The sequence below is a fragment of the Pseudomonas mendocina genome, from assembly GCA_037482215.1.
GTDB classification, from domain to species: Bacteria; Pseudomonadota; Gammaproteobacteria; order Pseudomonadales; family Pseudomonadaceae; genus Aquipseudomonas; species Aquipseudomonas mendocina_E.
This window is the reverse complement of sequence record CP148074.1, coordinates 1,843,842-1,901,512: the sequence shown is the minus strand read 5'-3', so window position 1 is coordinate 1,901,512 and position 57,671 is coordinate 1,843,842. Positions and strand designations below refer to the sequence as shown.

The following is a 57,671-nucleotide window of genomic DNA, read 5'->3' as shown; positions in this document are numbered from 1 at the left end:
AAGCTGTGCCCGCTCAAATATCGGGTTAGTGCTCATGAAAGGATCTCACCGAACAAACTGCCAAGGGAGTGAGCATAATACCCGTTAGAGCTCTGCAGCCACATAGGTCTGAGCAAAATGCAGTAACGCTCAGTAATTACAGGGAACTTCGTCGAATTGGCGCTGTTTAATAAATGTGCCTGGTTTAACCAGACATTCATCTATAAAAAGGACAACTGACTTATGCAAAAGCCTTTCACTTATGCACTGCTGCTCGCTTCCGCACTGTTCCTCGCTGCCTGCGAAAAAACACCGGAAGACAAGATGCAGTCTGCCAAAGAGTCTGCTTCTGAGGCTGTGGAATCGCTTGGTGATGCCGCGAAGAAAACCGGCGAAGCTATCGAACAAAAGACCAATGAAGCTCTCGGTCGTGAACCCACCACTGGTGAAAAACTTGAAGACGCAGCTGACAGCGTTTCAGATGCCGTACAAGACGCCGGGGATGAGATTAAAGATGCCGTAGACGGCAACTAATCTTCACTCCGAAATAAAAAGGCCCGCAGTAGCGGGCCTTTTTACATTCACGGGATATCTTTAGTCTGGTCGAACATCGGAGTCTGGGTATAAACCATGACTTCCAGAACAGAAGAATGGAACTCTCGGCGATACAGCACAAACACAACACCGGCCGTCATTAACATGAAGAACCATGGATTGATGAACCACGCCAATGTAGCCATACCGAAGTAATAAGCACGCAGGCCTTGGTTGAACTGATTAGCCGCAAGGGAAATCACCCGAGCCGTCCGCTCCGCAAAAGACTGCCGCTCCTGCTCGGTGACATGCCTCTCCCCCACCATCGGTGCCGAACCAACCAGTACTGCCGCAAAATTGTACTGGCGCATACACCAGCTGAAGGTGAAGAAGGCATAAACAAACACCAGCCCCAAACACAACAGCTTAACCTCTGAAAGACCGCGACTGGCAACCTGTACGAACGGCAAGTCCGCCAATAAAGAAACGGCACGCTCAGACGCACCTAATACCGTCAAAATACCCGCAAGAATGATGAGGGTACTTGAAGCAAAGAACGAGGCATTGCGCTCGAGATTACCGATCACGTTGGCATCGGCTATACGGTTGTCCCGAAGCAACATACGTCGCATCCAGTCTTCCCGATACAAGTGCAATACACTGGCCAAACAAGGGGTAGTAAGTCCTTTCCACCTTGCATACCGGGTATAACCGGCCCAACAGAAGACGAACCATAATGCAGCAAGCAGGTGGGGCAGATATTCATTGCTGATAGTCATGGCAGCTCCTAATAACCTATGAGCAATTATAAACAAGCCAACCCAGAAGCTGCGCAATAAAAAGGCCGCTCAATTGAGCGGCCTTTTGTCTACTCTGCTGTTTTCAGCAAATTGCTGTCAGCGGGTTGTCCGAGCAATCGGTCAACCACAACAGCTATCACCAAGGTGATCAATGCCGGTGTGAGCCAACCTAGGCTCATTTCAGCAAATGGTAACTTCCCGAATATCTCAGGGACCAGTGCTTTCCACGGGGTAGCACCGATCCCATCTGCCACCCCAAAGATCAGAGTGACCGCCATAACCGGCACAAAGATCCTCGACTGAGATAGCCACAGGCGATTCGCCAAACTCAATGCCACCAACACAATAGCCAGCGGATAGAGCCCCACCAGCACCGGGACAGATACGCTGATCAACTGGGTAAGCCCCTGGTTAGCCACTGCCATGCTGAACAGACCAAAACCAATTACAACCGTCCGGTACGAAACAGGGAACAGCTTGCTGAAAAACTCACCACACGCGCTCAGTAGGCCGACGGCAGTAGTCACACACGCAAGGACGATAACAACAGCCAACAACAAACTGCCTTTGTCACCAAAGGTGTGATTTACATAGCTGGCCAGAATCTGTCCGCCGTTCTGTGCATCGGCAGCAATACCGCTACTGGTAGCACCAAGATAGAACAGAGACAGGTAAACCAAGGACAGGCCGATAGCTGCAATGATGCCTGCAATGATGGAGTAGCGAGTTACCAGAGCGCCGTCATTAACCCCTCTATCGCGAATTGCCGTCGCAATCACGATACCGAACACCAGAGCCCCCAACGCATCCATAGTCAGATAGCCCTGTAGGAAACCTTGAACCATAGGAGCCGAACGGTACTCATCGGTAACTTGAGAAATTTCGCCTGCCGGAGCAAACACGCCCGCCATGCCCAACACCAGCAACCCCGTGAGCAATACCGGCGTGATCACCTTACCCACACGGTCGACCAAACGCCCAGGGTTAAGGGACAAGAACAGCACAATCCCGAAATAACCTACGGTATACAAGAATAGAGGTAATGGCTTATTGCCGGTAAATGGGGCAACACCAATTTCAAATGATGCAACGGCGGTACGAGGCGTCGCAAACAGTGGGCCGATAGCCAGATAAACCGCAACAGCCAGGATTGCACCGGCCACTTTACCCAGAGGCAAGGTCAGCGTATCCATACCCCCACCCACACGAGCCAATGCCACCACAGTCAGCAGCGGTAAGCCTACGCCCGTAAGCAAAAACCCAAGAGCCGCGGGCATAAGGTTCTCACCAGCAGCAAGCCCTGCGCTGGGAGGAAAGATGATATTGCCTGCACCTAAGAAAAGTGCAAACGTCATGAAGCCAAGGGCAAGGAGGTCCAAGCCTTTCAAACGAGTCATAGAGGGAAATACCACAAACAGATAATAGAAAGCTCCGAGGTTTCCCGAAGGATCGGGGGAAACGTTACTCAGCGGGATAAGCTGAGCCAGTATTAGGCACGACTCGCTTTTGGCGACGTCATGCAAAGTCGATAAGGGTAGCGAAAATACGGCATTTGCAGTGGTTGCAGTCGACAAACTGTCGAAATACTGAATCCTACTGTCGCATCAGCAACAGTTGCGTCAGCAGCATTGAAACAAAAAAGGCCACCCGAGGGTGGCCTTTTCCATTCAAAAACGATTAAGCGTTTTTGACTTCCCAACCGGTCAGTTCGGCCAGGGCCTTACCGATGTCCGCCAGGGAACGCACGGTTTTAACACCTGCGTCTTGCAGAGCAGCAAACTTCTCGTCAGCAGTGCCTTTACCGCCGGAGATGATTGCACCTGCGTGGCCCATGCGCTTACCAGCCGGTGCAGTAACACCCGCGATGTAAGACACAACAGGCTTGGTCACATTAGCCTTGATGAAAGCTGCGGCCTCTTCTTCAGCGCTACCGCCGATCTCACCGATCATCACGATCGCTTCGGTCTGCGGGTCTTCCTGGAACAGCTTCAGGATGTCGATGAAGTTGGAACCCGGAATCGGGTCACCACCGATACCCACGCAAGTGGACTGGCCGAAACCAGCGTCAGTGGTCTGCTTAACAGCTTCATAAGTCAGGGTGCCGGAACGGGAAACGATACCGACTTTACCTGGCAGGTGAATGTGACCGGGCATGATGCCGATCTTGCACTCGCCCGGAGTGATAACGCCAGGGCAGTTAGGGCCGATCAGGCGAACGCCCAGCTCGTCACACTTAACTTTGGCATCCAGCATGTCCAGGGTAGGAATGCCTTCGGTGATGCACACGATCAGCTTGATGCCGCCGAAAGCAGCTTCCAGGATCGAGTCTTTGCAGAAAGGAGCCGGTACGTAGATAACCGAAGCTTCAGCGCCGGTTGCTTCTACCGCTTCTTTCACAGTGTTGAACACTGGCAGGCCCAGGTGAGTGGTGCCGCCTTTGCCCGGCGTTACGCCACCAACCATCTTGGTGCCGTAGGCAATCGCTTGTTCGCTGTGGAAAGTACCTTGGGAGCCGGTGAAGCCCTGGCAGATAACCTTGGTATCTTTATTGATCAGGACGCTCATTATTTGCCCTCCGCAGCTTTAACAACTTGTTGAGCAGCGTCGGTCAGGCTGGTAGCAGCGATGATGTTCAAACCGCTTTCTGCCAATACTTTAGCGCCCAGCTCAGCGTTGTTGCCCTCAAGGCGAACAACAACCGGAATTTTAACGCCAACTTCTTTCACTGCACCGATGATGCCTTCGGCAATCATGTCGCAACGAACGATACCGCCGAAGATGTTGACCAGCACTGCAGCAACGTTGGAGTCGGACAGGATGATCTTGAAGGCTTCGGTTACGCGCTCTTTAGTTGCACCACCACCTACGTCGAGGAAGTTGGCTGGCTTACCGCCGTGCAGGTTGACGATGTCCATGGTACCCATGGCCAGGCCAGCGCCGTTAACCATGCAACCGATGTTACCTTCCAGTGCTACATAGTTCAGTTCGAACTGAGCAGCGTGCGCTTCGCGCGGATCGTCCTGAGACGGATCGTGGAAAGTCTTCAGCTTAGGCTGACGGTACATTGCGTTGGCATCAATGTTGACCTTGGCATCCAGGCAGTGCAGATCGCCATCAGTTTTGATAACCAGCGGGTTCACTTCCAGCAGTGCCAGATCGTGATCCTGGAACAGCTTGGCCAGACCTACGAAGATCTTGGCGAATTGGTTCACTTGCTTACCCTCCAGGCCCAGCTGGAAAGCCAACTCGCGACCTTGGAACGGCTGAGCGCCAACCAAAGGATCGATAGTGGCCTTGAGGATTTTCTCAGGGGTTTCGTGCGCTACTTTCTCGATGTCCACACCACCTTCAGTGGAGGCCATGAAAACGATGCGACGGCTGGAACGGTCAACAACCGCGCCCAGATACAGCTCTTTAGCGATATCGGTGCAGGACTCGACCAGGATCTTGCTCACTGGTTGACCATTTGCGTCTGTCTGGTAAGTCACCAGACGCTTGCCCAGCCAGTTGGCAGCGAAGGCTTTGGCGTCTTCTTTGCTCTTGACCAGTTTCACGCCGCCCGCTTTACCGCGGCCACCAGCGTGGACCTGAGCCTTGACGACCCACTCAGTGCCACCGATTTTTTCGCAAGCTGCTGCGGCTTCTTCCGGAGTGTCTACCGCGAAGCCTTTGGATACGGGCAGGCCGTATTCAGCGAACAGCTGCTTACCCTGATACTCATGGAGATTCATGCTTGTCTACCGTCTTCGTTTTAGGTATTGCGCATACGATGCTGCACTTATGGTGCCGCACCACCTTTGACTGCCTGTGACAGTCCGACTGTTTTCCGCGCGGCTAGAAGGCCGGACGCGGGCCATCAGCCGTGGTTCCTTATAGCCAGAACCGCTCTGCCCTTACTGCATCACAGCAATGGCACAAGCGGTTCAAGCCTCATTGCTTAACGCTTCTTGCGGTTGGCAATGTGAATAGCGTGGCCATTCACAGCCAGAGCGGCCTCATGCAGCGCTTCGGACAGGGTCGGATGGGAGAACACCATCATTCCCAAATCTTCGGAGCTGGTGCCGAATTCCATACCAATCGCACCCTGCTGCACGAGTTCTGCAGCGCTTGGGCCAATCACGTGCACACCCAGCACACGGTCAGTCTTAGCGTCGGCAATGACCTTAACCAGACCGCCAGTATCGTTGGCAGCCATAGCACGACCACTAGCAGCGAACGGGAAGGTACCGACATTGATAGCGACACCCTCAGCCTTCAGCTGCTGCTCGGTTTTACCTACCCATGCGATTTCCGGATGGGTGTAAATGACCGAAGGAATCAGATCGTAGTTCATCTGAGCTTTGTGACCCGCGATACGCTCTGCAACCATCACACCTTCTTCTGAGGCTTTGTGAGCGAGCATTGCGCCACGAACCACGTCACCAATAGCGTATACGCCTGGCACACTGGTTTCGCACTGGTCGTTAACGAAGACAAAGCCACGCTCATCCAGCGTGACACCGCTGTCTGCTGCGAGCAGATCAGTAGTCACCGGACGACGGCCAACAGCTACGATCAGCTTGTCGAATACCAGTTTCTGCTCACCTTCGGCATCAGTGAAGCTAACAGTGACCTGCTTCTTCTTCACTTCAGAACCAGTTACACGAGCGCCCAGACGAATCTGCAGACCTTGCTTGGTCAGCGCTTTCATCGCTTCTTTGGAAATCTGCTCGTCAGCTGCAGGCAGGAACTTATCCAGAGCCTCCAGAACAGTCACTTCGGCACCCAGACGTGCCCAGACAGAACCCAACTCAAGACCGATTACACCTGCGCCGATGACGCCCAGTTTTTTCGGAACTGATTGGAACTCCAGAGCGCCTGTAGAATCGACGATAACATCCTGATCAACAGGTGCTGGCGGGATATCAATTGGCTTGGAACCGGAAGCCAGAATAACGCTGGTAGCCTCGATAATTTGAGCCTTACCATCACGGTCAGTGACTTCAACCTGCTTATTGGCCAGCAGCTTACCGTGGCCTTCCAGCAGTGTGACACCGTTAGCCTTGAACAGACCAGCAACACCACCAGTCAGGTTTTTGATGATGTTGTTCTTACGGGCAACCATGGCAGGCACATCAATGCTCACGCCTTTGGCTTCAATGCCGTGAACCGCGAAGCCTTCTTTAGCTTCGTGGTATTTCCAGGAGCTGTCCAACAGCGCCTTGGATGGGATACAGCCCACGTTCAAGCAAGTACCACCCAGCGCTACCTTGCCTTCCTTATCCTGATACTTCTCGATACAGGCGGTCTTCAGACCAAGCTGAGCAGCTTTGATTGCAGCCACATAACCGCCAGGGCCTGCACCAATGACAACCACGTCGAATTTCTGGGTCATAACTCATTCCTTCTCGGATAAACCGGACGGTCCCTTGTGAGAACCGTCGTGAGACACTTGCTTAGATGTCCAGCAGCAAACGAGCCGGATCTTCCAGCAGATTCTTGATGCTAACCAAGAAGCTAACCGCTTCTTTACCATCGATCAGACGGTGGTCATAAGACAGTGCCAGATACATCATCGGACGAATAACGACCTGACCATTGATTGCCATCGGGCGCTGGATGATGTTGTGCATACCCAGAATAGCTGCCTGAGGTGGGTTGACAATCGGAGTCGACATCATCGAGCCGAAAGTACCACCGTTGGTGATGGTGAACGTGCCGCCAGTCATCTCTTCGATGGACAGCTTGCCTTCACGGGCTTTCTTACCAAAAGTAGCGATGCCATTTTCGATTTCAGCCAGGCTCATCAGCTCAGCGTTGCGCAGTACCGGAACAACCAAGCCACGGTCGCTGGAAACAGCAACACCGATGTCCTGATAACCGTGGTAAACAATGTCGTTACCATCAATCGAAGCGTTGACTGCCGGGAAGCGCTTCAGTGATTCAACAGCGGCCTTAACGAAGAAGGACATGAAGCCCAGGCGCACGCCATTGTGAGTCTTCTCGAACAGGTCTTTGTACTTCGAACGCAGCGCCATGACTTCAGTCATGTCAACTTCGTTGAAGGTGGTCAGCATAGCCATGGAAGACTGGGCTTCAACCAGACGCTCAGCGATTTTCGCACGCAGGCGAGTCATCGGCACACGCTTCTCGACACGATCACCGGCCGCGAATACTGGAGCAGCTGCAGCTGGAGCAGCGGCCTTAGCAGCCGGGGCGGCAGCCGGGGCATTTTTCTTGGCTTCAACAGCAGCCACGACATCTTCCTTAGTGACACGACCACCTTTGCCAGTGCCAGCAACACTGTTAGGGTCGATACCGTTCTCTTCCGCCAACTTACGAGCAGCCGGAGACAGGATCTGATCGTCAGCGCTTGCGGCCGGAGCTGCAGCAGCGGCCTGGGTAGCAGCAGGTGCGGCAGCCGCGGGAGCAGGAGCAGCAGCGCCGCCCTCAGCCAAAGTACCCAGTACTTCGTTGCTCAGAACGGTGTCACCTTCGTTCTTGATGATCTGCCCCAGAACACCGTCAGCCTCAGCCAGAACTTCGATTACAACCTTGTCTGTCTCAATGTCAACGATCAGCTCGTCGCGCTTGACTGCATCACCCGGCTGTTTGTGCCAAGTGGCAACGGTGCCATCGGCAACCGATTCCGGGAAAGTAGGGGCTTTGATCTCGATAGCCATGTGTATAAGTCCTTAAATTCGGTTTCAGCCAACAGGCGGTCAAATGACCGCCTGTTGTGCGATGGCGTTAAACAGTAAAGGCGTCTTGCAGGAGTTTTTCCTGCTGTTCCGCGTGCATTGAAGCGTAACCACATGCCGGTGCCGCAGAAGCGTCACGACCTGCATACTCAAGGAACAGCGATTTTTTGTGCGCGGTAGCCACACGACGCATGTGATGCTGACTGCAATACCATGCGCCTTGGTTCATTGGCTCTTCCTGACACCAAATGATGTTCTTGAGGTTTTTGTACGGAGCCAGTGCTTCAGCCAGATCCTCTTCCGGGAACGGATAAAGCTGCTCGATACGCACGATGGCGATATCTTCACGGCCTTCGTTGCGACGCTTCTCAAGCAGATCGTAGTAAACCTTGCCACTGCACAGAATCAGACGCTCGACCTTTTTCGGATCGAGTGCATCGATTTCTGGAATCACGGTCTGGAAGGAGCCTTCGGCCAATTCTTCCAGGGTAGAGATAGCCAACTTGTGACGCAGCAGAGATTTAGGCGACAGAACCACCAGCGGCTTACGCAGCGGACGGATAACCTGTCGACGCAACAAATGATAGATCTGAGCCGGAGTGGTCGGCACAGCAACCTGCATGTTCTGCTCAGCGCACAGCTGCAGATAGCGCTCAAGGCGTGCAGAACTGTGCTCAGGCCCCTGCCCTTCATAGCCGTGCGGCAGCAGCATAGTCAGACCGCACAGACGGCCCCACTTGTGCTCACCACTGGAAATGAACTGGTCAAATACCACCTGGGCACCGTTGGCGAAGTCACCGAACTGGGCTTCCCAGATAACAAGCGCATTAGGCTGAGTTGTTGCATAGCCATATTCGAATGCAAGAACGGCTTCCTCAGAGAGGAAGGAGTCATACAGCTCGAACTTTGGTTGACCTTCATAAAGGTTCTTCAGCGCAACGTAGGTGCTGGCATCCTTCTGGTTATGCAGAACCGCATGGCGGTGCGAGAAGGTGCCACGACCAATGTCCTGGCCCGTCATACGGATCGGATGACCTTCGAACAACAGGGTCGCGTACGCCATGGTTTCAGCATAACCCCAGTTGATCGGCAGCGCACCGGCACCCATTTTCTGACGGTCTTCAAGGATCTTAGACACTTGGCGCTGGACGACAAAACCTTCTGGGATTTCCAACAATTTGCTGGACAGTTCCTGCAAGGTCTTCAGGTCAAAGCGGGTGTCGTGACGAGCAGTCCAGGCATGCCCCAAGTACGGACGCCAATCAACAAACAACTCTTTGTTTGGCTCTTTAACCAGGCTCTTAACAACGTGCTGACCGTTATCCAGTGCAGTACGGTAATCATCCACCTTGGCTTGAACATCATCCGCCGACAGTCGTGCAGCACTGATCAGCGCATCAGCATAAAGCTCGCGTGTAGTACGCTGCTTAGTGATTTGCTGATACATCAGTGGCTGAGTACCACTCGGCTCATCCGCTTCGTTGTGGCCACGGCGGCGATAGCAAACCAGATCGATAACCACATCGCGCTTGAACTGCATGCGGTAATCGACAGCAAGCTGAGTCACGAACAACACAGCCTCAGGATCATCACCGTTAACGTGAAGAATCGGTGCCTGAATCATCTTGGCCACGTCGGTCGCGTACTCAGTAGAGCGCGAATCCAACGGGTTACTAATGGTGAAACCAACTTGGTTGTTGATCACGATATGGATCGTACCGCCAGTTTTGAAGCCGCGGGTCTGCGACATCTGGAAGGTTTCCATGACCACACCCTGACCTGCGAAAGCAGCATCACCGTGAAGGGAAACCGGCAGTACTTTGTCACCACTGGCATCGTTACGACGATCCTGACGGGCACGAACAGAACCCTCGACCACCGGAGAAACAATTTCCAAGTGAGACGGGTTGAACGCCATCGCCAAGTGAACTTCACCGCCAGGCGTCATCACGTTGGATGAGAAACCCTGGTGGTATTTCACGTCACCAGAGGACAGGCCGGCAGTCTTTTTACCTTCGAACTCATCGAACAGATCACGCGGGTTCTTGCCAAAGGTGTTGACCAGCACGTTTAGACGACCACGGTGGGCCATCCCGATAACGATTTCTTTAGTGCCGTAGGAACCCGAACGCTGAATAACCTCATCCAGCATAGGGATGAGGCTCTCGCCACCTTCCAAGCCAAAACGCTTAGTTCCCGGATACTTAGTACCCAGATACTTTTCCAGGCCCTCAGCTGCGGTCAAACGCTCAAGTACGTGGCTCTGAATTTCAGGAGAAAAGTCCGGACGACCACGGACAGACTCCAGGCGCTGCTGGAACCAGCTGCGCTGCTCAGAATCGACGATATGAGTGAACTCTGCACCGATGGTGCGGCAATATGTCTGCTGTAACGCGTCGCGAATCTCGCGCAGACTTGCCTCTTCCTTGCCGATGAACAGACCACCGGTACGGAAAGTAGTATCAAGATCAGCGTCAGTCAGCCCGTAATGATTGATGGACAGATCGGCTGGCACAGGGCGCTGCCAAAGACCAAGCGGATCGAGCTTGGCAGCCTGATGACCACGCATACGATACGCCTGAATCAGGCGCAGCACTTCAACCTGCTTCTTATCATGCTCGCTGCTCACACTACCGGCAGATACCGGTTGAGCACGGCGCTGATTTTTAGCAAGCAATACGAAATGATCGCGAATTGTGGAATGCGATACATCAGTAGCGGCGCTGCCATCTGTAGGCAACTTCTGGAAATAATTGCGCCACTCTTCTGGCACAGCGTTGGGATCGTGCAGGTAAAGCTCATAGAGCTCTTCCACATAGGCAGCGTTGCCACCGGATAGGTAGGCACTGTCCCACATGCGCTGCATCACGCTTTCTTGCATGCTTGGTCACCCTCGGTAAGGGGACTCCACCGGCGAAGAAACCGCATGATCCTGTCCAGTCTTGAAGCAGCGACTGGTAGGCCACTACGGATCCCGCAGATAGTCCGGGTACCAGCCCGGATGCCCCTGCTGGTCATCAAATTTTTCAGTTTAAGAAACACCACTTTGTGAGCAGTGATTCAAGCTTTTACTGCAACGCCAGCCAGGCCGACGTTGCAGGTGTAACGGTCCAACAGTAAATCAGGTACCGCTTTGCAGAAGCATGTTGCGGATATGACCGATTGCCTTAGTAGGGTTCAAACCTTTCGGACAAACGTTTACGCAATTCATGATACCGCGGCAGCGGAATACACTGAACGGATCATCCAGAGACGCCAGACGCTCTTCGGTCTTGGTATCACGGCTGTCCGCCAGGAAACGATAAGCTTGCAGCAGTGCAGCCGGACCCAGGAACTTGTCTGGATTCCACCAGAACGACGGGCAGCTGGTGGAGCAGCAAGCACACAGGATGCACTCGTACAGACCATCCAACTTCTCGCGCTCTGCCGGGCTTTGCAGACGTTCGATCGCCGGAGACGGCTTATCGTTCTGCAGGAACGGCTGAACTTTTTCATATTGCTTGTAGAAGATGCTCATATCCACGACCAAGTCACGGATAACTGGCAGACCCGGCAAAGGACGGATAACCAGCTTGCCACCTTTCAGACCAGCAGCAGACAACGGTGTGATACAGGCCAAGCCGTTCTTACCGTTGATATTCATACCATCGGAGCCGCAAACACCTTCACGGCAAGAGCGACGGTAGGAGAAGCCTTCGTCTTGCTCTTTAACCAGAGCCAGCACGTCAAGAACCATGATGTCCTTACCGGCTGTATCAACCTCGAAGTCCTGCATGAACGGAGCAGCGTCTTTCTCCGGGTTGTAACGATAAACACTGACTTTCAACATATCGGCCACCTTAATAAGTCCGAACCTTAGGCTCGAACGCTGGAACTGTCTTCGGCGCAAAGTTGACGGCACGCTTGGTTACGCGCTTCTCGCCCGGGAAGTACAGGGAGTGGCACAGCCAGTTTTCGTCGTCGCGCTCTTCAAAGTCTTCACGAGCGTGAGCACCACGGGACTCTTTACGAGCCTCAGCAGCGATCGCAGTCGCTTCAGCAACTTCGAGCAAGTTTTGCAGTTCCAGAGCTTCAATACGTGCAGTGTTGAAAGCCTGGCTCTTGTCGGAGATCTTGACCTTAGCAATACGCTCGCGCAGCTCAGCCAGTTGAGCAATACCCTTCTGCATGTATTCACCAGTACGGAATACACCGAAGTAGTTCTGCATGCACTGTTGCAGCTCACGCTTAAGCGGCGCCACTTCTTCACCGGTGGAACGCTCATTGACGCCAGCCAGACGGGACAGTGACTGATCAATGTCGGTCTCGCTTGCACTGCGAACTTCAACACCTTCTTTCAGTGCTTTTTCCAGATGCAGACCAGCAGCACGGCCGAACACCACCAAGTCGAGCAGCGAGTTACCGCCCAGACGGTTTGCACCGTGTACGGATACGCAAGCAACTTCACCCACAGCAAACAGACCGTCGATGATCTTGTCGTTGCCGTTGGCGTCCTGAGTGATTGCCTGACCATGAATATTGGTGGCTACACCACCCATCATGTAGTGGCAGGTCGGGATAACCGGGATCGGAGCAACAACCGGGTCAACGTGAGCAAAGGTCTTCGACAGCTCACAGATACCTGGCAGGCGGCTGTGCAGCACTTCCTCACCCAGGTGATCAAGCTTGAGCAGTACGTGGTCTTTGTTCGGGCCTACACCGTTACCGGCGATAACTTCTTTAACCATCGAACGCGCTACAACGTCACGACCAGCAAGGTCTTTAGCGTTCGGGGCATAACGTTCCATGAAGCGCTCACCGTGAGCGTTGATCAGGTAACCACCTTCACCACGGCAACCTTCAGTAACCAGTACACCTGCACCAGCGATGCCAGTCGGGTGGAACTGCCACATTTCAATATCTTGAACCGGCACACCAGCACGCAGTGCCATACCTACACCGTCACCGGTGTTGATCAGTGCGTTGGTAGTGGACGCATAGATACGACCTGCACCACCAGTCGCCAGAACAACGGCTTTGGAGCGGATGTAAACAGTCTCGCCAGTCTCAATGCAGATAGCGATGATGCCGACGATGGCGCCATCTTGGTTTTTCACCAAGTCGACGGCATACCACTCGTTCAGGAACGATGTGCCAGCCTTCAGGTTACCCTGATACAGGGTGTGCAGCAGCGCGTGACCGGTACGGTCAGCAGCAGCACAGGTACGTGCAGCCTGAGTCGGGTTATTAGGGCCTTTCGACTGACCACCGAAAGGACGCTGATAAATACGACCCTGCTCAGTACGGGAGAATGGAAGCCCCATGTGCTCCAATTCAAATACCGCTTCCGGACCTACAGAACACATGTATTCGATAGCATCTTGGTCACCGATATAGTCGGAGCCCTTAACGGTATCGTACATGTGCCAGCGCCAATCGTCGTTCGGGTCAGCCGAAGCGATTGCACAGGTGATACCACCCTGCGCCGATACTGTGTGCGAACGAGTCGGGAACACTTTAGTAACTACTGCAGTTTTATGACCACCCTGGGCCAACTGCAACGCAGCGCGCATACCAGCGCCGCCGCCACCAACAATGATGGCGTCATAAGAAAGAGTGCGAATGCTAGTCATGGATCAGTTACCCCAAAAAATCTGCACGCCCCAGACAAAGAACGCGAACATCAGAACGCCGCAAACTGCCTGGAACAGGAAACGCACAACAGTGGACCATTTGCCGAGCGCCATCTGGGTCAGGTAGTCAGTGGAGATTGTCCACATACCAACCCAAGCATGAACACTCAGAGCCAACAGGGTCAGCAGACTGAAGATACGCATGAGATTGTTGGAGAACAGAGCTTTCCATTCAGCATAACCCATACCCGGGTTGCAAATGATGAAGCCGAGCAGGAACAGCACATAAGCCGCGAGAACGACTGCAGAAACACGCTGAGCCATCCAATCATAAAGACCCGAACGTGAAAAGTTCGTGACATTGGTTACCATATCCACACCCCCAGCAGCACGATCAGAATCGCCGAAACGACGAGAACAATTTTTGCACCCAGCTTGCCGCCTTCCAGCGTCTCACCGATGCCAATGTCCATGATCAAGTGGCGCACGCCAGCCACGAGGTGATACAGCAGAGCGGACAACAGACCCCAAACCACAAATTTAGCCAGCGGGCTGGCCAAGCATTCCTGCACCTGGGCAAAGCCCTCCTCGGAAGCCAGCGACTTGTCGAGCGCATACAGCAGAATTGCGATACCGACAAAGAGGATGACACCGGAGATACGGTGAAGGATGGAGCTATAAGCAGTGATCGGGAGTTTGATAGTCCTAAGGTCTAGGTTTACAGGTCTTTGGCTATTCACGGCTTTTTTTATCACACTGAGAGCCCATAACTATCAGGGCAAAGTTGTCGGGAAGTGCACTGGTCAGGTACCCATCACCCAAGGAGTGACAACTGCCAGTCTCTAGGCGCAAGGCCTCTGGCAGCTGGCCGCAGAGTATAGACAGTTAGGAAACTAATGACAACGCAGAGGCCTCTACCTAATAGCTGATTGCGCAGCCTTAATAAATGTCGTATTCAGCACGTCCATGCCAGACAATCCGCGCGCAAACCCTTCTACCATCTAGGTTGTCGCAAATTGACATTCAAATTTATCCCACTATAGTGGTGCGGGCCCTGCGTGGGGGGCTGTCTGATGATTTCAAGCATAACTAGGAGGCCAAGCATGGCTGACAAAAAAGCGCAGTTGATCATCGAGGGCGCAGCCCCCGTCGAGCTGCCCATTCTTACCGGCACCGTCGGTCCCGATGTTATCGATGTGCGAAGCTTAACCTCCACGGGACGCTTCACTTTCGACCCTGGCTTTATGTCCACCGCTTCGTGTGAATCCAAGATCACATATATTGACGGGGACCAAGGCATTCTGCTCCATCGTGGCTATCCGATCGAGCAGCTCGCCGAAAAATCTGATTACCTGGAAACCTGCTACCTCCTGCTGAACGGCGAACTGCCGAGTGCTGAAGAGAAAGCCAAGTTTGTCAGCACCATCAAGAACCACACCATGGTTCACGAGCAGCTGAAGAGCTTCTTTAATGGTTTCCGCCGTGATGCCCACCCGATGGCCATCATGTGTGGCGTTGTAGGCGCCCTCTCCGCTTTCTACCACGACTCGCTGGACATCAATAATCCGCATCACCGTGAAGTATCGGCTATGCGCCTGATCTCCAAGATGCCAACCATCGCAGCCATGACCTATAAGTACTCCATGGGTCAGCCGATGATGTATCCGCGCAACGATCTGGACTACGCAGAAAACTTCCTGCACATGATGTTCAACACTCCGTGCGAGATCAAACCGATCAGCCCGGTACTGGCCAAAGCCATGGATAAGATTTTCATCCTCCATGCTGACCACGAACAGAACGCCTCCACTTCTACCGTTCGCCTTGCGGGCTCATCGGGCGCCAACCCGTTCGCCTGTATCGCAGCCGGTATTGCAGCACTGTGGGGCCCGGCCCACGGCGGTGCCAACGAAGCCGTTCTGACCATGCTGGACGAAATTGGCTCGGTTGAGAACATCGACAAGTTCATCGCCAAAGCTAAGGACAAAAACGATCCTTTCAAACTGATGGGCTTCGGTCACCGCGTTTACAAAAACCGCGACCCACGCGCCACTGTGATGAAACAGACTTGCGACGAAGTCCTGAAAGAACTGGGAATCGAAAACGATCCTCAGCTGCAGCTGGCGATGCGCCTGGAAGAGATAGCTCTGACCGATCCGTACTTCAAAGAGCGTAATCTGTACCCGAACGTGGACTTCTACTCGGGTATCATCCTCAAGGCTATCGGTATCCCGACCAGCATGTTCACCGTGATTTTTGCTCTGGCCCGCACTGTAGGCTGGATCTCTCACTGGAAAGAAATGCTGTCTGGTCCGTACAAGATTGGCCGTCCACGCCAGCTGTACACCGGCCATCCAAAGCGCGACCTTAACAAGTAAGTTATCCGTCGCAATAAAAAAGGCTGCCATTGGCAGCCTTTTTTAGTTTCAGAGCCTGCTTACAGGCTCAGATCACGCACCGATGCCTTGATGAACTCGCGCTTGAGGTCTTCATAGGTATGGACCGCAGGGAATTGCGGGAACTCGCGGATAACATTTTCCGGAGCATGGAACAAAATACCAGCATGCGCTTCACTCAGCATGGTGGTGTCGTTATAAGAGTCACCTGCTGCAATCACGCGATAGTAAAGACTCTTGAAAGCGATTACAGACTGACGCTTTGGATCCTTCTGACGCAGTTGATAGTCCACAACGCGATCTGTTTCATCAGTGATCAACTTGTGGCATAGCAGCGTCGGGAAACCCAGCTGACGCATCAGCGGCTGAGAAAACTCATAAAATGTGTCAGACAGGATGACAACCTGGAAGCGCTCTCGCAGCCAATCCACAAACTCGACTGCACCTTCCAGCGGCTTCAGGGTGGCGATCACCTCCTGAATATCCGACAGTTTCAGGCCATGTTCATCCAGAATGCGCAGGCGCTGCTTCATCAATACGTCATAGTCAGGAATGTCCCGGGTGGTCGCCTTGAGCGATTCGATGCCGGTTTTTTCCGCGAAGGCAATCCAGATTTCCGGAACCAGTACACCTTCAAGGTCGAGACACGCGATTTCCACAACACACTCCTAATACCGTTGAGTAAGAAGGCGGCACTCTAGCGGCTCGCCTGATGCCTTGCAATGCAAGGCTTATATCCATAACAAAGCAGCACTACCATGTTTGGTTATTTAGAGGCATATCTGGCATTTGGTAACATCACTGCACAAGCCTGAGAGCACCACCATAACTAGGAACACAGCCCGATGAGTCACCCTTTTGATGCAGCCGAACTGGCGACCCAGTACGCAACCAAGTCGCCGCAGGACATCCTCAAACTGGCCTTTGAGCACTTTGGAGATGATCTCTGGCTATCTTTCAGCGGTGCTGAAGATGTGGTGTTGGTTGATATGGCGTGGAAACTGAACAAAGACGTCAAAGTGTTCAGCCTTGATACGGGCCGCCTTCACCCAGAAACCTATCGTTTTATCGACCAGGTGCGTGAGCACTACGGTATCAGCATCGAGATCCTCTCTCCCGATGCGGCGGCCCTTGAACCCTTCGTAAAGGAAAAAGGTCTGTTCAGCTTCTATAAAGATGGCCATAGCGAATGTTGCGGCATCCGTAAAACCGCCCCACTGAGGCGCAAGCTCGCCACAGTTAAAGCGTGGGCAACAGGCCAGCGCCGCGACCAGAGCCCTGGTACCCGTAGCCATGTCGCAGCAATTGAAGAAGACAAAACTTTCGCCGGTGCCGGGCAGACTCTGTACAAGTTCAATCCACTTGCACAGATGAGTAGTGAGGAAGTCTGGGCCTATATCAGAATGCTTGAGCTGCCTTACAACAGCTTGCACGAGCGTGGATTTATCAGCATTGGCTGCGAACCCTGCACCCGTCCAGTTCTACCTAATCAGCACGAGCGCGAAGGGCGCTGGTGGTGGGAGGAAGCTACGCAGAAAGAGTGCGGCCTGCACGCAGGCAATCTGATTGCTAAGAACTGAGTCACCGCGAAAGCAAAAAAGCCAGTCCTCAGGACTGGCTTTTTAATACCGGCACAATCTATAACTTGCCTGCCCTACTCTGCCGCCTTGCGCCAAGCCTTGAGCGTATTGAAGGGCGCATCAACAACAAAGCTATTGGCCAACCAGCCGGGAACGCTGCCACCAGGCTCGGTATGCATCTGATAGACGACCTCGACACCTTCAGAGGTTGGCTTCAAACGCCAGTAACCCTGGGCAGAAGTCACTCGCACAAAACCTTTCTCTTCAGGCTTGTAGCTCGACTCACCGGCAAGTTCACGCACAACCACCCCATCGGCCTCACGTTTGGTTTTCACATGGAAAACCGCGTCCCGGGACTGAACAGGCCATGGTGTCTCAAACTGGCTGTAGAGCCAGCTTTGATCCCCTTCAGACTTCAGGAGGGCTTGCTTCAGACAGCTATGAATCCACTTACAAGCAGAGGCAACATCCTCTTGCATCGCAACCAGCTTCTCAATCGGCGCCTTGATCAGTGTTACGCCTCGGTAGGACTGATATTTTGAACCCGGCACACTTTGCAGATAAACCTTGATGCCGTCTTCGTCTTTGACCAAGCGCCACGCCCCCTCATCGGTATGCCCGACACCTGCAACCACCAGCGCAACCGCACCCACAAGCCAGCTTACTGAACGTCTCATGCAACTTCTCCTTGTTTTGACACCCCAGACAGCAGAACCTCAGACAGCTATTGCAGTGCTCTGCTCTAACCACCCGAGCAGAGTAATAGCCTCTTCGGTGGTTTGGCCACAGACATCTATATCCGCCTGAAAAGCGGAACACACAGCAGGCCGCTCAGGCTTCCCAAATATCCCACAGTAGTTATCGTCTGTGAGTTGTACGCAGCGCACACCAGCAGGCTTGCCAGATGGCATGCCAGGGATAGGAGATGTTATTGAAGGCGCGATACAGCAGGCACCGCAACCAGCACGGCAATTCATCAGGACAACCCCCGCAGGAAGCAGAACTAAAACGCGCAAATTTTACGCTGAGCGTTTAAGACTGTGCAGCCCCTGCAGGGTGAGTGGTAGCTTGCGTGGCTGTGGCTATTTGCGCCCCAGACGTGCCAACAAACTTGAGGTATCCCAACGCCCCCCGCCCATCTTCTGGACATCCGCGTAGAACTGATCGACCAGAGCAGTTACCGGCAATTGCGCACCATTGCGGCGTGACTCATCGAGCAGGATGCTCAGATCCTTACGCATCCAGTCCACCGCGAAACCATGCTCATACTCACCCGCCAGCATGGTCTTGTGCCGGTTCTCCAATTGCCAGGACTGCGCAGCCCCCTTACTGATCACCTCCATGGCCCCTTCAGCATCGAGCCCAGCACATTGGGCAAAATGCAAAGCCTCAGAAAGACCTTGGACCAAGCCCGCGATACAAATCTGATTGACCATTTTGGTCAACTGGCCACTTCCCGCCTCGCCCATCAGGCGACTCATACGAGCGTAGACCTTTATCACAGGCTCAGCTTTGGCATACAGGGCCTCCTCCCCACCCACCATGATGGTCAATGCACCATTCTGAGCCCCGGCTTGACCACCGGATACCGGTGCATCGACAAAACCCAGTTTGCGGGCAGTAGCTTCAGCCGCCAGTTCACGGGCAACCTGTGCGGATGCTGTGGTGTGATCAATCAGCAATGCACCTTCCTGCATGCCAGCAAATGCGCCATCAGGACCAAGGATAACGCTACGCAGATCATCATCATTGCCTACACACACCATTACAAACTCAGCTCCCGACACCGCTTCACGGGGTGTCAGTGCAAAATTGCCAGCATATTCGGCCACCCACTGCTGTGCCTTTGCTGCTGTGCGGTTGTAAACGCAAACATCATGTCCTGCACGGGCCAAATGACCCGCCATCGGATAACCCATTACGCCCAGTCCGATAAACGCTACCTTTGCCATGCTTACCTCACCTTACATTTGAACCTGTACACCACGAGCTGGCCGCACCCAGTTTTCCAACGCGGCTGCTTACTACACAGCATGGGTGCCTTAGTTATTCAGAATGCCGTGCTGACACAGTGATTACCAGTACAGTCGTGGTCTAATCCACTGCCACAGCAAGCCGCTGCCTTTACCCAGCTTTATGGTGTCTGCATACTCAGTGTTCGCAATGGAGGGCTCATGTCGAACTGGCTGGTCATTGATCTGGAAGCCACCACCGAAGAAGGTGGCTGGCCAGTATCCGAAATGGAAATTATCGAAATCGGTGCCTGCATCATCAGTGATAACGGCCACGAGCTAGGTCAGTTCCAGCGCCTCGTACGCCCCACTCGCCGCCCTCAATTGACTCAGTTTTGCCAGCAGCTGACTCATATCAGCCAGTCTGAAATTGATAGCGCCGCGCCATTGCCGCAAGTCTGGTCTGCGTTTGAACTTTGGCTTTCAGGCTTTAGCAATAACCTCACCGGCTGGGTCAGTTGGGGAGACTACGACCGCAAGCAACTGGTTGTTGAATGGAGGCAGCACAAATTGAGCAGTGCCCTTGAGCAGTTACAGCATTACAACCTCAAACAGCGTTTTGCCAGCGCACGTCACCTGACCAGCCCGGTAAGCCTGAAAAACGCCCTGCAACTGGCCGGGCTCACGTTTAACGGACAACAGCACCGAGCCTTGACGGATGCCCGCAATACAGCTCGTTTAGTTCCACTCGCACAGCCCTTTTAAAGCAGATGACTAGGCAATCTGCCTTCGGCATACTGGCGCCCCATTTTTCCCATCGAGGATCTGCAGATGTTCAAGGTCAACGAATATTTCGACGGTACCGTTAAATCCATCGCTTTCGGCATGGAAGAAGGTCCCGCCACTATTGGCGTAATGGCTGCAGGTGAATATGAATTCGGCACTAACCAGCTGGAAATCATGCACGTAGTCGCCGGCGCCCTGACCGTAAAACTGCCGGGCAGTGAAAACTGGGAAACATTTGCTGCTGGCACCAAGTTCACTGTGCCAGCCAACAGTAAGTTCCAACTAAAAGTTGCCGTAGACACTGCATACCTTTGCGAATACCGCTAAGAACACCGTAGTGCTGAAAGCCGGCTCACAAGGCCGGCTTTTTTAATGAATACACAGGACTCATGCCATGCCCCGCTCTACCCGCTTCTCTCTGGTGATAGTGCCCATACTGGTACTGATTGTTGCCATGACCTCGATCCAGAGCGGTGCATCACTGGCCAAAAGCCTGTTCCCGGAGGTAGGCGCCAGCGGCACCACGGCTCTGCGTCTTAGCCTTGCAGCGATAATCCTGTGCGCAATCATGCGCCCATGGCGGGCAAAGCTGACGCTTCAATCCTGCCGTTCTCTTGTTGCATACGGCCTGGCGTTAGGCGGTATGAACCTGCTCTTTTATCTCTCCCTTAAGACGATTCCCTTGGGCATTGCCGTTGCCCTGGAATTTACTGGCCCGCTTGCGCTGGCCTTGCTTTCATCGCGCCGACTGCTGGACTTTGTCTGGATCGCGTTAGCCATATTTGGCATATGGCTGCTCTTGCCCACCGGTAAATCAGAGGCCGCCCTAGACCCATTGGGCATGGCCCTGTCACTCGCGGCAGGGGTGTGCTGGGCGCTGTACATCGTCTTCGGTCAGAAGGCAGGCGCAGAGCATGGCCACCACACCGTTGCCCTTGGCACAGTGGTCGCAGCGTTGCTGGTCTTCCCGATTGGTTTATCTCAGGTCGGCACCAGCCTTTTCGCGCTTGATATTCTGCCTATCGCTATCGGCGTGGCCATACTCTCGTCTGCACTGCCCTACAGCCTGGAAATGGTCGCATTGACACGCCTCCCGGCCCGTACATTCAGCGTACTGATGAGTATGGAGCCTGCGATTGCAGCACTGTCTGGACTGCTATTCCTGAGTGAGCGCCTGACCTTAAGCCAGTGGATAGCCATCAGCGCCATCATTCTCGCCTCCGCAGGTGCTGCGGCCACCATCAGGCCGCAGAAGTAGCCCTGGCACAGCCGCCGACTTCGGCGGCCCGCACCGAGCTAGCCCGCAGGCACAACATCGTCTAAACCAAACTGCAACTCAGCCAAACGCGCATACAACGGGCTGTTGCTAACCAGCTCGGCATGACTGCCAATAGCCGCCAACCTGCCCTGCTCAATCACCGCAATCCGGTCGGCACTTTTTACGGTGGCCAAACGGTGGGCAATCACCAGCGTGGTCCGATCCTTCATCAACCCCGGCAAGGCCTGCTGAATCAGATGTTCGCTTTCTGCATCCAGCGCACTGGTCGCTTCATCCAGCAGCAAAATGGGCGCATCCGAGAGCAACGCTCGCGCAATCGCCAGCCGCTGCCTTTGCCCGCCAGAAAGCCCCAGCCCGGCCTCGCCCAAGTGAGTCTGATAACCCTGAGGCAACTTAAGGATGAACTCATGGGCATGGGCCGCCCTGGCCGCCGCTTCAACTTCAGCAAAACTGGCTTCGCTGCGACCGTAACGAATATTGTCCTCGACGCTGCCAAAGAACAGCGCGGGGCTTTGCGACACCCAGGCAAAGGCCTTACGCAGGTCATGCGGGTCCAGTTGCCGGATTGGCTGACCATCAATCAGGATTTGGCCCTGCTGCGGATCGAAGAAACGCAAGAGCAAATCGAACAGCGTCGACTTCCCGGCGCCGGAAGGCCCCACCAGCGCCAGCGTCTCGCCTGGCTCAATATGCAGGCTGATGCCATTGACCGCATAACTCTCTGGCCTCGACGGATAGGCAAAATACAGATCCCGTAGTTCGATGCGCCCCTCAACCGGATGCTGTAGCTGCTGCACGTCACCAGTTGGTGCAGTGATTTCATTGCGTGCCTGAAGCAACTCAGCAATACGCTCAGCCGCCCCAGCCGCACGCTGCAACTCACCGATCACCTCACTCAGGGTGCCAAATGAAGACCCCACAATCAGGCTATAAAACACGAAAGCCGCCAGCTCACCGCCACTGATGCGTCCGGCGATCACATCCATCCCACCGACCCAGAGCATGACACCCACCGCCCCCAGCACCAGCACAATCACCACGGTGATCAGCCAGGCACGCTGGGCGATGCGTTTACGCGCCGTATCAAAGGCAGCCTCGGCAGACTGACCGAAACGCCGCATATCCTCCGCCTGGTGGTTGTAAGCCTGCACCGTTTTGATCTGGCCCAGCGCCTCCCCCACATAACTGCCGACATCCGCCACACGGTCCTGGCTCTGCCGCGACAAGCTACGCACACGGCGGCCAAAAATCAGAATCGGCGCGACCACCAGAGGCAAGGCCAGCAGCACGATGCCACTGAGCTTGGCATTGGTTACCACCAGCAGAATGCTGCCGCCGATCAACATGATCAGGTTGCGCAATGCCATCGACAACGACGAACCGATCACCGACTGCAACAACGTGGTATCCGCCGTCAGCCGTGATTGGATCTCCGAACTGCGGTTGCTCTCGTAAAAACCTGGATGCAACTCAACCAAATGGTTGAACACCCGTTTACGGATATCCGCCACCACCCGCTCTCCCAGCCAGGAGACCAGATAAAAACGGGTAAACGTGCCAACCGCCAGGGCCAGCACCAGCACAAAGAACAACGCAATGGAGTGACGCAGCGCCTCATCCGACTGAGTCGCCAAGCCCTGATCCACCAGCAGCTTGATGCCCTGCCCCATAGACAGGGTAATGGCAGCGGTAAACATCAACGCCAACAACGCCCCGATCACCCGACCGCGATAGGGCGAAATAAAACGCCAGGCGACGCTTAGAGCACTGCGGTTACGCAGAGAGAGAACAGATTCCATGAAGACTCACTAGTAAGGGCTACAAGCCAGACGTGCGAAACACAGATTAGCCGGTTGCGAGAACACCAATGCGCCTTATCAGACAGCAAGTCCGACTATTTGCTAACGGGATACAGCAACTCTTCCTTATAACCAGCCCACACCCTAGCCACATCCGGGAAGCTGTCATCAAGGCTCACGTCGCCGCTGTCTACCAGCAAAGGGCGGCCTTCAAGGGTGGCCAGTTTGCGTTTAGTGGCGATGACCCGGATGTTCTCCAGCCCGATGGCGCGCAGCACTCTTGGGCTGATCTGCTGATTTCCGCGACCGATAATATGCCCTTGGCCGCCGATTGCCGTGACCAGTAAACGTGCTGGTCGCCCGTCTACCAACTCATACAATTGATGCTCGTTGACATCGGTCGCGATCACCAAGCCATTCTCGATGACATCCACCCCCAGCAAGGTGGTCTGCAAACCGAGGTTTTCCGCCAGGCCATGCAAGGTCGAACCGGGGCCGAAGACGTAGCGCACACCCTCTTCCCAGCTGTCCCGCAACCAGTCTGCCAGGTCATTGAGTACCAGCTCTTCAGACTCCATCCCACCTTGTTTGACGTGCTGAACAAAGCCGCCCTCCTCTGGCACAGTCAGCTCACCGTACCAGCGTGCCGTCACCCGGCCTTCACGCAGCGCACTCTCGTCAATGTCCCGCACCTCACCACTGGCCAAACGCACCAGACCACCCTGAATCAGACGCGCTGTCAGTTCACCGGCTGCACGTGGGCTGATGGCATAGACACCGGACTGAATCTTCACCCCGGCAGGAATCCCCAACACGGGTTGATCGGGTCTGACCGCCTCGCATACATCACGCGCCGTACCATCCCCGCCGGCAAACAAAATCAACGCCACGCCTGCATCCTGAAGCAAGTGCACAGCCTGCCGGGTATCCGCCGCGCTGGTCACGGCAGACGTCAAGGTTCCGACGATTTCGTAGTTAAAGCCCATTTCACGCAGCAGGTCTTCGCCCATCGCTCCGGGGAATGCGACGAAATGCACGCGTTCACGTAGTGGCAGCAGCACCTCCAACGCGGTCTTTGTGCGCAGTGCTGATTTAGCCTCAAAGCCTTGTGCCATGGCCGTTTGCGCCATGCCATCAGAACCTTTAAAACCTGCTGGACCACCCAGTCCTGCCAGTGGATTGATGATCAGACCAATGTGGAAAAGCGTCATTTCTCCCTCTACCCTGAAAAATCCAATGCTTTGGCATGCCCCCTGCTACAACCAAAAGGTCATGGCAGGCGGGCAGTCGTCATGGCATGTTCACACTACATCCATATGATTCAGACCGTACCGCCTGATTAACTGATAAGGAGAGCAGCATGCAAAGCCATCAACAGAAAGCCAGCACACCGGCTCCGCCTCAGGTCGGGTACGTGATTGACGCGCAAGGTCGCGAAATCCCGATTACCGAAGACATGATCCAGAAAGCGTGCCGCGAACTGGATCAGGCCCAGAAGACCGAAGCAAAACAAAAGTAAGCAACAACTGCCGGGACGCTCAGCCGCCCCGGTAGTCTCTGCTACACCAGCCGAACCCCTAACGCCGCGACCTTATCAGCCAGATGCTTCTGGCCACCGTCACCATTGAGACGCACCTGTAGCCCTTCTAGCTCCCGACGCACCGGGTAGCCCTTACGCAACCCATCAAAAGCCGCACGACGCGCTGCTGCATCGCCAATCAAGCTGCGGCGGAAATCAGCATCATCTCGACGCGGGTCGTACACAGCACGACAGATACTGGACAACGCCCACGCTTCAGGTGCCGTTGCATCCACAACCAGCTCACGCAACCACGGGGCTGGCATCAACGCTTGTAACTCAACCTCAGCAGCAGTACCCAGGAACCGGCAGTAAGCCTGATAGATCTGCTCAGTACCGCGCAGCTTGCCATCCAGGCTATAACCGGCAATGTGCGGCGTGGTGATCTGGCACAAAGCCGCCAGTTCGACGTCGGCTTGCGGTTCCCCCTCCCACACATCCAACACCACTTGCAGATCAGGGCGCACTGGAAGCAGCGCGCGCAACGCTTGATTATCCACCACCGGGCCCCGGCTGCTGTTAATCAACCAGCATCCTGGTTTGAGAGCTGCCAATCGCTCAGCATTTAGCAGGTGATAGGTCGGGTGATCACCTGCACGCTCAAGCGGTGTATGCAGGCTGATCACATCACACTCATCCAGCACCTGTTGCAGGCTGACAAAGTCGCCCCCTTCAGCAGCCTGCCGCAGCGGGTCACACACCAGCACACGCCAGCCTAGCCCCTTCAGGACGTTTACCAGACGCCCGCCCACCTGCCCGACACCCACCACACCGTAAGTCCGCGCGGAAAGATCAGCCGCCTGCCGCTCAGCCAACACCATCATGCTGCCGAGCACATAATCCACCACGCCACGGGCATTACAACCTGGAGCACTGGACCAGGTGATACCGGCTTCGTCGAAATAAGGAATATCGAGATGATCCGTACCGATTGTGCAGGTGCCGACAAACTTAACCGGCGAACTCTGTAACAGAGCACGATCCACGTTGGTCACTGAGCGCACCAGCAGCACGTCTGCATCGGCAACGCTGGCGGCATCAATTGAGCGACCGGGCAAACGGCGGATGTTGCCAAACCCGGCAAAGAACTCATCAAGAAGAGGGATGTTTTCATCAGCAACAATTTGCATGATACGGCTCCGAAAATGCGTTGTGCATTCTAGCAGGCAGCCAGAGTCTACGTTCAGGGTCAGTACCCGTTCGATTACGTCAATGCGTGTTATAAAGCGCAACCTTGATCATTGCGACAAATCCTTTTCCTGACTTGCTCGTCAGGAAGTAAACTGCATAGCTTTCGCCTGCCAATCGGACTCTGCCAGATGACTCGCCAGGATCGCGTACGCACGGAGCTCAGCAAACTGCTGTCGCTCGCCTTCCCCATCATGATCGCTCAATTGGCGAATACCGCCATGGGCTTTGTGGATGCCGTTATGGCTGGCCGGGTAAGCCCCCAAGACTTGGCCTCGGTGGCGCTGGGTAACTCGATTTGGGTTCCGGTTTTCCTGCTGATGACCGGCACCCTGCTGGCCACCACCGCCAAAGTAGCGCGCCGCTTCGGGGCCGGTGAATACACCGAGATCGGCCCAGTCGTGCGCCAAGCCCTGTGGCTGGGCTTGCTCTTAGGTTTAGCGGCTGCGACCCTGCTGTGGCATACCGAATTTGTGCTGGTTTTAATGAAGGTTGACCCCTATCTGATTCCCTCGGCCATGGGCTATTTGCGTGGTGTAGCCTGCGGCTTCCCGGCATTGGCGCTGTATTACGTACTGCGCTGTTTCAGCGATGGCCTTGGGCTGACACGTCCCAGTATGATCATCGGCCTTGCTGGCCTAGCCCTGAACATCCCCCTCAACTATGTGTTCATTTACGGCAAGCTGGGTGTACCGGCCATGGGCGGTGTCGGCTGCGGCTGGGCAACCGGATTGGTGATGGTGTTTATGTGCCTGGCCATGTTGGCTTGGGTCAAGTGGATACCTAAGTACAGCAGCAGCCAGTTGTTCGAACGTTTCGACTGGCCACAATGGTCAATCATCAAACGCTTGCTGGGGGTTGGGCTGCCGATTGGCATTTCAGTGTTTGCCGAGTCCAGCATTTTCTCGGTGATTGCTCTGCTAATTGGCGGACTCGGTGCCACCGTAGTGGCAGGACACCAGATTGCCCTGAACTTCAGCTCGATTGTTTTTATGATCCCCTATGCGCTCGCCATGGCCACCACCGTGCGCGTGGGCCAAGCGCTCGGCCGCAACGATCCCCGCGAAGCACGTTTTGCCTCCGGCGTGAGCATAGGAACAGCGCTCACTTATGCCTGCCTTTCCGCCAGTGTGATGCTGCTGTTTCGTGAGCAGATCGCGGGTATCTACACCCCAGATCCGACCGTCATCGCGGTGGCGGCCTCACTGCTGGTGTATTCCGCACTGTTCCAGTTCTCTGATGCCATACAGGTGACCGCAGCCGGTGCTCTGCGCGGTTATCAGGACACCCGCGTGACGATGTTCATCACCCTGTTTGCCTATTGGGGAATTGGCCTGCCGGTTGGCTACATCCTTGGCCTGACCGACTGGTTTATGGAAGCGAGCGGCCCCAAAGGGCTGTGGGAAGGTTTGGTCGTCGGCCTGACTTGCGCTGCGGTGCTGCTGGTTATTCGCTTAAAGCGCAGCGCCCGTAAACACATCTATGCCGAGCGCACTGTGCTGGCATCGTGAATGGAGCCCTGAATCAGTCAGGATGTACGGGCTGCGCAGCCAGAGCAGCCCAGTACTCGTGGGAAAGCCATGCACGGCCTGCCAGCAAGTGGGCCATGTAATCGACACTGGGCAGTAACCCTTCTTCGCGGAAAGCCGGGTTGGCGATATAGACCCATGCCGCTTGCACACCACTTTGGGTGATCACGGGCATGCACTCCCGGCTGTAAAAAACTGGCGTGCCCTCAAAGTGGTCGAGCTTGATGATTTCGTGCTCGTCCGCCAGCCGGTACAGCACGCCCTCAACCTTTGCGCCACGCTGGTGACGGATATTGGCATACGCACGCCCAGCGGCACGATTGGTCGCCCGCTTGTTAAAACACAGGCCATATCCCGGCAGTACGCCCGCCATGGCCTCAACAACTTCAAGCCCACGGGCCTGCATGCGGGCCGGATTCATGTTGGAGCCGTAGGCGAAATACCAACGCATCAATCTGTCTTTTTGCGGATCAGGTACAAGTAGGTATCCCCTTCATCGACTTGCTCGACCAGTTCATGACCGAGAAACATGCAGAATTTGGGAATATCGCGACGGGTAGACGGGTCGGTGGCGATCACCTTGAGCAGACCACCCGCAGACAGATCATGCACCTTGTTGTGCAGCATCATCACTGGTTCTGGACAGTTAAGTCCGCTGGCATCAAGGATGGACTCAGGAATTTCAGTACTTTGCAGGGGCATCAGAACGCTCCGGTAATAAGCCGCTATTCTGGTGTAAAGACCCGGCAAAGGACATTGCCGGGCATCCATATCAGGTTTATTTGCTCAGGCGACGCAGGTGACAGGTAACTTCTTCACGGTCGTGGTAGAGCTGCTTGCAGGCGATGCTGACTTTGATTTTGCGTGAGGCAAAGTCATCGCGAATACGATCCAGTAAACGCACTACTTCTGCGTAACGCTGCTTCATCGGCAGCTTCAAGTTGACTACCGCCTCCCGGCAGTGCCCGCCACCGACCCACTCCGCCAACATGGCAGCCGTGCGCGCTGGTTTTTCCACGATATCGCAGACCATCCAGTCCACGGGCTGCTTAGGCTTCCAGACAAAACCATCCACCATCAGGTGATTGACCAGCCCGGTATCCATCAGGCTTTCAGCCATAGGGCCATTATCAACGGCGGTGACCAGCATGCCGCGCTTAACCAATTGATAAGTCCAGCCGCCGGGCGCTGCGCCCAAATCGACAGCGGTCATCTCGTCAGACAGACGCTCATCCCACTGCTCACGGGGAATAAAGGTATGCCAGGCCTCTTCCAGCTTGAGAGTCGAGCGGCTAGGCGCCTCACGGGGAAACTTCAGACGCGGAATACCCATCGGCCACAGCGCCGAGTTACCGACTTCTGCCTGGCCGAGAAACACCTCGCGACCGCTCTTAAAGGTCAACAGTAACCGTGGCTTGCGCGGGTCATCCTGTAATTTGCCCGCCTTGCGCAACGCATTACGCAGGGGGACTTCGAACTTTTTGCAGAAGTTCGATAGCTCTTTGCCTTCATTGGTGTCCAGCACCTCAAGCCACAGGCTGCCGAACACCGGAGCGTCAGCCAGATGTTCGAGTAAAACGCTGATGCGATCCTGCTCCGGTAACTGGACAAATCCTCCTGCTGCCCACTGACGGGCGAAGATCAGCTGGCTGAACCTAAGTTCATGAACAAGGCGCTCTGCGCCGCCCTCTTCGCTGCAAATGAATTCCACATAAGCGGAACTTGGTTTTGCCTTGGCATAACCGGCAACGCCTGCACGGGCAGCCTGATCGGTAATCTCAGCGCACACCTCATTTTCAAATCCGGCGCGGCAATGCAACAGCAGGGTATTCATCAGACATTCTCCTCAAGCCGCACATGATAACTGACTTCGAGCAATGTCTTAGACAGTTATCAACCCGCCAGACAATGCACTGATGTACAATATTTCATCGCAAGTGCCAGTTCTAAGAGCTGCCGCGGAGTGATGTTGCCGATTGCCGACACCTACAAATCGAGACCAATTCCCAAAGCGTCTACGACTTAGCTCCTAACGCCCTATCTATTAAATAAATCTAAACTTCCGCCGGTTGCAGCCGAAGTATTGGTAACGTTCAAGGAACTCAATTTCGCTATGCGTAATAACCAGCCTGTTACCCAGCGTGAGCGGACCTTCCCCGCACAGCAGCGCTTGATATCGACGACCGATCTCAAGGGCCAAATCACTTACTGCAACGATGCCTTCATCGACATCAGCGGTTTTACCCGTGATGAGCTGATCCGTGCGCCACATAATTTAGTCCGCCACCCGGATGTGCCACCTGCGGTTTTCCAGCACATGTGGGATACCCTTAAGAGTGGTCAACCATGGATGGGGATCGTTAAAAACCGCTGCAAGAACGGCGACCACTATTGGGTAAATGCCTACGTTACGCCTGTTCTGGATAACAACCAGGTCGTGGGCTATGAGTCTGTCCGGGTAAAACCCACGGCAGACCAAATCAACCGCGCGCAAAACCTCTATAACCGCATCAACAGCGGTAAATCAGCCATTCCTAAACGCGACAGCTGGTTACCGGTGCTTAAAAACTGGCTGCCGTTCATTCTGATCAGCCAGATCAGCTTTCTGGTTGGCGCATGGCTGGACTCCTCCTGGGGCTTTGCACTGGCCGCTGCGCTTGCAGTTCCACTGGGCTTGGCCGGACTCAAATGGCAGCAACGCGGTATCGACAGCCTGCTGAAAGTGGTTGACCAAACCACGTCAGACCCGTTGATCGCGCAGATGTATACCGATAGCCGTGGTAAACAGGGGCGTTTGGAGTTGTCGCTGATCAGCCAAGATGCACGGTTAAAAACCTGCCTGACTCGCCTTCAGGACACCGCCGAGCAACTGACCCAACAAGCTCAGCAAGCTGATACGCTGGCACACAATAGCTCCACTAGCCTTGAACGCCAGCGCACTGAGACTGATCAGGTTGCAACCGCAATCAACGAAATGGCAGCGACCACACAAGAAGTGGCCAGCAACGTTGCACGCACCGCCACTGCGACTCAGGAAGCCAACCGCCTGACGACTGCTGGCCGTGTCATTGCCACAGAAACACGCGAAGCCATTCAGCGCCTGTCCGAATCCGTCGGTGATACCGGCGAAACCGTTACTCGCCTAGCTCAGGACAGCAACGAAATCGGTGGTGTTGTAGATGTGATTAAAGGCATCGCCGACCAAACCAACCTGCTTGCGCTTAATGCCGCGATTGAAGCTGCACGCGCCGGGGAAATGGGGCGCGGCTTCGCGGTTGTTGCCGACGAAGTCCGCTCGCTGGCTCAACGCACCGCAGAGTCCACCGGGCAGATCCACCAACTCATCGCCAAACTGCAGCGCACGGCCGAAGAGGCCGTGGCCACCATGGAAGTGGGTCGTCAACAAGCCCTGGAAGGTGTCGAGCGCGTCCAACAAGCCGATGAAGCACTGGCTGGTATCAGCGAAGCGGTTGCCAATATTACGGATATGACCAACCAGATTGCGGCCGCTGCTGAAGAGCAAAGCGCTGTGGCTGAAGAGGTTAATCGCAGTATCACCACCATCGCAGTGTTGGCAGATCAAACAGCATCGGAAGCTCACGACACTGCAATGCTCAGCGAAGCACTTACTGCCACCGCAAACGGCCAGTACGCGCTGGTTGCCCGCTTCAACCGTTAAGCCTGCCGGGCAGTTACCTTTAAACTGGTAACTGCCCTGACACGCACCGCGTTAAGCAGTGCGCGCCCTCCCCCGACTTACAGATTCTCGTAACGATTCATATCCAACACGCCCGCTTCAATTGGCTCAGTCTGCTGGATGTAATCGGTCAGGTCATGGAAATAAAACCAGAACTGCGGATGAGTGCGTCGAATCCCCCAGCGCTCAACCACACGCTCGAAGGCCGCTTTATCACGCGCCCTTTCCATCGCCGCTACAAACTCAGGCACCTGGGCAGCAGGCACATTGAACATGAAGTTGGGATAGCTGCTGAGCACGCCAGGGTAGACCGTCAAAGTATCCAAAGCAGGCTGGTAACGGCTTTCCTCACCCAGCATAAAGGCCACGTTGGAGTGAGCGCGGTTGCGCAACATGCTATAGACCTCACGTTGCCCACCTGGCAACTCGACACGGATCATGGTGGCTTCAGGGAGCTGGTCTATCACCTTAAGACTAGCAGCCGGTTTGCTGGCCAAACGACTTAAGGCCTGTTCAGCGTCCTGCTGGGCAGGCTGCAACCCATCCCGGTAGCAATAGGCACTGCGACAGCGGTTAATGGGGTCAGGGCGAGCATTTAGACTGCCGTAACGATCCAACAACTTCTCTGCAAAGGCCTTCTTGGGGTCATGTTCTGGCAGCTTCAGACCGGTCTCAGTGTCTGTGTCGATATCCACCGAATAGTCCAACCACCACTTCAGCTTGCCACTGTCCTGATACCAATCGTCTATATAGGCATCACGAGAATCTGGCGGCATCAACCTTAAGAAGTTGACCTCAGAGCCGTTGCGGATCAGATCAAAATACAGGCGCGTCTGAGCCTGATGAGACACATTGCCGAACACATCAAAATTGACCACCAGCTGGTAGTAGGTGCGTTCAAACAGCGGGTAATCCATCAGCCAGATGGTTTGCGGAATCTCCCCAACAAGGCCTTTCCGCACAGAAGCGCTGTCATGCTGGCGGAAGATCGTCAGCAAGGCATTGTCGTTCCCCGCCCATATGTGCGACCAACTCGGCTTAGGGGATTCGGCATAGCGATCCGTGCGCAACTCACCGTACTCATTGCGCTTATCCCTGTAAGAGCGCCACAAGCCTGGCAAATCACTGATACCGTCTAGTTGCCCAGGCATGGCCAGCAACGGCTCGGCTTGAGCGCGATAAGCCGCATCGGTAACGAACAGATCATGCGCGGGGTCTTGATAGATCACCCAAAAATTATCGCGGATGACGTCTGTGGCGATTTGCCCTCGGCAAACCGGGCCGCGAATGAAGGTGCGTGTGAAATACTCCGCATCGTCCAGCATGAACTGGTAGCGAGCCAGCACTGGTATCGCGGAAAAGGTCTCGAAGGGGTTTGCGCGGCGCTGTATGCCATAACCAGGCACGGCATCAGCCTGCCAGTCAGTGCCATAGAACAGCGATTTGATGCGCTCCAGCTTAGCGGGACTCAAGGCATAGGTGATGTGGGTTTTATGCACAATCACCCCCTGTACCGGCACAATTCTGTAATAGAAATTGCTGCCTGGGTCCTCATTTGGGCGACGGGTAGCGATCAAATCTACCGGTTGTCCACTGGGCGTACGTGAGCGAACAACCTGGAAAAAGCGTTTAACTTCGCTGTCCGAGAAATATAAATGGGCCAGGAACAAGTGCTCATATAACCAGCGTGAAACCAGCGCCTGACGTGCGCCAGGCTCATTCAGGAAACGCTCCCATACAGCGATTTTTTTAAGCTCTGTTGCGTCGGCAACAACAGGTTCCTGATCGACTACTGCACCTTGCGCCAGCCATGCTTGTAATTTTTCATAGTCTTCAGGTTGCAAACCGGTGACCGCAAATGGCATCCCGGAATAGGGATTCTTCTGCGCAAACGCATCGAAACCACTCGGCAGCGCGCACTGATTTTCACGGTTGATGCCAATATCGAGGCTGTCTGGCAACTTCTGGTTGGCAGCGAAGGTCTGGCTATGCCCCAGCGTGAGCATGCGCGACATCAGCGCGGCCTGACTGCTCTGCTGCTCAAGCACCGAATAAAAACCTTTGCGTTGCCAGGCCTCAGGTGTGTGCGCATCCATATAGAGGCGCGTGGTTGCCTGCACCTTGGTACGGGTACCGTTATAGACGGGGGTCTGGCTGGCCCCGCGCATAACACCTTCGCCACTGCCCAAGTTCAATTGGCATGGCGCGTCATAGCAGGCATGGCACGACACACAGTTGCGGGTAAAAATCGGCTGAATGTCCCGACTGTATGAAATGGGTTGTGCAGCGTGCAAAGACCCGGCAAACAGGCAACACACGAATAACACCAAACGGTGAAACATAAAATCGTCCTTGTTTAAAACCAAAGTTGATAATAGCCGGGCTTATATAAGTTGCACCAACTGCATCATGAATGAAATTCATGCATCCGACCGGTGCGCGGAAATCTCATGCAGCTTTGGTATCATTGCGCCTCTTTGCTATTCCTTCAGGTAGAGTTTTTCATGTCCGACCGTACAGTCCGTCTTCAAGCCCTGCAAAAGGCCCTCGCCGAGCGCATTCTGATTCTCGATGGCGGCATGGGCACCATGATCCAGAGCTACAAACTGGAAGAGGCGGACTACCGTGGTGACCGCTTTGCCGACTGGCCACAAGACGTCAAAGGCAACAACGACCTGCTGGTACTCAGCCGCCCGGATGTCATCGGCGCCATCGAAAAGGCCTATCTGGATGCCGGTGCGGACATCCTTGAAACCAACACTTTCAACGCCACCCGCGTATCACAGGCCGACTACGGCATGGAGTCGCTGGTGTATGAGCTGAACGTTGAAGGCGCCCGTCTGGCCCGCAGCGTGGCAGACGCCAAAACCCTGGAAACCCCAGATCGCCCACGCTTTGTTGCAGGCGTACTCGGCCCAACCAGCCGCACCTGCTCGATCTCTCCGGACGTCAACGACCCTGGTTTCCGTAACGTCACCTTTGATGAGCTGGTGGAGAACTACACCGAAGCCACCAAAGGCCTGATTGAAGGCGGCGCCGACCTGATCCTGATCGAAACTATCTTCGACACCCTTAACGCCAAAGCCGCGATCTTCGCCGTACAGGGCGTATTCGAAGAGTTGGGCGTCGAGCTGCCGATCATGATTTCCGGCACCATCACCGATGCTTCCGGCCGCACCCTCTCCGGCCAGACCACCGAAGCTTTCTGGAACTCCGTGCGCCATGCCAAGCCAATCTCAATCGGCCTGAACTGCGCCCTAGGTGCCAAAGACCTGCGCCCGTATCTGGAAGAGCTGGCCTCTAAAGCTGACACCCATGTGTCTGCCCACCCGAACGCAGGCCTGCCCAACGCCTTTGGTGAATACGACGAAACCCCAGCCGAGATGGCTGTTGTGGTTGAAGAATTCGCTGCCAGCGGCTTCTTGAATATCGTCGGCGGCTGCTGCGGTACCACACCCGGCCATATTCAGGCGATTGCCGAAGCGGTCAGCAAGTACAAGCCACGCGCCATTCCGGACATTCCGAAAGCGTGCCGCCTGTCTGGCCTTGAGCCGTTCACCATCGACCGCAACTCGCTGTTCGTGAACGTCGGTGAGCGTACCAACATCACTGGTTCCGCCAAGTTCGCCCGCCTGATCCGTGAAGAAAACTACACAGAGGCTCTTGAAGTCGCCCTGCAGCAGGTGGAAGCCGGTGCTCAGGTGATCGACATCAACATGGACGAAGGCATGCTTGATTCCAAAGCTGCCATGGTCCGCTTCCTCAACCTGATTGCCGGTGAGCCAGATATCTCCCGCGTACCGATCATGATCGACTCCTCCAAGTGGGACGTGATCGAAGCGGGCCTCAAGTGCATTCAGGGCAAGGGCATCGTCAACTCCATCTCCATGAAAGAAGGCGTTGAGCAGTTCAAACACCACGCCACCCTGTGCAAGCGCTACGGCGCTGCTGTGGTAGTGATGGCCTTCGACGAAGTCGGCCAAGCCGACACGGCCGCACGCAAGAAAGAAATCTGCCAGCGCAGCTACGACATTCTGGTTAACGAAGTCGGCTTCCCGCCGGAAGACATCATCTTCGACCCAAACATCTTTGCCGTCGCCACCGGTATTGAAGAACACAACAACTACGCGGTGGACTTCATCGAGGCCTGCGCCTTTATCCGCGACCACCTGCCCCACGCTCTGTCCAGCGGCGGCGTGAGCAACGTGTCGTTCTCCTTCCGGGGTAACAACCCGGTGCGTGAGGCCATTCACTCGGTCTTCCTCTACTACGCGATCAAGAACGGCCTGACCATGGGTATCGTCAACGCCGGTCAGCTGGAAATCTATGACGAGATTCCAAAAGAACTGCGTGACGCGGTAGAAGACGTGGTGCTCAACCGCAACAGCGGAGCCACCGAGGCCCTGCTGGCGATTGCCGACAACTACAAAGGCGACGGCAGCGTTAAAGAAGTCGAAAACGAAGAATGGCGCAGCTACAGCGTTGAAAAGCGTCTGGAACACGCGCTGGTTAAAGGCATCACCACCTTTATCGTTGAAGACACCGAAGAGTGCCGCCAGAAGTGCGCCCGCCCGATCGAAGTGATCGAAGGCCCGCTCATGAGCGGCATGAACGTGGTCGGCGACCTGTTCGGCGCAGGCAAGATGTTCCTGCCGCAGGTGGTGAAATCCGCCCGCGTGATGAAGCAGGCTGTAGCCCATCTGATTCCGTTTATCGAAGCGGAAAAAGGCGACAAGCCAGAAGCCAAAGGCAAGATCCTGATGGCCACGGTTAAAGGCGACGTACACGACATCGGCAAAAACATTGTTGGTGTGGTGCTGGGCTGTAACGGTTACGACATCGTTGACCTGGGCGTCATGGTTCCTGCAGAGAAAATCCTGCAAACCGCCATCGCTGAGAAGTGCGACATCATCGGCCTGTCCGGCCTGATCACACCGTCACTGGATGAGATGGTTCACGTTGCCCGTGAAATGCAGCGTCAGGGCTTTAACCTGCCGCTGATGATCGGCGGTGCCACCACCTCCAAAGCCCACACCGCGGTGAAGATCGAGCCGAAGTACCAGAACGACGCCGTGGTTTACGTTACCGACGCCTCCCGCGCGGTGGGCGTGGCTACCCAGCTCCTGTCCAAAGAAATGAAGGCCGATTTCGTGGCCCGCACCCGCCAGGAGTACGTTGAGCTGCGCGAGCGCACCGCCAACCGTAGCGCCCGTACCGAGCGCCTGAGCTATGCCGACTCGGTGGCCAACAAGCCGAAGTTCGACTGGGCCAGCTACCAGCCGAGCAAGCCGACGTTTACTGGCGTGCGCGTACTGGAAGATATCGACCTCAATGTACTGGCCGACTACATCGACTGGACGCCGTTCTTTATCTCCTGGGACTTGGCAGGCAAATACCCGCGCATCCTTACAGATGAAGTGGTCGGTGAAGCCGCCACCAACCTGTTCAACGACGCACAAGCCATGCTGCGCAAGCTGATCGACGAGAAGCTGATCCGCGCACGCGCTGTGCTTGGTTTCTGGCCTGCTAACCAAGTAGCCGATGACGATCTGGAAGTCTACGGCGAAGACGGCAGCACGTTGGCCACCCTGCACCACCTGCGCCAGCAGACCATCAAGCCGGACGGCAAGCCGAACTTCTCCCTGGCCGACTTTGTTGCGCCGAAAGACAGCGGCATTACCGACTACGTGGGTGGCTTTATCACCACCGCTGGTATCGGCGCCGAAGAAGTGGCCAAGGCCTATCAGGAGGCCGGTGACGACTACAACTCGATCATGGTTAAAGCCCTGGCCGACCGCCTGGCCGAAGCCTGCGCTGAGTGGCTGCACGAGCAAGTGCGTAAGACTCACTGGGGCTACGCGCCGGACGAACAGCTGAGCAACGAAGAGCTGATCAAGGAAGCCTACAAAGGCATCCGTCCTGCTCCCGGCTACCCAGCCTGCCCTGACCACACCGAGAAGAAGACCCTGTTCGCCCTGCTCGACCCAGCGGCAGACTTCAACAAGGCAGGTCAAAGCGGCGTGTTCCTCACCGAGCACTACGCCATGTTCCCGGCAGCAGCGGTCAGCGGCTGGTACTTCGCCCACCCGCAGGCGCAGTACTTCGCCGTGGGCAAGGTCGATAAGGATCAGATCGACAGCTACACCGCCCGCAAACAGCAAGACCTAGCTGTGACCGAACGCTGGCTGGCGCCTAACTTGGGTTACGACAACTAACAGGCCGAAATCGAATGGTGGATTACGTCGTTTCACGACTAATCCACCCTACTTCGCGCAGAACTCTGTTTTTTGTAGGGTGGATTAGCCACTGCGTGGCGTAATCCACCGCTCGTTTCCAAGGACCTGTACAAACATTCCATGCACACCCTCGAACAGCTGCGCAACGGAGAACTGAAAGGCATCACCCGCCTTGATCTATCCGACAACCTACGCGAACTGCCAGCGGAAGTGTTCGAGCTAGCGGATAGCCTGGAAATCCTCAATCTCTCCAACAACCAGCTCAGCAGCCTGCCTGATGACCTGCCGAAGCTGCACAAGCTGCGCGTGCTGTTCTGTTCAGGTAATCCGTTTACCGAGCTGCCATCTGTGCTCGGCCTATGCCCGCAACTGGAAATGGTCGGCTTCAAGTCCTGCCAGATTGAGCATGTACCCGCTGCTGCGCTGCCGCCGCGCTTGCGCTGGCTGATCCTTACCGACAACCGCATCAGTCGACTACCAGACGAGTTGGGTAACTGAGCGCGCCTGCAAAAACTGATGCTGGCGGGCAATCGCCTGACAGAACTGCCAGCGAGCCTGGCCAACTGCAAAAACCTCGAGTTGCTGCGTATCGCGGCCAACCAGCTGCCCAACCTGCCGCACTGGCTTGATGAGCTGCCAAAGCTGGCGTGGCTGGCATTTGCCGGTAATCCCTTTACCGCTGTACTTGAGCAGCCTCCAGAAAGTCATGACATCCACAGCAGTGATTTGGAAATTGGCGAACTGCTGGGGCAAGGCGCCTCCGGCATCATCCACGCGGCTCAGTGGCACCCGAAGAGCCAGCCTGTTCGGGCTGTTGCGGTCAAACGCTTCAAAGGCCAGATGACCAGTGACGGCCTGCCTCACTGCGAAATGGCGGCCTGCCTGAAAGCGGGTGAACACCCGAATTTGATTCAGGTTATTGGCACCTTAAACACGAATGCTCACGAAGCCCCCGGGCTTGTCCTTGAGCGCATACCGGAGGATTACTCTATCCTCGCTGATCCACCCTCGCTGACCAGTTGCACGCGGGATTGCTACGCAGAGAGGGTTCAATTCAGCCTTGAACAGGCACTTAGCATAGCTCGTGGCGCCACATCGGCGGCGCTGCACCTGCATCATCGCGGCATCCTGCATGGTGATCTGTATGGCCATAATCTATTGGTCAAGCAGAGTGGCCACGCCTTACTGGGCGACTTCGGCGCAGCGTCATTCTTTGACCCGCACAGCTCGACAGGGCGAACACTTCAAGCAATCGAAACCCGCGCATTGGGGATTTTGCTGGAAGAACTGCTCCAGCATTGCGCAGCCGCGCCAGAAGCTTTAGTGCAACTCAGCCAAGCCTGCATGAGCGAAGATATTTCGTTACGCCCTACCCTCGCTGACGTGCTGCACGCACTTAAGCCCTGAAAACAAAAACGCCGCGGCGGCAACATAACCGCAGCGGCGCTTTTAGTGTGGCGGCTTAACGCTGATCGCCGCGCAGCTCGCCAACCTTCTTCTGTAAAAACTCACGGGTGGCCAACTCAGCCGGGATCGCCCGCCCCGCCACCAAAGTGACGCGGGACCAGAGACGCTTGAAAAAGCCCTTCTTCGGATCGCGACTGAAGAAACTCCCCCACAACCCCTGCAAAGCCATCGGTACGACGGGCACCGGATTCTCTTCGATGATGCGCTCAACACCGGCCTTGAACTCGTCGATCTCGCCATCCGCCGTCAACTTACCCTCAGGGAAGATGCACACCACTTCACCGTTGCGCAGGTATTCAGCAATTTTGCGGAAGGCCGCATCGTAGATCAGCAGATCTTCCGAACGGCCGGCAATCGGCACTGTCCCGGCAGTGCGGAAGATAAAGTTGAGCACCGGTAGGTTGTAGATTTTGTAGTACATCACGAACCGCACCGGCCGCCGGATCGCCCCGCCAATCAGCAGCGCATCGACGAAGGACACATGGTTGCACACCAGCACCGCTGCACCCTCGTCAGGAATTGCCTCCAAATTCTTGTGCTCAACCCGATACATGGAATGGCTGAGCATCCAGATCATGAAGCGCATGGTGAATTCGGGAACGATTTTGAAGATGTAGCTATTGACCGCGATGTTCATCAGCGCCACGGCCAGGAACAGCTGTGGGATCGACAGTTCAGCCACGCTCAAGAACAGGATCGACACCACGGCCGAGATCACCATAAACAGCGCGTTGAGGATGTTGTTCGCGGCAATAACCCGTGCCCGCTCATGCTCAGCCGTGCGCGACTGGATCAACGCATAGAGCGGCACGATATAGAAGCCTCCGAACAGGCCGATTCCGGCAATCGAGCCCAAAATCCACCACGCCTGAGGCTCACTCAATACGGTCAGCCAGTCATGGTCCACTGCGCCCTGCGGGAAGCCCGACGCATTCCACCAAAGCAGGATGCCGAACAGGGTCAGACCGAACGAACCAAACGGCACCAGACCGATTTCAACCTTGCGTCCGCTCAGGCGCTCACACAGCACCGATCCCAGTGCGATACCCACTGAGAACACTGTGAGAATCAGTGTGACAACGCTTTCATCGCCGTGCAGCCACTCTTTGGCAAAGGCCGGAATCTGCGTCAGGTAGATTGCGCCGAGGAACCAGAACCAGGAGTTGCCCACCAGCGAGCGCGACACTGCCGGTGTCTGGTTAAAGCCAAGTTTCATGGTGCGCCAAGTTTGACGGAAGATATTCCAGTCCAGCTTCAGCTCCGGCAATGCAGCCGGCGCCGTGGGAATACCACGGCTGGTCAGATAACCCAGCACTGACACCACCACAATCACCGTGGCCACCACTTCGGCGTAGTGACTGCCCGCCATGATCACGCCCGCGCCGATGGTGCCGGTGAGAATGGCCAGAAAGGTGCCCATTTCCACCAATGCGTTGCCGCCCACCAGTTCTTGCTCTTCGAGGTGCTGCGGCAAAATCGAGTACTTAACCGGCCCGAATAGCGCCGACTGCGTGCCCATGGCAAACAGCGCCCCGAGCATCAGCGGCAGATTGGACATCACCACTCCCGCCGCACCGACGGCCATGATGACGATTTCCAGCAATTTGATATTGCGGATCAACGCATCCTTAGCGAATTTCTCACCAAACTGCCCACCCAATGCCGAGAACAAAAAGAACGGCAGGATAAACAGCAAAGCGCACAGGTTAACCAACAAGTCCTTGTCTGCTGTGGTGGTGATTTTGAAGAGAATGGCCAGAATCAACGACTGCTTGAAGATGTTGTCGTTGAAGGCCCCGATGAACTGCGTCAGAAAGAATGGCAGGAAGCGTTTTTTACCCAACAAGGCAAATTGGGATGGCTCACTCATCGTTCTTATATCCTTGTCTGCAATGACTTGTGCTGATTTGACTGCAAGGCGGCGGATTAAGCCACACCTTACCTAACGGCCTCTATACACCCATAAACCGGTGCGCAAGAGCCGACTATAGCGAATCCCTGTGCGAGCTGTCGCACCCATGCCTGAAGTAATTAAGCAGCTTTATTTGAACGCACTGAGCTTGCTTATCTGCGTAATTCGCTTATTCCAGACCATTTCAAAATGGGCAGTTTGAATCACCTCAGTGACACAGCGTGGCGTCATCAACGCCCAGCACAGCTGGCCCACTCGGCGCACCGAACAGTAACGCAAACCCGGTACGCCCTCCTCTCTGGCCTTAATTCCCACGCCACGGCTGGCGCTGTAATCGTCAGGCGAGTAGATCGCATCACTTAACGGCACCGCGCTTAGATCAAGCATGCCACCTTGATTGAAGGTGCACCTGAGCCCACGAAATACAAAGCGGTCGTAATGCAGGTCAGGCACTTGGGGCCAATAGAGCGTCTGGTGATAGCTCACCTCAGCAATAGCCGTCTCTAACTCGTCCGCAATGTACAGGACACCGAATCGACCATCACTGAAACGCGACCCGTCAGGATTTACATGGGTGAATGGCCCTGTCGCGTAGTTACATCCCTTGATGCCGAATGGAATTTCCTCCCGTGGAATCAGCGACAAGTTACCCAATTCCACCTGAATACGCGGATTGGTCAGCGCTTGGGCCATGTAGAGCACATCAAAGTCCTCAGCGCTGGCCACGTCGTCAAACAACGAGGTTGGCGGGAACTTGGAGTTGATTAGGCGATAGCCTCGCACCTCTGTCTTGCCCAGCACAGGCAGATGACTCAGCTTCACCAGCCTGCACCGCGCAATGCGTCAATGCGCTTATAGGTTTCGTAGAGCGACACAAACTGGCCGCTGGACATGATTTCCAGCGGTGATTTGCCGTTGAAGAACGGGTTGTGATTCTTCATGTTGACGAAACCGTAGACGTTCTCGGGGTTATCAAACACGGTTCTCAGCGCTGCATGGCAATTGAGAATGATGCTGGCACGGCTGATTTGATCCGCGTCTAAATCAACCGGCTTACCGCTTTGAGCGCGCGCCAAGGTGCTGCGCGATACGCGCAGGATTTTGCAGGCCAGTTCGGTTGTAGCCTTCCACTTGGCAAGAATATTCGCAGCCGCACTGAGCACTTTGCGGCAATCGTCCGTTGTGAAGGCTCTTTCTTGCAGTACAGCACTCATAGTGAGGCCTCTTCTGTATCTATAGACACAATAATATCCATAATTGGTCTACAGAGACAAATATGTTGCTAGTATAGACGTAGCACGCAAAGAACGAGGTGATTACACCGCAACTCTGGACACATCGTCTTGGAACCATCGTATTGAATATTTTCAATCGCCCCCGCACAGTACGGTGCTTAAACAAACCTGCTGCCTTGGACCCCATGAGATGCCAGAAGCGTTCGACACACTGCTGAATTTTGCCAGCGCATTAGCGGCTGGTTTGCTGATTGGTGCCGAGCGCGGCTGGCAGAGCCGCAACAGCGATGACTCAAAGCTGGTCGCAGGAATCCGCACTTTCGCCCTGAGCAGCCTCTTAGGCGCCTTTGCCATGCTGCTTGGAACACATTTCGGTGTTGCCGGATGGGCTGTCATCTTCGCCGGCTTCGCGGTGCTGGTGGTGGCGTCTTACTGCGGCGAGATGAGCAACAAGGGTGACCTAGGCCTGACCAGTGAGGTAGCCCTGCTGATTACCTTTCTGCTCGGCAGCTTGGCCATGGCAGGTTATGCCGGGGTTGCCGCCGCCGGGGCGGTGGCAGTGGCCTTACTGCTTAGTCTGAAACAGGTTCTCCACGGGGCTCTGCAAAAACTATCGGAAGCCGAACTGTCTGGCGCACTGAAACTGCTGTTTATCTCATTAGTGCTACTGCCTGCCCTGCCCAATCAGGGCTACGGCCCTTGGGCTGCATTCAATCCGTACGAAATGTGGTGGATGGTGGTACTGATCGCCAGCATTGGCTTCGCTGCCTATATGGCCATCCGCCTGGTGGGCACCCGCCATGGCCTGCTGATCACGGCCCTGCTGGGTGGCATGGTGTCTTCAACAGCCATGACCATTACCCTCGCCCGGCTCGCTCAGGGGCGCAATCTCAACGCCATCCTCACCTGCGGCCTGCTGGCCACCTCAGCCCTGATGTTCCCGCGCGTGCTGCTTGAAGTCGGCCTGATCAACCGCAGCTTGCTGCCTCAACTGACTTGGCCCCTACTGCTCACCATGCTGATTTATGCGGGCGGGGCGCTGTTCCATTACCTGCGCGCCAGCCAAGAGGTTGCCGAACAGGCAGAACCACCGTTAAAGAACCCCTTTGAATTAGCGCCAGCATTACGCTTTGCATTACTTCTGGCGGTCATTCTGTTTCTGGTTGAGGCCGCCCAGCATTGGCTGGGGGATGTGGGGGTTTATCTGGTCGCACTGCTATCAGGCCTGGCCGACGTGGATGCCATCACCCTGTCACTGGCCCGCAGTGCTCAGGGTGAGTTAAGTCAGCACGTGGCCGTACAAGGGATATTCCTGGCGGTATTGAGCAACAGCTTGGTCAAAGCCGGGCTGATCGCTCTGATCGGCGGTCGCAGACTGGCGCTGGCAACCTTGCCGATCATCGTCAGCGGACTATTGGCTGGCGGTGTATTGCTGATGCTAATGGAGGCCTGATCAGTCGCCCGACTGATCCAGTAGCTCCAGCCCGGACGCCCGCTCCAGCAGATCTGGCGACAAGCTCTTGCTGGCGCGGGCACCAAGCAGCTTAAGGTTTTCCACGCGACTGATGATATTGCCGCGGCCGTCGCAGAGTTTATTGCGTGCCGCTGCATAAGCCTTATCGAGTTGCTGAACCCGGCTGCCGACTTCATCCAGATCCTGTACGAAAGCAACAAACTTGTCGTACAGCGCTCCGGCACGCTCGGCTATTTCAAGGGCATTCTGACTTTGCCGTTCCTGCCGCCAGAGGCTGTCGATCACCCGCAGCGTGGCCAGCAACGTGGTTGGACTGACGATCACGATATGCTGGTCGAACGCCTCCTGAAACAAACCAGGATCAGCCTGCAAAGCCGAAGCGAACGCCGCCTCAATCGGCACAAAGAGCAACACGAAGTCCAAGCTGTGCAAGCCTTCAAGACGTTGATAGTCCTTGTGCGAGAGTCCTTTGAGGTGACCGCGCAGAGACAGCACATGCTGCTTCAAGGCTTGCTGCCGGGCGACTTCATCCTCAGCCGCAATAAACTGCTGGTAAGCCGTGAGGCTAACTTTGGCATCCACCACCACCTGCTTGTCACCCGGCAGCTGGATCAGTACGTCAGGTTGAAAGCGCTCACCCTCAGGGCTCTTCAGGCTGACCTGAGTCTGGTACTCACGCCCCTTCTCCAAACCGGCATGTTCCAGCACCCGCTCTAGCACCAGCTCGCCCCAGTTGCCTTGGGTTTTCTGGCCCTTAAGGGCGCGGGTCAGGTTTGTGGCTTCATCGCCCAGACGCTGGTTGAGCTGCTGCAAGCGTTCCAGCTCCTTGCCAAGAGAGAAACGCTCACGCGCCTCCTGCTGATAGCTCTCCTCTACCCGTTTTTCAAAGGACTGAATGCGCTCCTTGAGCGGGTCAAGCAATTGCACCAGTTGCTGCTGGCTGGTTTCAGCAAAGCGTTGTTCGCGCTCATCAAAAATCTTCCCCGCCAGCTCGGCGAACTGCGCACGCAGCTCGTCACGAGCACTCTGCAGATCATTGAGGCGCTGTTGATGGCTGTCCTGCTGCTCCTTCAGCTCGGCGCTGAGGGCTGCTCGCTGGGCGTCGAGCTGGCGGATTTCGGCTTCTTGACGGGCTCGCTGGCCAGCCCACTCTTGTGAAGCTTCGCGGGCAACCTGGCGCTCCTGTTGCAACAACTCAGCTTCACGGCGTAACGCGGCCAATTCGGCTTGTTGATCAGCCTTGATTTCGCTGATGGCGGACAACTCATCACGGCAAGCGTCCAGTTGTGCAGCCAGGCCATCCTGAGCCAGCTGAGCATTGCTCAAGCGTTCATCTAGGACACTCACCAATGCCTGTTGACTGGCAAGACGCCGTTGCAACGACCAGGCAAATGCCGCCAATGGCAACGCCGCCAAGACAAAACCCAACACAGCCGGGATCAAAGCAACAGACAGATCAATAGGCATAAACAACTCCGCAAACCAGAGGCTGGAGTATAACCAGCCACACCGGCGTAATCAGAGCTGTTTAAGCAGCTCAACGGCTTCGGCTGAACCTTGAGCAGCAGCCAGCTCAAGCCAGTAGCGCGCCTGCTGTGGTTCACTGGTACGTGGATGACTGTACAGCTGTCCCAGCTCCAACTGAGCAGACAGATCACCGGAACGGGCGGCCTGACGCAACAGCTCAAAGCCCATGCGTCGATCACGGGGGTTACCGCAATCGCGACAAAGCATTTGCCCCAGACGCAGCTGTGCCGGTACCAGACCTTGCAAAGCGGGCTGCTTGAGCAGACGCCCCGCCAGACGTTTGGTACCCACCCGCTGCCCCAGGCTCCGGCTGTCGAGCATGCGTAAAGCAAGCCAAGTGCTGAGATGGTGGATGCGAGGAAGTGGGGCCGAAACAGGCCGGGAAATAACGCGAGGCATACAAAGTCAAAGTGGCGCGAAAGGCGCGCACTCTACTCCTTTTTTCGGCACAGTAAAGTCACAGGTGCTTCTGGAATATGCGTCCTAGAGCCACATCAGATGTAATCCACAGAACCTGTGGATAACTACGTGGATAACATGGGTGCAGTCGCTCTCACCCCTGATGGCATGGGGGCTAAGGTCAGTTTGATGATTTTTTCGCCAAAGAAAAAAAATCATATTTTTCATTGATTTACAAAACCAAATGGTATTGGGCAGGGCTTATAACAACTAACCGCCACGATTCACTGACATGTATCAGTAATGTGCACAAGTCTGAGCGGGATGCGACAAAAATGCCCTTTTTCAAGGCACAAAAACCACTTTCGTTAAAGCGACATCTATGGCAGAAGCCACTCAGTGAAGCAGTTTGTCTGACTAGACAATCTCAAATCTGAGCACAGCAAGTCGTTCTGTTTGGGGCGCTAAAATATAGTGCAGCAGTCGAACCACAGCGATATAGGTGACTCTCAGGACTGACAGGCATCATGAGTCCTAAACTGCCGCAAAGGAGTGTGGAATGCATAACTGGCTCAGCTCAGCGGAAGCGCTGGCCTTGCTTAACGTGAGAGCGCAAACCCTGTATGCCAACGTCAGCAGAGGCAAAGTACGCACCAAAGCTGACCCGAACGACTCCCGTAAGAGCCTTTATCACGCAGGCGACATCGCCCGTCTCAGTGATACGCGCAGAGGCCCTAAACGAATTGAGGAATTGATGTCAGAGGCCACCGGCTGGGGACAACCGATTATGGCCACCTCCATTTCCACCGTAGCCAACGACACCCTTCTTTACCGGGCAGAAGATGCTGTGGGCCTGTCCAAATCCCACTCCCTGGAATCAATTGCCAGCCTGCTCTGGCGCTGCAAGCACGTGGTGCTCAGCGCTCCAGCAAGTACTGCCGGTGACACAACCGACTACCCGGCGACATTAGTATTTAGCCGTGCACTATCAGCGATCAGCCAACTGGCATACATAGCAGCACCAAGTTTGGAGCTCCCCCTCAGCGAACTTCAAACTGAGGCAAAAGCGCTCCTTTCCACCCTAATCTGCTCAGCCTTCGGAAGCACTGTAATCCGTGCTGGCGGAGATATCAGCGCACAAATCAGCCATGCCTGGCAGCGCCCGCAAGCCGAGACACATATTCGTCAGGCCTTATGCCTGTTAGCCGACCATGAACTGAATGCCTCAACCTTCGCCACTCGGGTCGTCATATCAACCGGTGCCAGCCTCGCCTCCGGGGTGCTCGCAGGCCTGTCCGCTCTGGGAGGGCCTCTACATGGCAGGGCTACGCAGGAGTTCAACTCATTAGTCTGTGAATCGACGGCACACGGCGCACAAAAAGCCGTCAGCGACTGGTTAACCCAAAAGAAACGCTTACCGGGTTTTGGCCATCCGCTCTACCCAAACGGTGATGCCCGCGCCTTAGCAATACTGCAAGGACTTCCCCGCCCGGATAGCATGGCCGAGCTTGAGTACTGGGGGACTCAGCTCAGCGGAGAACACCCTAATATTGACTACGCTCTCGGCTGCTTGGCCCTAGTCTACGACCTGCCTGGGGATGCCCCCCTTGCCCTGTACATAGCCAGCCGATGCGTTGGCTGGCTAGCACATGCCTTAGAGCAAGTTGAGAACGGCAACCTGATAAGGCCAAGGGCGCGATTTATCAATTAAAAACAAATTAATAACATACCAATCCTATCTAAAAGCATGGAACTTCCTCCAATCCGACAAGATAAAAAGTTATAAGCCGCATAGAAAACCTTATAAATCCTATTTTATGTTGATTAACTCAATCAAGATTGACTCATCATCCGAGCGCTCCTAGATTCCACATCAGTCGATGCAGGAGATATAACTATGAGCCTAGGAATTGATGCTGCTATTGCAGCAGAAACCCGACTTTCCAGCGTTGATGGCGAAAAAGGCGAACTTATAATTCGCGGCCACTATCTGGACCATATCGCCGGCGTTCTTGACTACGAAGAAGTTATTACGGAACTCTTTCAGGATTTATTAGGAAACAACCTTGATCCTGAAATAATCCGCCAACAACTTTCAGCAGCACGACATGAAATATATGAGCACTTCAAGCACACTGATGATCAAATAAAATCACTGCCGGTTGTAGATGCACTCAGAGCACTGCTCGCAAAGCTTGAAGACGCTAATGATTTGCCTACGGCAATCCGCTTGGTTGCAGCACCTGCCGTATTCACCGCTCTGCTGATCCGTGCACGCCAAGGAAAGTCTTCGATCCCCCCGTTAACAGACGCAAGCCATGCGCAAGACATCCTGCATATGGCCGGGCTGGATGCCTCGGAGCAGCACGCCCAGGCATTAGACACCTACCTGGTCACCATCATTGATCACGGACTAAATGCATCGACCTTCACTAGCCGTGTAGTGGCTTCAACCCATGCAGGGCTGACATCATCAGCAGTCGCCGCCCTAAGCGCCCTTAAAGGCCCGCTCCACGGTGGTGCTCCTGGTCCCGTATTAGACATGCTGGACGCTATTGGCTCAGCCGCAAATGCCCGCTCTTGGCTTGAACAAACCGTGCGCAACGGAGACAGACTAATGGGCTTTGGCCACCGCATCTACAAGGTCAGAGACCCGCGCGCCGATGCACTGAAACGGGCTATTGACGGTCTAAAAGACTCGTCAGCCATCGACAGTGATCGCCTTAATCTGGCGATCAACGTAGAGCGCACAGCACTTGAGGTTTTAAAAGAATTTAAACCGCAAAAACCACTGCACACCAATGTCGAGTTCTACACCGCCCTACTTCTCGACTCCCTAGGATTTAGCCGGGAAGACTTCACCTGCATTTTTGCTATAGGCCGCATCGGTGGCTGGCTTGCGCATGCCCGCGAGCAATATTTGTATGGCCGCCTTATTAGACCACAGTCAACCTATACAGGGCCGAAACCGAATTAATTAAAACTTACTGCTGCAACCCAATCCAGACTCCAGCCAAAAATAAAAATCCTTAACCAATGACATTTAATTAATCATTCAAAATCATTACCACCTATTAGCAGGTGAATTATTTGATGCAGTCGATCTCAACACCTAAGCAGTGGATGGTACTTATTATAGTTTCAATAGGTACTTCCGGCGTCCTGATATTACTTAGCGCCCCAGCAGCGTTTATGTTAGGCGCAATGCTGGCCGGTATCGGGGTTACGGCACGGGGCTGGCAGTTGAAGTTACCGACATCGCTATCCAACATTGCCCAAGCAATAATCGGCTGCCTGATAGGCTCCTCCATAACCCTAAACCTCTTGCCACATACGGCTAATAACCTGTGGCTGTATAGCGGCATCACGCTTTCAGTCCTGGTGATCAGCCTGGGCGTTGGGATTCTGGTTAGTCGCATCCAGGTCTTACCGGGCACGACGGGTATCTGGGGATCGCTCCCCGGCGCGGCCCCTATGATGATAATCCTCTCGGAACAGCACGGCGCCGCCCCACATCTGGTGGCATTTGTGCAGTACACCCGGGTTGTGATGATGGCATTTGTTGCCGCGCTGGTAGTGGGCGCTTTCGCTGGCAACAGCAGTGCTCCATCCTCCGTATCGGTTCCCCCCCTTGGCGGTTCTGGTGAGCCCCTTGGCGCGCTGCTCGTGGTCGGTGGCAGTCTGCTGATAGCCCGACTGGTACCCAGAGCATCGAATATCTTTCTGATCGCCATCGTTCTGGGCTTCGCCCTGGGTAGCACTGAACTGTTATCCACCCACCCGCCGTTCTGGCTGCAAGCGCTGGGGTTTGTACTGCTGGGCTGGAGCATTGGCTTGCGCTTCACCCGCGAGGTGCGTCAGGCTGCGGTCAATGCGTTCTTCAAAGTCGTAGCGCTGTTAGCGGCCATGATTGCTTTGTGCCTGATTCCAGCAGCCGTGTTAGTGCTGGTTTTCGGTATCGACCCGCTTACCGCTTATTTGGCCAGCAGCCCGGGTGGGGTCGACTCGATTGCCATTATTGCCTCAGGCAGCCCGGTGGATATGCCCTTTATCATCACCGCGCAGATGTTCCGTTTCGTGATTGTGCTGGTGTTCGGCCCTGCGCTTACCCGCTTTATCGCGCGAAAGTTCACTTTGGGTCCACCCAGCCCGCTACGACCTGACTAAAAACTCGTTTTACACGCTGTGTATACTCAAGCCATACACGGCGGACACAGCCACTGGTCGCCGGACTCGTAACACATAAAAGGAATCAGTGTTATGCCGGGCCGCCGTATCTGGCTGCGACTGACAGCATGGCTGTTTTTACTTGTACTTATCCTCTTTGCTGTAGCGTGGTTGGGCGTTAACCGTCTGCTTGACCAGCAACAAATCAGCCAAATTGAATGGCAAGGGTTACGCCTTTCATCTGATGGTCTACAGCTGCAACAGCTGGACTTCACGCACCCCACAGCCCGCGTAGAGCTGAAGGGATTACGTGCTGAATGGCTGGATTTCAAGCGCCCAGCTCCGTGGTTACGTCAGATCTCTCTCGAACATGCCAACGTAAGCATTACCGACAGCGAATCGACAGATGACGCAGCCCCCACTGCTGTAGATGTTCCAAGCACAGCGAACCTTATCGCATTGATACCAGCGCGGCTGGACGTGAAACAGTTAGAACTGCAAGTCCCCTGCGCTCAGCAACGCTGCACCCTATCTGGTGCGTTACAGGCAAAAAACACGTCACGTTATGCGCCGGATTTGAACCTGGATCTCAGCGTCAGGCTGGCCTTGCAGCACGATGGCAACGAGCTTGACTGGCAGGCTCGGCTGCTTGGCATTCGTTATGCCCCCCACCTGCAAGTTGATCTGGCCATCAACCAGCGGCCGCAGTTGCTCCTGCTGACTAGCTTGGAGCCCAAGGCTAACGGGCAGTTCTGGCACACGTTGGTGAATGCGGATATCCAGCAGGCCGCAGCACTGCACAGCTGGCTGCAGCAGTGGTTACCAGACTCAGCTCGACAGCTCTCACAAGCGCCACAAAGCGCACGGATCGAAGCCCAAGCCAGCCTGCTGCTGCCTTCTGGGCCGCTGCGCGCTGAGTCCCTCGCACAAGCGACTGGCGCACTGACCGCATACGCCAACTTGCCGCAACCCTGGCCGATCCCCGGCATTGGCCAGATACAAGGACAACTGGATGCCACAGCCAAGAGCGTCGACGGGCAGTGGCTGGCCGAGAGTCTGAGCAGCAACCTAACCCTCAGTGAGATTTCCGCAGAGCTCAGCCAGCTCTTGCCTGCGGGACTGAACCCAGATGCCGTGCAAATCAAAATCCAACCGACAACACTCCCCAGCGAAGTTGCTGAAGGGCTGGCCGGACGCTCGCTGCCGGTCAAGGCTCAGCTGATGATGCAGGGCAAGGCCCCCTTGGTTGCAGACGGCACACTGATTCTCTCCAACAACCTGCCTTGGGCTGTGCAACTGGTAGACACGCAAGTGAACGCCAACAATCTCAGCCTGAGCCTTGCAGAGCTAAGCCTTAAAAAGCTCAAGGCTCAGCTCAAGCTAAATGGCTATATCGCCCCACAACAATTCCACGTTCAACTCAACAACGGTTCAACACTGTCCGCCAAACAGCTGAGCTACAGCCAGTGGCAAGCTGATGACGTTGAGGCCCGCAGCCAAAATCTCCACCTAGAAGGCAAAATTGTCGATAACTCAGCACAGGCATGGACGCTTCAAGGCGACCTCGACATTGCCGCCAAGCCTATACATGAACAGTTGAATGCCCAGCGTTGGTACTGGCAAGGCCCGGTAAAAGTCGACACTGACAGCATCAGCCTCAACGGCAACCTGCGTAATGACGCCCAGCTCAGCACCCAACTAACCATCCAGAACAGCAGCACTAAAGGCCTGGACATTAACGCCCAGCTTGCAGAAATATTCCTACGCAGTGGCAACCCATTACAGGGCAGCTTCAGTGCATGGCCAGCACTGCTTGAACTGAATAACGGCCGCCTCAAAGCCAGCGCCAAACTCACACTTAAGCCCAGTCAGAATTTCCCGGAGATAAGCCTGAACCTCACAGGCAAAGGGCTTGCAGGCATCTACGACCGCACCGAGCTGACGGGCCTTAGTGGCAATCCGAAGGTAAAGATCACGAGCAATTCCCTTCAACTCGACCTCCCCGACCTGACTTTGGAGCAAGCCAACCCCGGCATTGCGCTCGGCCCGCTGCAACTCCAAGGCAGCTATCAGGCACCGTTGCAGTCAGCCAGCGCAGGCACGCTGCAATTAACGAAAGCCGAGAGCGCCCTGGTCGGCGGCAAACTTCACCTGCCCTCCGGTCAGTGGAAGTTGGATAACAGCACACTGACCTTCCCCTTTGAGCTTGAGGGGCTGGAACTTGAACAACTGTTTATCCTCTACCCCACCGAAGGACTGGCCGGGCATGGCACCATCGACGGACACCTGCCGCTGCAACTGAACGCAGATGGATTCAGCATCAATGACGGCCACGTACAGGCACGCGAGCCCGGTGGAAAACTTCAATTCAACTCTGAACGCATCCGCCAGCTGGGGCGCAGTAACCCGGCCATGCAGCTGGTGACTCAATCGCTGGAGGATTTCCAATTCAGCACACTGAGCAGCCAGGTCAACTATGATCCACAAGGCAAACTGAATTTGGGTATACGCCTTGAAGGGCAAAACCAGGCCATTGAAAAGGGCCGCCCTATCCACTTCAACATCAACTTGCAGGAAGACATACCGACCTTGCTGGCCAGCCTGCAACTGAGCGATAAAGTCAGCGAAGTTATCAAACAGCGTGTTCAGAAGCGCATGCTTGAACGCGAAGCGAGTGAACAGCGTTAGACACACTGCGGCCATCAGAAGGCCGTTAGCCAATACAAGGAGACGTGACATGCGCTTGCGCAACCACCTGGCCGTCGTGCTACTGGGATTTCTCAGCGCAGCCTGTACCCCGACGGTGCAATTGGCGATGCCCAATGAACCGATCAACATCAACCTGAATGTGAAGGTTGAGCACGAGATTTACATCAAGGTCGATAAAGCACTGGACAACGTATTCAACGAATCCAGCGGACTGTTCTAAGGAGCCCTGTATGAAGACTTTCCAACGTATTGCCAGCTTGGCCCTACTGCTTGCCCTGAGCCTTCCAGCGGCAGCCCTTACCTTGAATGATGCGATGTCGGCACTCAGTGACGCCAAAGCCAGCGGCCAGTTAGGTGAACAACCCAATGGTTACTTAGGCGTCGTGAAACCCGGAGGCCAGGCCGCCGAGATTGCCAAACTGATCAACGAAGCCCGCCGCGCTGAATACCAAAAGCTGGCTGCACAGAACGGCATTAAGCTGACCGACGTGGAAGCCATCGCCGGACAAAAAGCCATCGACAAAACCCCGGCAGGGCAATACATCCAGTCCCAGGGGCAGTGGCAACGCAAATAGCCGAATGGCATTAAGGCGGCGCGGCTCAGGCCGCGCCCCGACTGCTATGCCTTAGGTTTAACAGCCGGAAGCGTTTCCGGAGTGAGCTTGTAACGAACCAGCTCATCCCGTGTCAGCACCCGCATACGATTCGGCTGCGTACTCAGCATCAGCTCCAGCAACCCCATTGGCATGCCCATTTCCCGGAAGTACGTGGTAGCGCTGTAACGCGGATCGTTGCTGCGGCTAACGCTGTGAATCGAGTCACTGCCCGCGTAATAAGGTTTGTGCAGCCCAACATGGCCACGCACGGACTTTTTCACGCCAGCCACCAGCACATACACACAGCTGCCCTGACAAACACCCGTCGAAGGCACCAGGGTTTCGAAGCCGGTTTCCCGCAGCAGCCTGCCCAGTTTCATGGCCTCAGTGACATTGCCACCAATGCTGTCGAGCATGGCAATCTTCTTCTGGTACTTACCCGGATGCTGCCTGATGCCGCGCAGCAAGGCCTCGTAATCGCCAGGCACGATGTCTTCCGATATTTTAACCACCAGCATCATGCCCAACGTTTTGTGCATCCCGGCCTGCACATCCACCTTGGCCAAAGCAGCACCCGAACTCAGTGCCAAGCCAAGAGTCAGTAGCAGTTGTATAAGCAATGGGCGCATAGAACAGAAAAATCCTTTAGCAATATCAGCGGGATGGCAACAATACCCCTAGCAGGGTTATCGCGCATAATCTGTCTCAGCCATTGCTATTACAACTGGCCTTCCAGTTTTTGTGCTCAAGTGAGAAAACCGTGACCGCACTCTTCGAGATTCAACCCCGCAGCCCCGAAACCTATCGCCAGAAAACCCGCCGCAGCACCTTGGTGATTGCTGTTGTGTTCATTGCCCTGGCCATGCTGCTATCAAGCACTGCCGTTATGCTCTTCGGCTCTGAGGGCGGTGATAACTTCCGCTGGAATCTTGGCGGTGTGCTGGTCGCACTGGCAGCGACTGTCGCGTTCGTCCGGGGTGTGCTGTGGCACCAGCCCTTCATGGCCGAGGCTGCTTATGGCTGGAACCTCAAGCGCAGCCTGATGCGCATCACCAATGTTATGCACCACGTTAAAGCCGGGGTTGGTGCCCGCAATGAAAGCGCGATGAAGCTGCTGCGTTTCTATCACCTGGGCGTTACCCAAATGCATCAGCTGGATGGCAACTCCAGTGCCTTAAGCGAGATGGTCAAAGAGATTGATCAGCACAAAGAGCGCATGGAAGAGCTGAACCTAGATACCGAGCAGCTGCGCCTCTACCAACAATGGTTGGATGAGGTCAAAAAGATTCCGGCTCAACGCAGCTAAGAGCGTTCAACCAATAATTTTCAGAAGACGCCGGGCCTGGATATACACGGCCCGGGCTTCATAAGCGTTATTGAACGGTTACAGCGTTCCAAGACTTGCCATCCGAGACATAACTCAGCTGCTGGCCTTTACTCAACGTAAGCAACGAACCGTTAATGTGCAGGGACGAAGTGTTGCTCGCCCGGTGATCAACAAAGATCGACTTCCATTTGTACTGCCCCGGACTTGGGAAGAAGATATTCGGCGCCCAATTGCTCTTGGTTGTTTGAATCGTCACCTGTTGCGTATCACTCAGAGCGTTGGCAATGGTCTGCGCACCCAGATCATTACTGTGAACCACCGGTACTTGCTTTACGCTGGGCGACGGTATCGCACCTAGATCGTTAATGACATTGATGCAGGCACTCGCATTACAGGCAGCCTGAACGATATATCCATCATTGCAGTTACCATATGTTTTAGTGCTTTGCTCAGCCCTTACTGAATCATTAGCCACTGGATTATAAAAGACAGAGCTCTGAGCCCCGATAACGCTACACGAAGACAACTGACCATTGCCTTGTGAATACTCTTCGACGAAACCTGACGAAGCATAAAGCCCACCAAACGTCTCTGTCACTTCAATTACGCCAACTGTCTTGGCCTGCCCAGTCATAAAGTCATAAATAACACCTTTAACCAAGTTACCTTCTTTTAGTACCTTCAACTGGTAGATATGACCCGTTTTCCAAGGATACTCAACCTGACATTGAACACCTGATCCCTCATGGGAGAAGTGTTTGCAGTTGCCGGACTTCCAACCCTTAGCTTTCCATATTGAATAATTAAAAGCGTGAACGCCATTGCCACGATTTTGCAGGCCAATATAACCGCCATCGCCTCCTTTAAAATGAAACTGGTTTGCCCAGAAATAGTGTGATTTGGGGCCGCCGTCATTGCTGATCTGCTGGTAGAACGCCATCTGGTTATAGCTCGCACCTGCTGGCCACACATTACGAATCGAGACAATACCACCGGCCACAACAGCATGGCTCAGGGGGCTAACTATCAGTAACGCGGGCAACAACAACTTCTTAGCAATTGCGAATTTCACAAACGCTCCTTGTAATGGCACAGTTAATTCTCAGACACAGGAGTTAAACTCCTACCGCCTAGATTATTCGCAGTCATTTCGAATGCATAAAAGCCCATAGCTACGGTGCTATAGGCTTTATTGGTAAGGATATAAATCCCGAGCGCATACTCTTTAAAAGAGCGATCATGAAAAATGAGAAGCGTCTTATCAGGCTGTATTTCTGACTAGTACGATCACCACACCTGCAACTTGGCAAAGTGCCTTTATCGAACTTTAACGATTGCAAGCACCGACTTAATCAGGCAGCCCTATTCTTATAATTTCTCCTAAGTGCTCCAAGCCTTAACGCTCAAAGCACATCAGGCCACCTATAAAAGATCATCTATTGAAGCAGCTGAGTCAGCACGGCCCGCAACTTGCCCGGTTTAACCGGTTTGTTCAGCAACGGCAGCCCCATGCTCTGCAAAATTCGTCGGCACTGATCACTGCGATCGGCGGTGATCATCACCGCTGGTATATCCAGCGCATAGTGATCACGCAGGTAATGAATTACATCGCATCCCAACACGCCCTGATCCAAATGGTAATCGGCGAGGATCAACTCTGGTGCCTGCCCCGCCAGAACCTGTAGCGCGCTGTTCAGATCGGTGGCGGTTTTTACTTCACATCCCCACTGCTCTAACAACGCCGACATGCTGTGAAGAATGCTCAGCTCGTTGTCCAGCACTAACAGACGACGCCCGGGCAGAGGGTCCCCCAAACTCTGCTGCGGCGCCCGCATGATGCTGGGAGGATTACGCCGGCTAACCTTGGCCAATGGCACGCGAATACTGAAGATAGACCCCCGGCCGACCTGAGAACGCACGGTAATCGGGCAACCGAGGATACGTGCAATTCGTTCGACGATGGCAAGGCCTAGCCCTACCCCTTTACGCTCGGAGGCCCGCTCCACATTCAGCTGGCTGAACTCCAGAAACACTGTTTCCAGCTGATCTTCAGGGATACCACGGCCGCTATCCCACACTTGCAGCTCTACAAACTCTCCCCGTTTGCGCGCAGCCAGCAGAATGCCGCCGGAATCGGTATAACGGCAGGCGTTACTGAGGAAGTTACGCAATATCCGGGTTAACAGGCGCAGGTCGGTCTGAATCTGACATTTACTGCTGCGCACGCGCAAATTCAGCCCGGCCGCTTCTGCCACTGGCTGGAACTCAGAAGCCAGCGGCGAAAGGACTTCCTCAAGGCTGTAGGTATCCATATCAGCCTTAATTGCGGACTGATCGAGACGAGATATCTCCAGCAGGTCTGTCAGCAAATCCTCAGCGCCTTCCAGGGCCTGATGACTGCGCTCAACCAGATTCTTTTCACTTGCAGGAAGATCACGCTCACGCAGCGTGGAGATCAGCAAGCGGGCCGCATTGAGTGGTTGCAGCAGGTCATGACTGGCGGCTGCCAGGTATTTGTCCTTGCTGCGATTGGCCTCTTCAGCTGCATCACGCGCCACACGCAGGGCCTTCTCGATCTGCTTACGTTCAACGATCTGCTGCAACAGATTGCGATTGGCCTCCTCCAGCTCACGGGTGCGCTCGGCAACCCGCTGCTCGAGTTCGTCATTGAGTTGCTGTAAGTGCTGCTGAGCCTGCTTACGCTCGGTGATGTCTGCAACAAACCCTTCCAGCAAGCCGTCTTCATCGGGTTTGATCAGCAGGTTCATCAACACATCAATGACACTGCCATCGCGCCGGCGCAGTTGTGTCTCATAGCTGAACAGGCCAGGCTCGTGCATCAACACATCACGGATGTGCTCAAGCTCGCGGCTGCCGCCAACAACCAACGATTTAGCTAAGCCTCCCGTGGACAGCAACACGTCCTGCGGGCTGTCGTAACCGAGCATACGCGCCAATGCGGGGTTTGCGGCCAAAAGACCATCCTGAATACTGGCCTGAAAAATCCCGTGTACCGCATGCTCAAACAGCCACTTGTAGCGGTTACGCTCGGTTTCCAACTCATCCAGGCGCGCCATCAGCTCGGGGTAATGGCTCTTTCGGGCAGAGTGGCTGCCCAAGCCCAGCAAACCGGCTAACGCATCATTCTGCGTATTTTTTTCTGGGTCAGAGTGCCTCGGCATAGACGACCTCAACGTCCCGCTGTGTAGATTGCCGTGGATTCGTCAGGATG

General features: G+C 55.0%; 50 protein-coding genes and 1 pseudogene (2 of these 51 cut by a window edge). 19 read left to right on the top strand and 32 right to left on the bottom strand.

Annotated features, from left to right (window positions below; translation table 11 throughout):
* Positions 1–36 carry the 5' end (the start) of a PaaI family thioesterase gene (locus WG219_08595; GenBank protein ID WXL27496.1) on the bottom strand. The gene continues 438 nt to the left of window position 1, outside the view, so only the first 36 of its 474 coding nucleotides appear in the window; the start codon lies at positions 34–36; its stop codon lies beyond the left edge, outside the window.
* Positions 37–222: 186 nt separating this feature from the next.
* Between WG219_08595 and WG219_08590 the strand changes: the two genes are divergently transcribed.
* On the top strand, positions 223–513 hold the full coding sequence (locus WG219_08590; GenBank protein WXL27495.1) for a hypothetical protein: 291 nt from the start codon (positions 223–225) through the stop codon (positions 511–513).
* Between the two features lie 47 nt (positions 514–560).
* Here WG219_08590 and WG219_08585 read toward each other — a convergent pair whose 3' ends face one another.
* The 11 genes from WG219_08585 to sdhC all read right to left on the bottom strand — a co-directional run bounded on the left by WG219_08585 (position 561) and on the right by sdhC (position 14,357).
* Positions 561–1,292, bottom strand: a complete 732-nt coding sequence (locus WG219_08585; protein WXL27494.1) for a DUF599 family protein — start codon at positions 1,290–1,292, stop codon at positions 561–563.
* Positions 1,293–1,381: 89 nt separating this feature from the next.
* On the bottom strand, positions 1,382–2,710 hold the full coding sequence (gene brnQ, locus WG219_08580; GenBank protein ID WXL27493.1) for a branched-chain amino acid transport system II carrier protein: 1,329 nt from the start codon (positions 2,708–2,710) through the stop codon (positions 1,382–1,384).
* Positions 2,711–2,990: 280 nt separating this feature from the next.
* Positions 2,991–3,878 (bottom strand): succinate--CoA ligase subunit alpha, encoded by an 888-nt coding sequence (gene sucD / locus WG219_08575; protein WXL27492.1) that lies wholly within the window; start codon positions 3,876–3,878, stop codon positions 2,991–2,993.
* Positions 3,878–5,044, bottom strand: a complete 1,167-nt coding sequence (sucC, locus tag WG219_08570) for an ADP-forming succinate--CoA ligase subunit beta (protein ID WXL27491.1) — start codon at positions 5,042–5,044, stop codon at positions 3,878–3,880. Before sucC ends, sucD begins: the two co-directional genes overlap by 1 nt.
* 206 nt (positions 5,045–5,250) lie before the next feature.
* Positions 5,251–6,687 (bottom strand): dihydrolipoyl dehydrogenase, encoded by a 1,437-nt coding sequence (lpdA, locus tag WG219_08565; protein ID WXL27490.1) that lies wholly within the window; start codon positions 6,685–6,687, stop codon positions 5,251–5,253.
* Positions 6,688–6,748: 61 nt separating this feature from the next.
* Entirely contained in the window at positions 6,749–7,975 is a 1,227-nt protein-coding gene (odhB, locus tag WG219_08560) for a 2-oxoglutarate dehydrogenase complex dihydrolipoyllysine-residue succinyltransferase (protein WXL27489.1), read from the bottom strand.
* A gap of 67 nt (positions 7,976–8,042) precedes the next feature.
* Positions 8,043–10,874 (bottom strand): 2-oxoglutarate dehydrogenase E1 component, encoded by a 2,832-nt coding sequence (locus tag WG219_08555; protein ID WXL27488.1) that lies wholly within the window; start codon positions 10,872–10,874, stop codon positions 8,043–8,045.
* 240 nt (positions 10,875–11,114) lie between these two features.
* Positions 11,115–11,822: a succinate dehydrogenase iron-sulfur subunit gene (locus WG219_08550; GenBank protein ID WXL27487.1), complete on the bottom strand. Its 708-nt coding sequence runs from the start codon at positions 11,820–11,822 to the stop codon at positions 11,115–11,117.
* Between the two features lie 10 nt (positions 11,823–11,832).
* Positions 11,833–13,605, bottom strand: coding sequence for a succinate dehydrogenase flavoprotein subunit (gene sdhA / locus WG219_08545; GenBank protein ID WXL27486.1), 1,773 nt, complete (start codon positions 13,603–13,605; stop codon positions 11,833–11,835).
* A gap of 3 nt (positions 13,606–13,608) precedes the next feature.
* Positions 13,609–13,977 (bottom strand): succinate dehydrogenase, hydrophobic membrane anchor protein, encoded by a 369-nt coding sequence (gene sdhD / locus WG219_08540; GenBank protein WXL27485.1) that lies wholly within the window; start codon positions 13,975–13,977, stop codon positions 13,609–13,611.
* Positions 13,971–14,357, bottom strand: a complete 387-nt coding sequence (gene sdhC / locus WG219_08535; GenBank protein ID WXL27973.1) for a succinate dehydrogenase, cytochrome b556 subunit — start codon at positions 14,355–14,357, stop codon at positions 13,971–13,973. Before sdhC ends, sdhD begins: the two co-directional genes overlap by 7 nt.
* A 351-nt stretch (positions 14,358–14,708) precedes the next feature.
* Between sdhC and gltA the strand changes: the two genes are divergently transcribed.
* The gene (gene gltA / locus WG219_08530; GenBank protein ID WXL27484.1) at positions 14,709–15,983 is read left to right on the top strand and encodes a citrate synthase; all 1,275 of its coding nucleotides are present in this window, start codon (positions 14,709–14,711) and stop codon (positions 15,981–15,983) included.
* Between the two features lie 59 nt (positions 15,984–16,042).
* Here the strand turns inward: gltA and thrH are convergent, their stop codons facing one another.
* Positions 16,043–16,660, bottom strand: a complete 618-nt coding sequence (gene thrH, locus WG219_08525; protein ID WXL27483.1) for a bifunctional phosphoserine phosphatase/homoserine phosphotransferase ThrH — start codon at positions 16,658–16,660, stop codon at positions 16,043–16,045.
* Between the two features lie 186 nt (positions 16,661–16,846).
* On the opposite strand from thrH, the gene WG219_08520 reads away from it, so the two are divergent.
* Positions 16,847–17,581: a phosphoadenylyl-sulfate reductase gene (locus tag WG219_08520; protein WXL27482.1), complete on the top strand. Its 735-nt coding sequence runs from the start codon at positions 16,847–16,849 to the stop codon at positions 17,579–17,581.
* 74 nt (positions 17,582–17,655) lie between these two features.
* Here the strand turns inward: WG219_08520 and WG219_08515 are convergent, their stop codons facing one another.
* The 3 genes from WG219_08515 to WG219_08505 form a co-directional block, all read right to left on the bottom strand.
* The gene (locus WG219_08515) at positions 17,656–18,258 is read right to left on the bottom strand and encodes an START domain-containing protein (protein ID WXL27481.1); all 603 of its coding nucleotides are present in this window, start codon (positions 18,256–18,258) and stop codon (positions 17,656–17,658) included.
* A 39-nt stretch (positions 18,259–18,297) separates the two neighbouring features.
* Positions 18,298–18,558, bottom strand: a complete 261-nt coding sequence (locus tag WG219_08510; protein ID WXL27480.1) for a YkgJ family cysteine cluster protein — start codon at positions 18,556–18,558, stop codon at positions 18,298–18,300.
* Positions 18,559–18,663: 105 nt separating this feature from the next.
* Positions 18,664–19,533, bottom strand: coding sequence for an NAD(P)-dependent oxidoreductase (locus WG219_08505; protein ID WXL27479.1), 870 nt, complete (start codon positions 19,531–19,533; stop codon positions 18,664–18,666).
* Positions 19,534–19,755: 222 nt separating this feature from the next.
* Here WG219_08505 and WG219_08500 point away from each other — a divergent pair, with 222 nt between their 5' ends.
* From WG219_08500 to rhtA, 3 genes are all read left to right on the top strand, one after another.
* A complete protein-coding gene (locus tag WG219_08500; protein WXL27478.1) occupies positions 19,756–20,298 on the top strand; it encodes an exonuclease domain-containing protein in 543 nt (180 codons plus the stop codon).
* Between the two features lie 66 nt (positions 20,299–20,364).
* Complete coding sequence (locus tag WG219_08495; GenBank protein ID WXL27477.1) at positions 20,365–20,646, top strand: pyrimidine/purine nucleoside phosphorylase; 282 nt, start codon at positions 20,365–20,367, stop codon at positions 20,644–20,646.
* A gap of 67 nt (positions 20,647–20,713) precedes the next feature.
* The gene (gene rhtA / locus WG219_08490; GenBank protein WXL27476.1) at positions 20,714–21,577 is read left to right on the top strand and encodes a threonine/homoserine exporter RhtA; all 864 of its coding nucleotides are present in this window, start codon (positions 20,714–20,716) and stop codon (positions 21,575–21,577) included.
* Between the two features lie 38 nt (positions 21,578–21,615).
* Here rhtA and WG219_08485 read toward each other — a convergent pair whose 3' ends face one another.
* Complete coding sequence (locus tag WG219_08485) at positions 21,616–23,397, bottom strand: ABC transporter transmembrane domain-containing protein (GenBank protein WXL27475.1); 1,782 nt, start codon at positions 23,395–23,397, stop codon at positions 21,616–21,618.
* A 95-nt stretch (positions 23,398–23,492) separates the two neighbouring features.
* Positions 23,493–24,608, bottom strand: coding sequence for an ATP-NAD kinase family protein (locus WG219_08480; protein ID WXL27474.1), 1,116 nt, complete (start codon positions 24,606–24,608; stop codon positions 23,493–23,495).
* Positions 24,609–24,757: 149 nt separating this feature from the next.
* Between WG219_08480 and WG219_08475 the strand changes: the two genes are divergently transcribed.
* Complete coding sequence (locus WG219_08475; protein ID WXL27473.1) at positions 24,758–24,916, top strand: PA1571 family protein; 159 nt, start codon at positions 24,758–24,760, stop codon at positions 24,914–24,916.
* A 41-nt stretch (positions 24,917–24,957) separates the two neighbouring features.
* Here WG219_08475 and pdxB read toward each other — a convergent pair whose 3' ends face one another.
* Positions 24,958–26,106 carry a 4-phosphoerythronate dehydrogenase PdxB gene (pdxB, locus tag WG219_08470; protein ID WXL27472.1) on the bottom strand — a complete coding sequence of 383 codons (1,149 nt, stop codon included), beginning with the start codon at positions 26,104–26,106 and terminating at the stop codon, positions 24,958–24,960.
* 189 nt (positions 26,107–26,295) lie between these two features.
* On the opposite strand from pdxB, the gene WG219_08465 reads away from it, so the two are divergent.
* The gene (locus WG219_08465) at positions 26,296–27,675 is read left to right on the top strand and encodes an MATE family efflux transporter (protein WXL27471.1); all 1,380 of its coding nucleotides are present in this window, start codon (positions 26,296–26,298) and stop codon (positions 27,673–27,675) included.
* 13 nt (positions 27,676–27,688) lie between these two features.
* On the opposite strand, the gene WG219_08460 is transcribed toward WG219_08465, so the two are convergent.
* From WG219_08460 to rlmM, 3 genes are all read right to left on the bottom strand, one after another.
* The gene (locus WG219_08460; GenBank protein ID WXL27470.1) at positions 27,689–28,144 is read right to left on the bottom strand and encodes a gamma-glutamylcyclotransferase family protein; all 456 of its coding nucleotides are present in this window, start codon (positions 28,142–28,144) and stop codon (positions 27,689–27,691) included.
* The gene (gene tusA / locus WG219_08455) at positions 28,144–28,395 is read right to left on the bottom strand and encodes a sulfurtransferase TusA (protein ID WXL27469.1); all 252 of its coding nucleotides are present in this window, start codon (positions 28,393–28,395) and stop codon (positions 28,144–28,146) included. The genes WG219_08460 and tusA overlap by 1 nt, the downstream gene beginning before the upstream one ends.
* Before the next feature lie 76 nt (positions 28,396–28,471).
* Entirely contained in the window at positions 28,472–29,527 is a 1,056-nt protein-coding gene (gene rlmM / locus WG219_08450; protein ID WXL27468.1) for a 23S rRNA (cytidine(2498)-2'-O)-methyltransferase RlmM, read from the bottom strand.
* Between the two features lie 279 nt (positions 29,528–29,806).
* On the opposite strand from rlmM, the gene WG219_08445 reads away from it, so the two are divergent.
* The gene (locus WG219_08445) at positions 29,807–31,372 is read left to right on the top strand and encodes a PAS domain-containing methyl-accepting chemotaxis protein (protein WXL27467.1); all 1,566 of its coding nucleotides are present in this window, start codon (positions 29,807–29,809) and stop codon (positions 31,370–31,372) included.
* A 77-nt stretch (positions 31,373–31,449) separates the two neighbouring features.
* Here the strand turns inward: WG219_08445 and WG219_08440 are convergent, their stop codons facing one another.
* Positions 31,450–33,732, bottom strand: coding sequence for a fatty acid cis/trans isomerase (locus tag WG219_08440; protein WXL27466.1), 2,283 nt, complete (start codon positions 33,730–33,732; stop codon positions 31,450–31,452).
* 162 nt (positions 33,733–33,894) lie between these two features.
* Between WG219_08440 and metH the strand changes: the two genes are divergently transcribed.
* Positions 33,895–37,605 (top strand): methionine synthase, encoded by a 3,711-nt coding sequence (gene metH / locus WG219_08435; GenBank protein WXL27465.1) that lies wholly within the window; start codon positions 33,895–33,897, stop codon positions 37,603–37,605.
* Positions 37,606–37,746: 141 nt separating this feature from the next.
* Positions 37,747–39,033 (top strand): annotated as a pseudogene (locus WG219_08430) (leucine-rich repeat-containing protein kinase family protein).
* 55 nt (positions 39,034–39,088) lie between these two features.
* Here WG219_08430 and WG219_08425 read toward each other — a convergent pair.
* The 3 genes from WG219_08425 to WG219_08415 form a co-directional block, all read right to left on the bottom strand.
* Positions 39,089–40,963 (bottom strand): MFS transporter, encoded by a 1,875-nt coding sequence (locus WG219_08425; GenBank protein ID WXL27464.1) that lies wholly within the window; start codon positions 40,961–40,963, stop codon positions 39,089–39,091.
* Positions 40,964–41,134: 171 nt separating this feature from the next.
* Positions 41,135–41,830: an RES family NAD+ phosphorylase gene (locus tag WG219_08420; protein WXL27972.1), complete on the bottom strand. Its 696-nt coding sequence runs from the start codon at positions 41,828–41,830 to the stop codon at positions 41,135–41,137.
* On the bottom strand, positions 41,824–42,219 hold the full coding sequence (locus WG219_08415) for an antitoxin Xre-like helix-turn-helix domain-containing protein (GenBank protein ID WXL27463.1): 396 nt from the start codon (positions 42,217–42,219) through the stop codon (positions 41,824–41,826). Before WG219_08415 ends, WG219_08420 begins: the two co-directional genes overlap by 7 nt.
* Before the next feature lie 211 nt (positions 42,220–42,430).
* Here WG219_08415 and WG219_08410 point away from each other — a divergent pair, with 211 nt between their 5' ends.
* Positions 42,431–43,693, top strand: a complete 1,263-nt coding sequence (locus WG219_08410) for an MgtC/SapB family protein (GenBank protein WXL27462.1) — start codon at positions 42,431–42,433, stop codon at positions 43,691–43,693.
* Here the strand turns inward: WG219_08410 and rmuC are convergent, their stop codons facing one another.
* Both rmuC and WG219_08400 read right to left on the bottom strand, forming a co-directional pair.
* Complete coding sequence (rmuC, locus tag WG219_08405) at positions 43,694–45,181, bottom strand: DNA recombination protein RmuC (protein ID WXL27461.1); 1,488 nt, start codon at positions 45,179–45,181, stop codon at positions 43,694–43,696. It lies immediately after the preceding gene.
* 51 nt (positions 45,182–45,232) lie between these two features.
* Positions 45,233–45,562: a sel1 repeat family protein gene (locus WG219_08400; GenBank protein ID WXL27460.1), complete on the bottom strand. Its 330-nt coding sequence runs from the start codon at positions 45,560–45,562 to the stop codon at positions 45,233–45,235.
* A gap of 637 nt (positions 45,563–46,199) precedes the next feature.
* Between WG219_08400 and WG219_08395 the strand changes: the two genes are divergently transcribed.
* From WG219_08395 to WG219_08370, 6 genes are all read left to right on the top strand, one after another.
* Positions 46,200–47,351, top strand: coding sequence for a citrate synthase (locus WG219_08395; GenBank protein WXL27459.1), 1,152 nt, complete (start codon positions 46,200–46,202; stop codon positions 47,349–47,351).
* A 186-nt stretch (positions 47,352–47,537) separates the two neighbouring features.
* Entirely contained in the window at positions 47,538–48,617 is a 1,080-nt protein-coding gene (locus WG219_08390; GenBank protein WXL27458.1) for a citrate synthase/methylcitrate synthase, read from the top strand.
* A gap of 116 nt (positions 48,618–48,733) precedes the next feature.
* Positions 48,734–49,807, top strand: a complete 1,074-nt coding sequence (locus tag WG219_08385; GenBank protein ID WXL27457.1) for an AbrB family transcriptional regulator — start codon at positions 48,734–48,736, stop codon at positions 49,805–49,807.
* Positions 49,808–49,900: 93 nt separating this feature from the next.
* Positions 49,901–52,495, top strand: a complete 2,595-nt coding sequence (locus WG219_08380; GenBank protein ID WXL27456.1) for a YdbH domain-containing protein — start codon at positions 49,901–49,903, stop codon at positions 52,493–52,495.
* A 49-nt stretch (positions 52,496–52,544) separates the two neighbouring features.
* A complete protein-coding gene (locus WG219_08375) occupies positions 52,545–52,736 on the top strand; it encodes a YnbE family lipoprotein (protein WXL27455.1) in 192 nt (63 codons plus the stop codon).
* Between the two features lie 10 nt (positions 52,737–52,746).
* Positions 52,747–53,091 (top strand): YdbL family protein, encoded by a 345-nt coding sequence (locus WG219_08370; protein ID WXL27454.1) that lies wholly within the window; start codon positions 52,747–52,749, stop codon positions 53,089–53,091.
* A gap of 44 nt (positions 53,092–53,135) precedes the next feature.
* Here WG219_08370 and WG219_08365 read toward each other — a convergent pair whose 3' ends face one another.
* Positions 53,136–53,741: a hypothetical protein gene (locus WG219_08365; protein WXL27453.1), complete on the bottom strand. Its 606-nt coding sequence runs from the start codon at positions 53,739–53,741 to the stop codon at positions 53,136–53,138.
* 131 nt (positions 53,742–53,872) lie between these two features.
* Here WG219_08365 and WG219_08360 point away from each other — a divergent pair, with 131 nt between their 5' ends.
* Complete coding sequence (locus WG219_08360) at positions 53,873–54,418, top strand: DUF3087 domain-containing protein (protein ID WXL27452.1); 546 nt, start codon at positions 53,873–53,875, stop codon at positions 54,416–54,418.
* Between the two features lie 67 nt (positions 54,419–54,485).
* On the opposite strand, the gene WG219_08355 is transcribed toward WG219_08360, so the two are convergent.
* From WG219_08355 to ercA, 3 genes are all read right to left on the bottom strand, one after another.
* Positions 54,486–55,511 carry a DUF3472 domain-containing protein gene (locus WG219_08355; GenBank protein ID WXL27451.1) on the bottom strand — a complete coding sequence of 342 codons (1,026 nt, stop codon included), beginning with the start codon at positions 55,509–55,511 and terminating at the stop codon, positions 54,486–54,488.
* A gap of 364 nt (positions 55,512–55,875) precedes the next feature.
* Positions 55,876–57,621 (bottom strand): NahK/ErcS family hybrid sensor histidine kinase/response regulator, encoded by a 1,746-nt coding sequence (locus tag WG219_08350; GenBank protein ID WXL27450.1) that lies wholly within the window; start codon positions 57,619–57,621, stop codon positions 55,876–55,878.
* Positions 57,605–57,671, bottom strand: the 3' end of a protein-coding gene (ercA, locus tag WG219_08345; GenBank protein WXL27449.1) for an alcohol dehydrogenase-like regulatory protein ErcA. The gene runs 1,097 nt beyond the window's last position; the window shows 67 of its 1,164 coding nt (coding positions 1,098–1,164); the start codon falls outside the window, past its right edge — the gene reads right to left on this strand; its stop codon occupies positions 57,605–57,607. The genes WG219_08350 and ercA overlap by 17 nt, the downstream gene beginning before the upstream one ends.

Excerpts from the sequence above, each read along its gene's own strand:
- WG219_08590 (WXL27495.1), top strand. The coding sequence starts at position 223 with ATGCAAAAGCCTTTCACTTATGCACTGCTGCTCGCTTCCGCACTGTTC.
- WG219_08585 (WXL27494.1), bottom strand. The coding sequence starts at position 1,292 with ATGACTATCAGCAATGAATATCTGCCCCACCTGCTTGCTGCATTATGG.
- brnQ (WXL27493.1), bottom strand. The coding sequence starts at position 2,710 with ATGACTCGTTTGAAAGGCTTGGACCTCCTTGCCCTTGGCTTCATGACG.
- sucD (WXL27492.1), bottom strand. The coding sequence starts at position 3,878 with ATGAGCGTCCTGATCAATAAAGATACCAAGGTTATCTGCCAGGGCTTC.
- sucC (WXL27491.1), bottom strand. The coding sequence starts at position 5,044 with ATGAATCTCCATGAGTATCAGGGTAAGCAGCTGTTCGCTGAATACGGC.
- lpdA (WXL27490.1), bottom strand. The coding sequence starts at position 6,687 with ATGACCCAGAAATTCGACGTGGTTGTCATTGGTGCAGGCCCTGGCGGT.
- odhB (WXL27489.1), bottom strand. The coding sequence starts at position 7,975 with ATGGCTATCGAGATCAAAGCCCCTACTTTCCCGGAATCGGTTGCCGAT.
- WG219_08555 (WXL27488.1), bottom strand. The coding sequence starts at position 10,874 with ATGCAAGAAAGCGTGATGCAGCGCATGTGGGACAGTGCCTACCTATCC.
- WG219_08550 (WXL27487.1), bottom strand. The coding sequence starts at position 11,822 with ATGTTGAAAGTCAGTGTTTATCGTTACAACCCGGAGAAAGACGCTGCT.
- sdhA (WXL27486.1), bottom strand. The coding sequence starts at position 13,605 with ATGACTAGCATTCGCACTCTTTCTTATGACGCCATCATTGTTGGTGGC.
- sdhD (WXL27485.1), bottom strand. The coding sequence starts at position 13,977 with ATGGTAACCAATGTCACGAACTTTTCACGTTCGGGTCTTTATGATTGG.
- gltA (WXL27484.1), top strand. The coding sequence starts at position 14,709 with ATGGCTGACAAAAAAGCGCAGTTGATCATCGAGGGCGCAGCCCCCGTC.
- WG219_08520 (WXL27482.1), top strand. The coding sequence starts at position 16,847 with ATGAGTCACCCTTTTGATGCAGCCGAACTGGCGACCCAGTACGCAACC.
- WG219_08515 (WXL27481.1), bottom strand. The coding sequence starts at position 18,258 with ATGAGACGTTCAGTAAGCTGGCTTGTGGGTGCGGTTGCGCTGGTGGTT.
- WG219_08510 (WXL27480.1), bottom strand. The coding sequence starts at position 18,558 with ATGAATTGCCGTGCTGGTTGCGGTGCCTGCTGTATCGCGCCTTCAATA.
- WG219_08505 (WXL27479.1), bottom strand. The coding sequence starts at position 19,533 with ATGGCAAAGGTAGCGTTTATCGGACTGGGCGTAATGGGTTATCCGATG.
- WG219_08500 (WXL27478.1), top strand. The coding sequence starts at position 19,756 with ATGTCGAACTGGCTGGTCATTGATCTGGAAGCCACCACCGAAGAAGGT.
- WG219_08495 (WXL27477.1), top strand. The coding sequence starts at position 20,365 with ATGTTCAAGGTCAACGAATATTTCGACGGTACCGTTAAATCCATCGCT.
- rhtA (WXL27476.1), top strand. The coding sequence starts at position 20,714 with ATGCCCCGCTCTACCCGCTTCTCTCTGGTGATAGTGCCCATACTGGTA.
- WG219_08485 (WXL27475.1), bottom strand. The coding sequence starts at position 23,397 with ATGGAATCTGTTCTCTCTCTGCGTAACCGCAGTGCTCTAAGCGTCGCC.
- WG219_08480 (WXL27474.1), bottom strand. The coding sequence starts at position 24,608 with ATGACGCTTTTCCACATTGGTCTGATCATCAATCCACTGGCAGGACTG.
- WG219_08475 (WXL27473.1), top strand. The coding sequence starts at position 24,758 with ATGCAAAGCCATCAACAGAAAGCCAGCACACCGGCTCCGCCTCAGGTC.
- pdxB (WXL27472.1), bottom strand. The coding sequence starts at position 26,106 with ATGCAAATTGTTGCTGATGAAAACATCCCTCTTCTTGATGAGTTCTTT.
- WG219_08465 (WXL27471.1), top strand. The coding sequence starts at position 26,296 with ATGACTCGCCAGGATCGCGTACGCACGGAGCTCAGCAAACTGCTGTCG.
- WG219_08460 (WXL27470.1), bottom strand. The coding sequence starts at position 28,144 with ATGCGTTGGTATTTCGCCTACGGCTCCAACATGAATCCGGCCCGCATG.
- tusA (WXL27469.1), bottom strand. The coding sequence starts at position 28,395 with ATGCCCCTGCAAAGTACTGAAATTCCTGAGTCCATCCTTGATGCCAGC.
- rlmM (WXL27468.1), bottom strand. The coding sequence starts at position 29,527 with ATGAATACCCTGCTGTTGCATTGCCGCGCCGGATTTGAAAATGAGGTG.
- WG219_08445 (WXL27467.1), top strand. The coding sequence starts at position 29,807 with ATGCGTAATAACCAGCCTGTTACCCAGCGTGAGCGGACCTTCCCCGCA.
- WG219_08440 (WXL27466.1), bottom strand. The coding sequence starts at position 33,732 with ATGTTTCACCGTTTGGTGTTATTCGTGTGTTGCCTGTTTGCCGGGTCT.
- metH (WXL27465.1), top strand. The coding sequence starts at position 33,895 with ATGTCCGACCGTACAGTCCGTCTTCAAGCCCTGCAAAAGGCCCTCGCC.
- WG219_08425 (WXL27464.1), bottom strand. The coding sequence starts at position 40,963 with ATGAGTGAGCCATCCCAATTTGCCTTGTTGGGTAAAAAACGCTTCCTG.
- WG219_08415 (WXL27463.1), bottom strand. The coding sequence starts at position 42,219 with ATGAGTGCTGTACTGCAAGAAAGAGCCTTCACAACGGACGATTGCCGC.
- WG219_08410 (WXL27462.1), top strand. The coding sequence starts at position 42,431 with ATGCCAGAAGCGTTCGACACACTGCTGAATTTTGCCAGCGCATTAGCG.
- rmuC (WXL27461.1), bottom strand. The coding sequence starts at position 45,181 with ATGCCTATTGATCTGTCTGTTGCTTTGATCCCGGCTGTGTTGGGTTTT.
- WG219_08400 (WXL27460.1), bottom strand. The coding sequence starts at position 45,562 with ATGCTCGACAGCCGGAGCCTGGGGCAGCGGGTGGGTACCAAACGTCTG.
- WG219_08395 (WXL27459.1), top strand. The coding sequence starts at position 46,200 with ATGCATAACTGGCTCAGCTCAGCGGAAGCGCTGGCCTTGCTTAACGTG.
- WG219_08390 (WXL27458.1), top strand. The coding sequence starts at position 47,538 with ATGAGCCTAGGAATTGATGCTGCTATTGCAGCAGAAACCCGACTTTCC.
- WG219_08385 (WXL27457.1), top strand. The coding sequence starts at position 48,734 with ATGCAGTCGATCTCAACACCTAAGCAGTGGATGGTACTTATTATAGTT.
- WG219_08380 (WXL27456.1), top strand. The coding sequence starts at position 49,901 with ATGCCGGGCCGCCGTATCTGGCTGCGACTGACAGCATGGCTGTTTTTA.
- WG219_08375 (WXL27455.1), top strand. The coding sequence starts at position 52,545 with ATGCGCTTGCGCAACCACCTGGCCGTCGTGCTACTGGGATTTCTCAGC.
- WG219_08370 (WXL27454.1), top strand. The coding sequence starts at position 52,747 with ATGAAGACTTTCCAACGTATTGCCAGCTTGGCCCTACTGCTTGCCCTG.
- WG219_08365 (WXL27453.1), bottom strand. The coding sequence starts at position 53,741 with ATGCGCCCATTGCTTATACAACTGCTACTGACTCTTGGCTTGGCACTG.
- WG219_08350 (WXL27450.1), bottom strand. The coding sequence starts at position 57,621 with ATGCCGAGGCACTCTGACCCAGAAAAAAATACGCAGAATGATGCGTTA.